Below are 56431 nucleotides of genomic sequence, written 5' to 3'. Positions count from 1 at the left end.
GGAGGCAAGCAGGGAGGCCTTGCCGCCGGGGCCCGCGCACAGGTCGAGCCAACGCTCTCCCGGCGCCACCGGGCGGGCCCGACTGAGCGTGAGGGCCGCCAACTGGGATCCCTCGTCCTGCACTCGAAGGCGTCCGCCGCTGTCCTGCATCAGGTGCACGGGGTCGCCGCCGGCCAGCACAAAACCGATGGGCGAGAAGTCGTTGGCAACGCCGAGACCGTCGGTGTCTTCGGTGTTGCTGAGGCCGGGCAGAATGACCATGTTCACCTTGGGCGCGGCATTGTCGGCCGACAGCAGCTCCTCGAGCTCGGTCTCTCGGCCCTCGAGGCGCAGCGACTGCCGGAACGCCCGCACCACCCAGATCGGGTGTGAGTGCTCCGCGGCAAGGCGGTCATCATCACTGGTGGCTTCGGTGAGCACGCGTTCGCGCCACTCGTCGGCGCTGGAGCGGGAGATGGTGCGCAGCACCCCGTTGGTGAAACCGGTGGTGGCGCGGGAGCCCACCTGACGGGCGAGTTCGACGGACTCGTTCACGGCGGCGTGGGTGGCCACCCGGGTGGCGAGCAACTGGTGCGCACCGAGACGTAGCACGTCCAGGATGGCCGGGTCGATCACGGTGACGGGCCGACCGGCCGCGTCGGCGATCACCCGGTCGTAGAAGCCCTGCATACGCAGGGTGCCGTAGGTCAGCTCGGTGGCCAATGCGGCATCCGCGGTGCTGAGCGCCGCCCGCTTGATGCGGCTGGGCAGCAGCAGGTTCGCGTAGGCGTCTGATTCCCGCACGGCGGCGATGACCTCGTAGGCCACCCGCCGGGCCGGCTGCACGAAGTCGGTCTGCGGGCGCTCCAGGCCGCGGCCGCCCTGAGCACGGACGTCGTTCTTTCGCCCCTGGCGACGGTCGTCGCTCATGAGGCGACAACCTCCGTCCAATTCACTCCGCGCCACCAGTCGATTGCCTTCATCTGTGTCTTTCCGGCCGGTTGCACGGTGACCAGCTCGAGCGGCTCGGTCCCCGTTCCAATCAGCACTTTCTTGTCGATCTCACGGATCAGGCCGGCCGGTTGCGGCTCGGATCCCTGGGTCAGGGCAACGCCCTGGAGTTTGAGGCGGGCGTCGCCGAGCACCGTGAACGCGCCCGGCTCCGGGGTGACCCCGCGCACCCGGTTGCGCACCGAGACGGCCGGTTCGGACCAGTCGATACGGGCATCCGCAAGAGTCAGCTTGGGGGCCAGGGTGACCGGACCGGACTGCGGGGTCGCCTGGACGCCGCCGGCTTCGAGGGCGTCGATCACCTGCAGCAGCAGACGCGCGCCGCTGTCGCTGAGCGCCCGCAACAGGCTGCCCGCGGTGTCGTCCTCGACGATCGCCCGCGTCAGTTGCGCGAACACGGCGCCCGCGTCGAGTTCCGGAACCAGCTGGAATACGGCGGCACCAGTCTGCTCGTCGCCGGCCATGAGTGCGCGCTGCACGGGAGCGGCACCGCGCCAGCGCGGGAGCAGGGAGAAGTGCAGGTTGATCCAGCCGAGCCGGGGCACCGACAGGAGCGGTTCACGCACGAGCCCGCCGTAGGCGACGATGACGCCGAGGTCGGGTCGCAGTGCGGCGATCTCCACGGTCGCGGCCTCGTCGAGGCGATTGGCCTTGATCACGTGCAGCCCGTTCTCGACGGCGGCTCGCGCGAGCGGCGAGGGGGTGAGCACGCGTTTGCGGCCGAACGGGGCATCCGCCCGGGTGATCACGGCCGCGAGGTCGTGGTGGGACTGAGCCAGGGCGCCCAGGCTGGGCACGGCCGCCTGCGGCGTGCCGGCGAAGACGAGTTTCATTTAGAGCAGCTCCGGGTCGTCGAATCGTACTTTGAGTGTAGGCGCGGGGCGGAAGGCCGCCCCCTTCGGGCGCCGGCGGCGGGCGGCATTGCGCACGACCGCGGCCTTGAGCGCACGGGCCACGGCGTCACCGCTGGCGTAGGGCAGCCGCACGATCGCACGCACCAGGGGGTCCTCCGTGGTGACCGGGCCGAGTACATCGACGCCGTCCATCCCGGCCAGCTCTGCCAGGGCCAGGGCGACGTCGGCGTCGGTGCCGGTGACGGATGCAGCACGCACCGCGGGCGGGAATCGCAGTTGGCGGCGATCGGCCAGTTCCGACGCGGCGAGCATCTCGGGCTGCCAGGAGTTCAGCGCCCGGGCGACGAGCCCGCCCACGCCGACCAGGACCACAGCGGCACCCGGGGCCGCCAGGGATGCGGCGTTGGACCACCAGCGCAGGCAGTCCTCCCCGACCCGCAGGGATTCCCGGGCGAGCATCCGTTCGCCGTCGAGCAGCAGGATGGCTCGGTATCCACCCGTCGGGATGGGCTCCGCGCCGCGGGTGGCGATCACCAGGGCCGGGGCGTCGCCGAGGTGCTGCAGCGGATGGTCGCCGTCGGCGACGATAATGCGCGCGCCGGGGAACGCCCGGCCGAGTTCTTCGGCGGTTCGCCCGGTGCCGAGGGTGACGACCCGCAGGGCGCGCCCCTCGCAGTGCGTGCAGCTCCAGTTGGCGGCCAGCGCCCCGCACCAGCGACACGACGGGGTGGAGTCCTTGGAGGCCAAAGCGAGCGGCCCCTGACAGGTGGTGCAGCGGGCGGCCTTCTTGCAACTCTGGCAGGCGAGCATCGGGGCGTAGCCGGGGCTGGCCACCTGCACCAGCACGGGGCCCTGGGCCAGCGCCTCCTTGGCGGCCCGCCACGCGGCCGTCGGGATGCGCGCGGCGCGGGCCTGCTGGTCGGGCTCGGACTGGAAGTCGGTAGGGATGATCCGCGGATGCCGGTTCTGCGCGGGGTGCACCGCAGTGAGCCAGCCCAGCTCGACCAGGCGCTGCACCTCGACGGTGCGGGTATGGCCGAGGAAGACGAGGGCGCAGCCGGACTGGCCCTGGCGCACGAGCGCGGCGTCGCGGGAGTGCGCGTAGGGGCTGAGCGGTTCGCCGTGCAGCGGGTCGCCGTCGTCGAAGAGCGCGATCAGACCGAGGTCGTGGGCCGGCGCGTAGACGGCCGACCGATTGCCGAGCACGATCCGGGGTTCCGGGGCAAGGGCGGCCAGGAAGGCCCGATAGCGTTCCGGGTTGGGCTGGCGTGCATCGACGCGGCTGACCGAGTCGGCCGGGGCCAGCAGGTCGAGGGCGGCCTGAAGCTGGTCTTGGTCGCGGTAGTCCGGCACGATGAGGATGGCGCTCCGCCCGGCGGCCAGGCCGGCCACCGCGAGCTCGGCCAGGGTGATCGCCCACTTCCCGATGGTCTGCCCGTCCGGCAGCCGTTGCAGCTCGGGCACCGCGGCCACGCAGAGGCGCGCCCCCGTGGCGACGGCCGTGTCGAGGGTGCCGGCCGGGTAATCGGCACAGGCCGGTCCGGCGGGGGTGGCGGGGTCGGCCACATCGCCAGGCTCGGCCACGGTGGCAACACCGGCCGTCCCGTCGGCCGGGGCGGAAGCATCCGCTGTTCGCGCCGCCAGCCAGGCCTTCTCCACCCGGACCTGGCGCGGGGGCACGGCGAGACGGATGATGTCGCTCGCGTTCCCCGAGGCCCGGTCGGCGACCCGACGGGCGAGCTCCCAGACCTCGGGGGTGAGCACCTGGGCGGCGGAGACCACGCTCTCGAGCGGGCTGAGCGCGCCCCGGAATTCGGTGCCAGCCTCGAGACCCGGCAGCGCCTCCGGGCCTGCGGCCGGTCCGACCGCACCGCGCCCCTCGGCCGCACCCAGCACCTCGATCAGGTATCCGTCGGCGACGCGACCGGCCGAGCGCAGCGGCACCCGCACGCGCACGCCGGGCCGGGCGATGCCGGCGAGCTCATCGGGAATGCTGTAATCGAACAGGTGGTCGAGCTGCGGCAGCGGCGAGTCGATGAGCACCCGGGCCACGAGGCCGGAGCGGGTCATCGGCGCCGCGCCTGCCCGGTCACAGTCCGGCAGCGCTTCTCAGCTCGTCGACCCGGTCGAGGCGCTCCCAGGTGAAGTCGGGAAGCTCGCGGCCGAAGTGGCCGTAGACGGCGGTCTGCGCGTAGATCGGGCGCAGCAGGTCAAGGGAATGGATGATCGCGGCCGGGCGCAGGTCGAAGACCGCGCGGATCGCCGCGGTGATGTCCCGGTCGGCCATCACCCCGGTGCCGAAGGTCTCCACGTAAAGCCCGACGGGCGAGGCCTTGCCGATGGCGTAGGCCACCTGAATCTCGAGACGGTCAGCCAGCCCGGCGGCCACGGCGTTCTTGGCCACCCAGCGCATCGCGTACGCTGCGGAGCGGTCGACCTTCGACGGGTCCTTGCCGCTGAACGCACCCCCGCCGTGCCGGCTGGAACCGCCGTAGGTGTCGATGATGATCTTGCGCCCGGTGAGGCCGGCGTCGCCCTGAGGGCCGCCGATCTCGAACCGCCCGGTCGGGTTGATCAGCGTATTCAGTTCAGACGAGTCCAGTTCCACGCGGTCGAGCACCGGGCGGATGACAAGTTCCTCGACCTCCGCACGCAGCTGCTCGTTGGACACCTTCGGCGAGTGCTGGGTCGACAGCACGACGGTCTCGACCGAGCGCGGCGTGATGCCGTCGTAGCCGATGGTGACCTGGGTCTTGCCGTCGGGCCGAAGGTAGTCGAGTTCGCCGGACTTGCGCACCTCGGCGAGGCGTTCGGCGAGGCGGTGTGCGATCCAGATCGGGATCGGCATCAGCTGGGGGGTCTCCCGGGTGGCGTATCCGAACATGATGCCCTGGTCGCCGGCCCCCTGGCGGTCGAAGTCCTCGACACTGGACTCTTCCCGACGCTCGAAGGCGTTGTCCACGCCCTGCGCGATGTCGGGCGACTGGCCGCCGATGGAGATCTCCACGCCGCAGGAGCGGCCGTCGAACCAGACGTCCGAAGAGTCGTAGCCGATATCGGTGATGCACTTGCGCACGATTGAGGGGATCTCGACGTAGGCCTCGGTGCTGACCTCGCCGGCGACGTGTACGAGCCCGGTGGTGACGAGGGTCTCGACGGCGACCCGGCTGTGCGGGTCTTCCGTCAGGAGCGCATCCAGAATGCTGTCGGAGATCTGGTCGCAGATCTTGTCGGGGTGACCTTCGGTTACCGACTCCGAAGTGAAAAGGCGTAGATCGCGCATCTTGCCCGTCTCTGTTGCAGAACAACGTGTAGAAGAAATGAACGTGAAAAATTCTCCGCTGAGACCGGGCCGAGCCGACCGGGCACCCGGTCGTGCCGGTCGGGAAGCGCCGGAGACCCTGCCCTTGCCGGCGACGGCAACCCAGGTGACCGGATGCCCGAGCGGTCTCAGCCGATCAGGTCAAGGATGCGCCCGGCCACCGACATTTTGGTTCCGGAGACCTCACACACTATATCTCCGTCGTGATCGAGCACCGTGATCGCGTTACGGTCCGAGGCGAAACCCTCCGCCCAGCCCACGCGGTTGACCACCAGGAAGTCGCAGCCCTTGCGCGCCATTTTCTCGCGACCGAGTACAAGCAGGCGAACCGGATCCGGCTCCGTCTCCGCGGCGAACCCGATCAGTACCTGGCCCGTGCGCTTCGTCCGGGCGAGCCCGGCGAGGATATCGGGATTGCGGGTCAGTTCGAGCAGCAGGGTGTCGCCGGTCTCGTCTTTCTTGATCTTGCCGGCGCTCACCTGCACCGGCCGGTAGTCGGCGACCGCGGCCGCCATGATCACGGCGTCGGCCCCGGCGGCGGCATCCGTGACGGCCGCCTCGAGCTCGAGCGCGGTGCCCACGAGCCGCAGTTCCACCGCTGTTGGTGCGGCAACCTCGAGATTCGCGGCGATCAGGGTCACGGACGCACCCCGAGCCAGGGCGGCCTGCGCCAGGGCGACCCCCTGCTTACCGCTGGAACGGTTGCCGAGGAAGCGCACGGGGTCGAGGGGCTCGCGAGTGCCGCCAGCGGTGATCACGACGTGCTTGCCGACCAGGTCGGCCCCTGGCCCATCGGTGCGGTCGGCCAAGGCAAGGGCGGCGAGGGCCGCGGCGACGATGGTGTCGGGCTCTTCCATCCGGCCGGCTCCGGCGTCGGCGCCGGTGAGCTGGCCGACCCCAGGCCCGACGACGATGACGCCGCGGGCGCGGAGGGTGGCCACATTGGCGACCGTGGCCGCGTTGTTCCACATCTCCGTGTGCATCGCCGGGGCGATCACGAGCGGGGCGGTGCTGGCCAGGATGGTGTTGCCGAGCAGGTCGTCGGCGAGGCCGGTGGCGAGCTTCGCGATGGTGTTCGCGGTGGCCGGGGCCACGACGATCAGGTCGGCGGATTGGCCGATGGCCACGTGCCGCACCTCGGCGACGCCCTCATAGAGATCCGTGTGCACGGGGTTGCGGGAGATAGCCTCGAGGGTGGGCTTGCCGACGAATCGCAGCGCCGCCGGCGTCGCCACGACGTGCACGCAGTCCCCCCGCAACACGAAAGCGCGCACGACGTTCACGGCCTTGTAGGCAGCAATGCCGCCGGTTATCCCGACGACGATCGTGCGACCTGACGACATCCTGCGCGCTTGTGGGTGCGTTACTCGGCGATGGGGCGGGAGGTGAGCTTGTCTTCGTTGATCTCGCGGAGGGCGACGGACAGCGGCTTGTCGTCGACGGTCGAGTCGACGAGCGGGCCGACATTGTCGAACAGGCTGCCTTCGTGCAGGTCCGCATAGTAGTCGTTGATCTGACGCGCGCGCTTGGAGGCGAAGACCACGAGGGCGTACTTGGAATCGGCCTTGGTGAGCAGGTCGTCGATGGGCGGGTCAATGATGCCAGTGAGCTTGGTAGCCATTGGTGTCACTCCTTCAGAGCGGTTTGTGCTGCGGGACGCGCAGAATCACGGAAAACGGGCGCTACGGCAGCAACGGCGCCGTACGCAGATTCATCAAGTCTACGACCTCGCGCGCCGCTTCGCCCACGTCGTGGTTTACGACCCGATAATCGAACTCCCCCTGGGCGGCCAATTCGAGTTTGGCCGTCTCGAGCCGGCGGGCCTGTTCGGCGGGCGCCTCGGTGTCCCGGCCGATCAGCCGGCGCACCAGTTCGTCCCAGCTCGGCGGAAGCAGGAAGACCAGTCTGGCCTCCGGCATGGCCCGGCGAACGGCCCGGGCTCCTTGGATGTCGATCTCGAGGAGCACGCTGTGACCCTCGTTCAAGGCCTCCGTGACTGGACCCCGCGGGGTGCCGTAGCGGTGCGCGTTGTGCACGGTCGCCCACTCGAGCAGGTCGCCGGCCGCGACCATCCGGTCGAATTCGGCGTCGTCGACGAAGAAGTAGCTCACGCCCGCGGTCTCGCCTGGGCGAGGTGCCCGGGTCGTGGCCGACACCGACAGGTGCACGCCCGGGTGATGCTGACGGATGTGCGCCGCGACGGTTCCCTTGCCGACCGCGGTGGGACCGGCCAGCACGACAAGCTTCGCGGAGGAATCGCCGCGCCTCGCGACGGTGCGCGTGGTGAGAAAATCTCGCAACCGATCGCGTTGGTGCTTGCCCAGCCCCCCCAATCGCTTCGACGGCGAGATCTCGAGCCGCCCCATGATTCGGTGCATCTTGGTGACGCCGATCGCCGGAATGCTGATCAGGAACTCGGTCACCCGCAGGCGCCCTTCGACGCCGTCCGGGCTCTCGGTCGCGGCGGACAACACGTCGAGCGCGCTACGTTTTCCCCGCGCAATCTGGCTTTTAACTGCGGCGCGTGCGCGGCGAGCCGCCACGGCGGCGCGCGAGGCGGCAACCCGATCGACGTCGGGTGGGGTGGGGCGATTCTCAGCCACGGGCAGCTCCTGCTTCAACTACTCGGCGCGCAATCGCTTGTTTGATTCGGTCGGGGCCGACCTCTAGAACGCTGCGCGATTCACTCACGATAACGCCTTCCGCGTACCCCCCGTACAAGTTCTTCAGATCGGCGACCTGCGCGCCCTGGTGGCCGAAGCCGGGAGCGAGGATGGGGGTGAGACCGCGGGCGGGCGCCACGGAGAGGTCCAGTCCGAACGTGGCCAGGTCCAGTGTGGCGCCGAGCACCACCCCGACCGAGCCGAGAGAGGAAGCCCCGGACCGGGCATTCCGCTCGGTCACAGCGCCGAAGACGGATTGGGCGACGCTTTGGCCGGTCTGATTCCCCTCGGCGATCACGGCCCGCTGAAGCGCCGCCGCCTCGGGGTTCGAGGTGGCGGCCAGCACAAAGATCCCCTTGCCGGTCTGGGCTGCAAGGCGGAACACCGGTTCCAGCGACCCGACGCCCATATACGCGTTCACGGTGATGGCGTCGACCTCCAGGGGGGACTCCTCGCTCAGCCAGGCCTGGCCGTACGCCTCCACGCTGGTACCGAGGTCGCCGCGCTTGACGTCCGCGATCGTGAGCAGTCCGGCGGCGCGGGCATCCGCCAGCACCCGTTCCAGGGCGAGGTACCCGGCGGAGCCGAAACGCTCGTAGAAGGCCACCTGGGGCTTCACCAGGCCGACCTGGCCGGCAGCGGCGGCCACGACCTGGCGGCCGAAAGACTCCGCCCCGGCGGCCGTGTCCGGCAGACCCCAGTCGGTCAGGAGCCAGGTGTGCGGGTCGATGCCGACGCAGACTTGTCCCCGGACCGAGAAGACATCACCCAGCCGGTCGCCGAAGGCGGCCGGTGCGGCCGGGCCGACCGCTGCGGTCGACCCGTCCTGTTCGTGCGCGCGGCTCACAGGGCCGCCGTCCGGGTGAGGGCGTAGTCCTGCAGCGAGGTCACCTCGAAGCCGCCGCGAATCGCGTCGATCGAGGCCACTGCGGCGCTCAACTCGGCGATGGTGGTGAACAGCGGCAGGTCCGCGGCGACCGCGGCCGCGCGGATCTCGTAGCCGTCGGCTCGGGCGGTGCGACCGCCGGGGGTGTTGATGACGATCTGCACCTCTTCGCGGCGGATCAGTTCCACGATCGACACGTCCGCCTCGTCGGCCTTCTCACTGAACTTGGTGACGATGGCGGCGCGGATGCCGTTGCGTTGCAGAACTTCGGCGGTCCCCTCCGTGGCGGTGATCGAGTAGCCGAGCTGCTGGAGGCGCAGCATGGGCAGGATGATCGCGCGCTTGTCCCGGTCGGAGACCGACACGAACACGGTGCCGGTGAGCGGGATTCCGCCGTAGGCGGCGAGCTGGCTCTTGGCGAAGGCCCGCGGGAAGTCGCGGTCGATGCCCATGACCTCACCGGTTGAGCGCATCTCCGGGCCGAGCACGGAGTCCACGACGAGACCCTCGGGCGTGCGGAACCGGTTGAACGGCAGCACGGCTTCCTTCACGGCGACCGGAGCATCCATCGGCACCCGCGAGCCGTCGATCAGAGGTAGCTTGCCCTCGGCCTTGAGTTCGGCGATGGTCTTGCCGACCATGATCAGCGCGGCGGCCTTGGCCAAGGTGATGCCAAGGGCCTTGGCCACGAACGGCACCGTACGCGAGGCGCGCGGGTTCGCTTCGAGCACGTAGAGCACGCCGGCGCCGATCGCGAACTGCACGTTGAGCAGGCCGCGCACGCCGATGCCGCGGGCGATGCCCAGCGTCGCCTCGCGCACGCGGTCGATCTCCGCACGGCCGAGGGTGACCGGAGGCAGGGTGCAGCTTGAGTCGCCGGAGTGGATCCCGGCCTCTTCGATATGCTCCATCACGCCGCCGATGTAGAGCTCGGTGCCGTCGTAGATGGCGTCCACGTCGATCTCGATGGCGTCGTCGAGAAACCGGTCCACGAGCAGCGGATGCGACGGGCCGATGATGCCCTGTCCGGCCATCCGGTTGAAGTAGTCGGCCAACGCTGCGGAGTCGTAGACGATCTCCATGCCGCGGCCGCCGAGCACGTAGCTCGGGCGCACGAGCACGGGATAGCCGATCTCCTCGGCAACGACCACAGCGCCGGCGTAGTCGGTGGCGACGCCGTTGCGGGGGGCGAGCAGGCCGGCCTGGTCGAGGATGCCGGAGAAAAGTCCGCGCTCCTCCGCCAGGTCGATGGCCTCCGGGGTGGTGCCGAGTATCGGGATGCCCTCGGCCTCGAGGCCCTTGGCGAGGCCGAGCGCGGTCTGGCCTCCCAGCTGCACGACCACGCCGACGAGCTCGCCGCTCTGGCTTTCTGCGTGAATGACCTCGAGCACGTCCTCGAGGGTGAGCGGCTCGAAGTAGAGCCGGTCGGAGGTGTCGTAGTCGGTCGAGACCGTCTCCGGGTTGCAGTTGATCATGATGGTCTCGTAGCCAGCCTCGGAGAGGGCAAACGAGGCGTGCACGCAGGAGTAGTCGAACTCGACGCCCTGGCCGATGCGGTTCGGGCCGGAGCCGATGATGACGACCTTTTTGCGGTCACTGGGCACGACCTCGGTCTCCTGGTCGTAGCTGGAGTAGTGGTACGGCGTGAGTGCGGGGAACTCCCCCGCGCACGTGTCGACGGTCTTGAAGACCGGGCGCACGCCGAGGATGTGGCGCACCGTGCGCACATCCGCTTCGCCGAAGCCGCGAAGCTCGCCGATCTGGGCGTCGGAGAAGCCGTGGTCTTTGGCGGTGCGGAGGATGTCTGTGTCGAGGCGCTCGGCGGCGGCGATCTCGTCCGCGATCTCGTTGATCAGCACGATCTGGTCGATGAACCACGGGTCGATCTTGGTGGCGTCGAAAACCTGCTCGGTGGTGGCACCCTTGCGGAGCGCCTGCTGCACGGTGACGATCCGGCCGTCGGTGGGTACTTCGGCGACCGTGAGCAACTCGTCGACCGTGCGGGTCTCGGCTCCCCAGTGGAACGACGAACCGCGCTTCTCGAGCGAGCGGAGCGCCTTCTGCAGCGCGGAGGCGTAACTGCGGCCGATGGCCATCGCCTCGCCCACGGACTTCATGGTGGTGGTCAGGCGCTGGTCGGCGGCGGGAAACTTCTCGAACGCGAACCGGGGCACCTTGACCACGACGTAGTCGAGGGTGGGTTCGAAGCTGGCCGGGGTGACACCGGTGATGTCGTTCGGGATCTCGTCGAGCCGGTAGCCGAGCGCGAGCTTCGCGGCGATTTTGGCGATCGGGAAGCCCGTCGCCTTGCTCGCCAGGGCGGAGGAGCGGGACACGCGCGGGTTCATCTCGATCACGATGATGCGACCGTCGGCCGGGTTGATCGCGAACTGGATGTTGCAGCCGCCGGTGTCCACTCCCACGGCGCGGATGATGTCGATGCTGATGTCGCGCAACTTCTGGTACTCACGGTCGGTCAGGGTCAGCGCCGGGGCGACGGTGATCGAGTCGCCGGTGTGTACGCCGACCGGGTCGACGTTCTCGATCGAGCACACGACGACCGTGTTGTCGGCCGTGTCGCGCATCATCTCGAGCTCGAATTCCTTCCAGCCGAGGATGGATTCCTCGAGCAGGACCTCGCTGGTGGGGCTCTGGTGCAGCCCGTCGCCGACGATGCGGCGCAGTTCCGGCTCGGTGTAGGCGAAGCCGGAGCCGAGGCCGCCCATGGTGAAGGAGGGGCGCACGACGAGCGGGTAGCCGAGGTCCTCGGCGAAGCCGACGGCCTCCTCGACCGTGTGGGCGATGTAGGACCGGGCGACGCCGGCGCCCGTGTCCAGCACCAGTTGCTTGAAGATCTGGCGGTCCTCACCCTTCTGGATGGCGTCGAAGGAGGCACCGATGAGTTCGACGTCGTACCTGGCCAGGATGCCGCGCTCGTGAAGCTGGATGGCGGCGTTCAGCGCTGTCTGCCCGCCGAGGGTCGGCAGAATCGCGTCGGGGCGTTCCTTGGCGATGATCGTCTCGAGGATCTCCGGGGTGATCGGCTCGATGTAGGTGGCGTCGGCGAAGTCGGGGTCGGTCATGATCGTGGCCGGGTTGGAGTTGACCAGGATGACCCTGACCCCCTCGGCCCGCAGCACCCGGCAGGCCTGAGTTCCGGAATAGTCGAACTCGCAGGCCTGGCCGATCACGATCGGACCCGATCCGATGACGAGAACGCTGTTGATGTCGTCGCGCTTGGGCATTACTTGGCGTCTCCTGCTCCGGTGGCCGCACGATGCGCGACCACCACATCCCTGAACCGATCGAAAAGGTACTCGGCGTCGTGTGGGCCGGCCGCCGACTCCGGGTGGTACTGCACCGAGAAAGCGGGGATATCGAGGCAGCGGATGCCCTCGACCACCTGGTCGTTGAGGCTGTAGTGGCTCACCTCCACCCGGCCGAAGCCGGTGCGGGACTCATGCACTCCCTCGATGGGCATGTCCACGGCGAACCCGTGGTTCTGCGAGGTGATTTCCACCCGGCCGGTGGTCTTGTCGAGCACGGGCTGGTTGATTCCCCGGTGCCCGAAGGGCAGCTTGTAGGTGCGGAAGCCGAGGGCGCGGCCGAGCAGCTGGTTGCCGAAGCAAATCCCGAAGTAGGGCACACCGGCTCGCAGCACCTCCTGTAGGAGGTTCACGTGTAGGTCGGAGGCTGCCGGGTCGCCGGGGCCGTTGGAGAAGAACAGGGCCGACGGGGTGAGGGACAGCACGTGCTCGGCGGTGACCGACTGGGGCAGCACCAGCACCTCGAAGCCGCGCGCGGCGAGGTGGCCCAGGGTGGAGGTCTTGACCCCGAGGTCGAGCACGGCGACCGAGCCGATGCGCTCGCCCTGCGCGGGCACCGAGAACGGTTCGACCGTGGAGACCTCATCGGACAGGTTGCGGCCACGCATGCCGGCGCCGGCACGCACCAGCTCGAGCTGCTCGCCATCGGAGAGGCCGAAACGGTCGCCGGAGAAGATCCCGCTCTTCATGGCCCCGGACGAGCGGATGTGACGGGTGATCGCACGCGTGTCGACACCGCTGATCCCGACCACTCCCCCGCCCGTCAGGTCGTCATCGAGGCTGCGGGTGGACCGGAAGTTGGAGGCCATGCGGGCAGGCTCGCGCACGACGAAGCCGGAGACCCAGATGCGGCGGGATTCCATGTCCTCGTCGTTGGCACCCGTGTTGCCGATGTGCGGCGCCGTCATCAGCACGATCTGCCCGGCGTAGGACGGGTCGGTGAGGGTCTCCTGGTAGCCGGTCATGCCGGTGGCGAAGACGATCTCGCCGAGGGTCTGCCCCACGCTGCCGTAGGAACGGCCTTCGTAGCGGCGGCCGTCCTCGAGTACGAGCACGGCAGGAGTCGGTCGGTCGGGGGTCGTTGCGTTGCTCACGCTACGCCTCGCTTTCATCGCGCGCGGCCGGGCGCCGGGCGTCGGCCGCAATGGTTCGAATGGCGTCGTTCACGCTGACGCGGTCGGATGGGTCAAGGATTCGGAAATAGCTGTCGACGATCTGTCTGTCGGCGCCGGGCAGCCGCCAGCCGAGCAGCAGCAGGCCGTCGGTCTCGACGGCGCGGTCGATTGCCACGGTGGCGTCTTCCAGCACGGCGATGGCCGAGGCAGGGATGAACACCGCCTCCTCGCCGGCCAGGGCCAGGATCAGACCCGCGTCGGTCACGGTCAGGCGGGCCCGGGCCCGGAAACCCAGGCCAGGGATGTTCAGGCGTTCGAGCGGCTGGGCGCGGAAGGTCGTGGCGACGTAGAACACGGCGGCGGAGGCCAGCTCTAGTGCCGCGTCGACGGGCAGCGGGTAGCCGGCCGGCAGGGCGGCGTCCCGGCGGCTGCGGCCCCGCCAGCTGCGCAGCATGAGGCCGAGCAGGCCGAGCAGCACGGCGACGGTGATGACGGTGGCGATGGTCCTAGCCATGGGTTCGCTCCTCGAGTGCCGCGATCTCGTCGACGGGCCGCAGCGCACCGTCCAGAACCGTGGCGTAGCCCCGGTGGAATGTGGCCAGCACCCGACCCGGCAGGGTCATCGCCAGGTAGGGCGAGTTGGCGCTCCTGCCGGCCAGGTTGCCGCGCTCGAAGGCGCGGCTCGCGGCGGGATCGTAGAGGGTGAGCTCGGCGGGAGCCCCGACGAGCAGACCCTGGCCCTGGCCGGCGAGCCGGCCGATCCGGGCGGGGCTGCTGGAAAGCACGCGAGCGATGTCCGTCCAGTCGAGCAGCCCGGTGTTGACGACGGCCGCGTGCACCACGGAGAGGGCGGATTCGAGGCCGACCATGCCGTTCGCCGCGGCGTCCCACTCGCAGTCCTTCGCCTCGACCGGGTGCGGGGCGTGGTCGGTGGCGACGATGTCGATGGTGCCGTCGGCGAGGCCGGCGCGCAGGGCTTCGACGTCTTCGCGGCGGCGGAGCGGCGGGTTGACTTTGAACCGGGCGTCGTAGCCGACGACCAAGTCCTCGGTGAGCAGCAGGTGGTGCGGGGTGGCCTCGGCGGTCACCTGGATGCCGCGGGCCTTGGCCCAGCGGATGACGTCGACCGAGCCGGCCGTCGACACGTGGCACACGTGCAGACGCGACCCGACGTGCTCGGCGAGCAGCACATCGCGGGCGATGATCGACTCCTCGGCGACCGCGGGCCAGCCGACCATCCCGAGTTCGCTTGAGAGTGCCCCCTCGTTCATCTGCGCCTTCTCGGTCAGGCGCGGTTCCTGGGAGTGCTGGGCGACAACGCCGTCGAACGCCTTCACGTACTCGAGGGCCCGGCGCATCAACAGCGGGTCGGAGACGCAGAAGCCGTCGTCGGAGAAGACCCGAACCCGGGCACGACTGGTGGCCATGGCGCCCAGTTCGGCCAGGCGCTCCCCCGCAAGCCCGACGGTGACGGCGCCGATCGGCTGCACGGTGACATAGCCGGCGCGCTCACCGAGGGCGAGAACCTGGTCGACGACGCCGGCGGTGTCCTGCACGGGCGAGGTGTTGGCCATCGCAAACACGCTGGTGAAGCCGCCCACGGCCGCGGCCTGACTGCCGGTCAGGATGGTTTCACTCTGTTCGAAGCCCGGTTCGCGCAGGTGCGTGTGCAGGTCGACCAGGCCGGGCAGAGCGATCAGGCCGGCCGCGTCGACGACGGTTGCGCCGGCACCAGAAAGCCCGGAACCGATCTCCACAATCTTGCCGTCGGCGAGGACAAGGTCAGTGCGGGTGCCGTCCGCGAGTGTCGCACCTCGAATCAGGTACGGCGTGCTGGCCGCGCTGTCGCTGGACATCTATGAATCCTCCCGATCGCCGGACAACAGCAGGTACAGTGCCGCCATCCGCACTGAAACCCCGTTTGCGACCTGTTCGCGCACGGTTGAGCCGGCCGAATCGGCCGCCGCTGAAGATATTTCCAAGCCGCGATTCATGGGGCCGGGGTGCATCACAATGGTAGTCGGGGCCAGACGGCCGAAGCGCTCATCGTCCAGGCCCCAGCGGCGCGAGTACTCGCGGCTGTTCGGGAAGAAAGCGGCGTCCATGCGTTCCTGCTGGATGCGCAGCATCATCACCACGTCGGGCCCGGCGTCGATGGCCGCGTCCAGGTCGAAGCCCGACTCGGCCGGCCAACCGCTCATGTCCATCGGCAGCAGGGTGGGCGGAGCGATCAGGCTCACGTGCGCGCCGAGCGTGGTGAGCAGCCAGAGGTTCGAGCGGGCCACCCGGGAGTGCAGGATGTCACCGACGATGGTGACCGTGACGCCGTCCAGGTCCCGACCGCGCGCGGCACCCTGGTGCAGCCGACGACGGATGGTGAACGCGTCCAGCAGCGCCTGGGTCGGATGCTCATGGGTGCCGTCGCCCGCGTTGATGATGCCGGCGTCGATCCAGCCGCTTTCGGCCAGCACGTGGGGTGCCCCGGAGGCCGGATGGCGGATGACGACCCCGTCGGCACCCATCGCGGCGAGGGTTTGAGCGGTGTCCTTGAGGCTTTCGCCCTTCGACACGCTCGAGCCCTTGGCGCTGAAGTTGATCACGTCCGCGCTCAGCCGTTTCGCGGCGGCCTCGAAGGAGATCCGGGTCCGCGTCGAATCCTCGAAGAACAGGTTGACCACGGTCTTGCCGCGCAGGGTGGGCAGCTTCTTCACCTCGCGGTTGGCGACATCAGCCATGTCCTCGGCGATGTCGAGCAGCAGGATCGCCTCGTCGCGACTCATGCCCTTGGTCGAGAGGAGGTGCCTCATCACCCGACCCCCTCGTCAGCGCCTTCGAGGGGTCCGCCGTCGATGCTGACGAACTCGTCGCCGTCGACCTCGAGCAAGTGCAGGTTGATGCGTTCCGCGGTGGAGCTGGGCAGGTTCTTGCCCACGAAGTCGGCCCGGATCGGCAGTTCGCGGTGGCCGCGGTCCACGAGCACGGCCAGGCGCACGACGGTCGGCCGCCCGTGGTCGCCGAGTGCGTCGAGGGCGGCGCGGATGGTGCGGCCCGAGTAGAGCACATCGTCGACGAGCACCACCGTGACGCCGTCGACGCTGCCGGGCACCAGGGTGCGGGTCGGCGTGCGGGTGCGGGTGTGGCCGAGGTCATCGCGGTACATGGTGACGTCGAGGGAGCCGACCCGGACATCCGTCGCCGTGGGCTCAATGCGCGCGATGGTCTCGGCGATGCGCCGGGCCAGAACAACCCCGCGAGTGGGGATGCCGAGGATCACAAGGTTCTCGGCGCCTCGATTGGACTCCAGGATCTCGTGGGAGATCCGAGTCAACGCTCGAGCGATATCAGCCTGGTTCAACACGGTGCGTGCCATCAACCCGACCTCCTTCCCCGCCTCACCGGACGGCTGTTAAAGGATGTCATTTCCGGGTTTTACACTAGCACCCGACGCGGGCTCCCTCGTGCTGGGCCTAACCGCCCCCAGGGGCGCCGAAGTGGCTGCCGACCTTGATTGGTTGCCGGCCCCAGGCGAGGGAGGACGACGCCATGTCGCCCCATGGCAGCGAGAAGAACATCGAGAGGTCCCCGGGCCCATCCCCGTCCGCGTCCGAGGTGAGCGCCCCGGCCGTCAGCAGCCAGCGTTGGGCATTCACGGACCTCGACGTCATCCTGCAGCTGCAGGGCACCACCCCTATGCGCCCGGCCTGGCCATCCTTCATCGCCGTCACCGTTGCCGGCATCACGGTCTCCACCTGAGACCTTCGCGGCTGAGCTCAGCCGACCGAGTTGCTGCTGAGGAAGTCCAGGAATTCCGCCGGGTCGGTCAGTCCGCCGTCGTAGACCCTGCCGTTGACGAGCACGGTCGGCGTGCCCCGGATCCGGGTGATCTCGGCATCCGCAATCACGCCGTTCAGGGCTTGCTCGGTGTTGGCCCGGGACCAGGCCTGGTACTCGCCGGCCGCGAGGCAGTCGTCGATGTCGACGGGGTTGTCGACGAGGGCCGCAAGCTCCGGATCGCCGAGCCCCGCGGTGTTCTCGGCGGGCTGGTTCGCAAACAGGGCCGCCTGGTAGGCGAGCAGGTTCTCCGGGTTGAGGGTGGCCTGGCAGGTAAGCGCGGCGGATGCCCTGGTCGAGTAGGCCGTTCCCTGCGAGACCCGGTCGAGGAAAGTGAGCGAGTGCAGCCGCAGGGTGATGGTCCCGTCAGAGGCGAGGGCAGCCAGCTCGCCGCCGTTCGTCTCCTCGAACTGCCGGCAGTACGGGCACATCGGGTCGAAGTAGACGTCGACGAGCGCGGCGCCGGTGCCGACCGACAGGTAGCCGTCGTCGAAGTGGGCCGCACCGACGCTGCCGGTGGGCAGGGCTCCCTGCGACGCATCCCCGTTCGCCTCATCCGCCTGCGGCTCGCTCGTGGACGAACTCCACGGCTGGTCGCCCACGGCTCCGTTCACGGCCGCCGCGATGAGCGGAATCACGGTCGCGGTGACGACGAGGGCGATCACAAGCGCCAGGGTGGTGGCGGCGATGCCCACGTAGCCGAGAACGAGCCCGGTGATCGCCAGACCTCGGCCGCCCTCATGGGTGCGCCTGATCTGCCCCAGGGCGAGGTGCCCGGTGATCACGGCCGCCAGGGACACGAAGAACGCCGACACCAGGGAGATGATCGCCAGTGTGTTCGTCTTCGGCGCCGCCGGGAAGGGCGACTGTCCGTAGGCCGGCGAATACGGCTCCGGGGCGCGGGGCGGTGCGGGCTCGGTGTTGGTCATGCGTTCCCCCCTGGAAGAACGGATTACGCGGATGGTGCGGTTTGGGCGATGCGCCCGAGGAGTCCGTTCACGAATCCGGCCGAGTCATCCGTCGACAGGATTTTGGCGGCCTCGACCGCCTCGTCGATGGCGACAGCGTGCGGGACGGCGTCGTTGAAGAGGATCTCCCAGATGCCGATGCGCAGGATGGCGCGGTCGAGGACGGGCATGCGAGCCAGCGTCCAGCCCTGCGAGTACGTCTCGATGAGTTCGTCGATCTCCTCGCGGTGATCCACGACGCCGTCGATGATGTCCCGGGCGTAGAGCCAGGAGGCCATCCGGGCCGGCTCGCTCGCGGCGCGCTGCGCCTCGAGGGCGAGCGACTCCGGGATGGTGCTCTGCCGCACGTCTGCGGCATACAGGATGTCGATCGCACGCTTGCGCGCCTTGGTCCGAGCGCTCACTAGTTGACGCGGCCCAGGTAGTCCCCGGTGCGGGTGTCGACCTTGACTCGGGTGCCCTGCTCGAGGAACAGGGGAACCTGGATCTGGAAGCCTGTTTCGACGGTGGCGGGCTTGGTGCCGCCGGTTGAGCGGTCGCCCTGAAGGCCCGGCTCGGTGTAGGTGATTTCGAGAACGACGGAGGCCGGCAGCTCGACGTAGAGGGGGTTGCCGTTGTGCAGGGCGATCGTCACGTTCTGGTTCTCGAGCATGAAGTTGACGGCGTCGCCCACAACGACGGCCGGAACGTGCAGCTGATCGAAATCGGACACGTCCATGAAGACGTAGGAGTCGCCGTCCGCGTACAGGTACTGGAAGTCCTGGCGGTCGACGTTCTCGGTCTCGATCTTCGCGCCGGCGTTGAAGGTGCGGTCGACGGTCTTGCCTGTCACGACGTTCTTCAGCTTGGTGCGGACGAAGGCGCCGCCCTTGCCCGGCTTGACGTGCTGGAAATCGGTGACTGCCCACAGCTGGCCATCGATGTTAAGCACGACGCCATTCCGGATATCGGCGGTTGATGCCATGAAAATGTGTTCCGTTCACTGGGTTCAATTAGAAACGTGCGCGGCCGATTCGGCCATCATCGAGTGTAGTTGCCCGCAGCCCGCGCACCAAAGGCGCGAGACCCGGCCGGTCAGGCGGTCGCCGGCACCGACCTCGCGATGAAGTCCAGGGCCAGACGGTAGGAATCGAAGCCGAACCCGGCGATCACCCCGGTGGCCACGGCGCTGACGACGCTCGTGTGGCGGAACGTTTCCCGGGCGTGCGGGTTGGACAGGTGCACCTCGACCAGGGTGACGCCGGCCTTCGTCACGAGAGCGGCGGCATCCCGCAGCGCGTAGCTGTAGTGCGTGAACGCCGCCGGGTTCAGGATGACGGGGATGCGCTCGTCGACGGCCTCGTACAGCCAGTGGATGAGCTCGGCCTCGTCATCCGTCTGGCGCACGTCGACCGTCGTCCCCGCCGGGGCGGCCCGCGTCAGCATCGCGCGCAGCTGATCGAGATCGGCCGACCCGTAAACGTCGGGTTCGCGACTGCCGAGCCGCCCCAGGTTCGGGCCGTTCAGAACGAGAACTGTACTCATTCCCACAGCCTAAGGGAGTACGCGGGCGCCGAAGGCCAGGGCAGGATCAGGGCAGGATCGGCCCGACCGAGATCATCACGCAGTACACCAGGATCATCACCAGCGAGTAGCGGAACATCCGCCTGGCCCAGGCGGCGGGATCGGCGGCGCGCAGGCCGATGACACCCAGCCAGATCCAGTAAGCGCCGAGCACGCCCATGACCGCCGTATAGACGTAGCCCACGTAGCCGAATACCGACAAGAGGAGGGTGGAGACAACGAATCCGACCGTGTAGACGAGGATCTGAACTGTGGTGTTCGGGACGCCCCGCACCACGGAAATGACGGGCACACCGGCACGGGCGTATTCGTCGTGGCGGTAGATGGCGATGGAGTAGAACTCGGGCATCTGCCAGAGGAACACGGCCAGGAAGGCGAGCACGGCTGCGATGTCGATGGCGCCGGTGACGGCGACGTAGCCGGCCAGAATGGGCGCTGCGCCCGAGACGCTGCCGACCAGGGTGCCGTGGATCGACATGCGCTTGGACAGCATGCCGTAGAGCACGACATAGACGAGGAAGCCGCCCAGGCCGACGGCGACGACGAGCCAGTTCGTCCAGGCGATGAGCGTCGCCATGCCGAAAACGAACAGCAGGCTTGAGAAGGTGACCGCGTTCCGCACGCCGATGCGGCCGGTGACCGTGGCCCGCTTCTTCGTGCGTTCCATCACCGTGTCGATGTCGCGGTCGAGTACGTTGTTGAGCACGGTGGCCGAAGCAATCACGAGCGTGGTGCCCAGGCAGAGAGCCGCGAACAGGAAAAGATCCACCTGGCCCCGGGCCGCGAGTAGAAAGCCCGCCGCGGCTGTCAACGCGTTGCCGTAGAGAACGCCGGGTTTGGTCAGGGAGTAGTACAGCGTGACCGTGTCACGAATGCCCGTGCCGTCGGCCCGGCCGGCGAGAGCCCCGTCGGTGCCGTCCACCCGATTGCGAACGAAGAATGGTACGCGCGCAGTCATGCGGAAAGGGGTCCCATCGGGTCGTCGGTCGTGATCAATCATATGCCGCCGAATCTGTGCACGACCCGTGCCGGCCGACATCACACTGGCGCGCGTCGCGGCGCCTCTATCCGGCGCTGATCCAGGGCGGTAGGGTATCGAAGCCGGTCGTTTGGTCGGCGCCAGGCCAAGAACAAGGGTGCGACATGGCCGGAAGATTCACCATCTATCGGGACCAGTCGGGCCGCTACCGATTCTGTTTCTCCGCGGACAACGGGCAGAGCATCCCGTCGCCGGAAACCTATTGCACGGAGGACGAGACCCGGAAAATGGTTGACTCTCTGCGCTCCAACGTCAGCCCACGCAGCCGCCGCACGCACTGAGGCCAGCGCCTGTCTCCTAACCGTCATCCCCGTGGCGACAGGGGTGCAACCGCGTTCTGCTCACCCTGGCCTTGCAGTCGCCCTGCATCGGTCGAATTGGCCCACCACGCGTCACGTCAGGGGAGAAATTGACAGACCACGAAAGCGCGGGTCGTCGGCCCCGCGCCGCCTGGCGAGGATCTGCGTCGGGTAGCGCCAACGCCCGCACACCACGGAGGCGTCGCGTCCTCCGAAACCTCCTCGTCATCCTGGCCAGCGCCCTGGTCGTCTCGTTTCTGACCGAGGCCTTCCTGATCCGCACGTTCTACATCCCGACCGGATCGATGCAGGACACCCTGCAGATCGACGACCGCATTATCGTGAACGAGCTCGTCCCCGACGTCGTCGACCTCGATCGCGGCGACATCGTCGTTTTCAGGGATCCCGGCGGATGGCTCGGTCCGGTCGCTCCGGCCCCGATCGAGGCAGGGAACACCGTTGTCGACGGCATCCAGTGGCTCGCCGCTGAGGTCGGCCTCCGGGTTCCGGATTCCGATGACCACCTCGTGAAACGCGTCATCGGCCTCCCCGGCGACGATGTGGCCTGTTGCGACGCGGCGGGCAGCACCACCGTCAACGGCGAGCCGATCACCGAGCCCTACCTCAAGCTGCCGCCCGGGGCCATCCGAACGTCGGAGTACGACTTTTCCGTGACCGTGCCGGCCGGCGGTCTCTGGGTCGAGGGCGACAACCGTTACAACTCGGCGGACAGCCGGCTGCACACAGACACACCCGGCAACGGATTCGTGCCCGTCTCCCATGTGGTCGGCCGGGCGTTCGTGATCAACTGGCCGCTCAGCCACTGGTCCTGGCTCGGCGGCTGACCCGCCGCCCCGACACCGCCCCCGCCGTTCCCGTTCCCGCCCCCGCCCCCGCCCTTGCCCTTGCCCCAATACCAGACCCCCAGTCTCGGGCGAATTCGACGGAGATTTTGGCCCCACGCGTCCCAAACCGGCCAAACCGTGCCAGATTGCGCAAAATCTCCGTCGAATTCGTTCGTTCCATTCGGCCGCGCTGCGTGGGACTACGTCGGCGAAAAAGCGCCCTCTGGCCAGCGTCGCACAAGCCGGATACGACGAGACGACGAGTCAAAAGCAGATGCCAGCGCTGGCACCCTCGAGTGCCTCCCGGCGCGAGAGCACCGGCATCCGTTGGCGCGCTCCCCAGCGCTTCCCGACGCTCCGCAACGCCCTGGAACGTCGTGGCGTGCCCCGCGGCCTGACCACGGGATCGGTTGCCGCCGCGGTCGTCCTCTTTCTCGGCGCGTTCAGGCAGCCCTGCGCCGCTAGCGAGGAGGCGCGTTCACCCTGGGCGGCCGGCCCTGGGCCAGGAGGGCCGCCGGGGACTCTCCGGCGGACGACCAGGGACCCTCCCAGCCGATCACGGCGAAAGCCGAGGTCGGCAGGGACACGGTCGTGCCGGCGAGAGCGGTGGCCAGATCCTCGAGGCCGGGATTGTGGCCCACCAGGACGACGGTGTGCATGGTGCCCGGCAGCGCCCGAACAATGCTCTGCAGTTCGCCGGCCGAGGTGGCATACACCGCATGTTCGACACGGATCGGCGGAGTGCTCTCGAACTCGGCCGCCACGAGGTCCCAGGTGGCCCGCGCGCGCTCCGCCGGTGACACGACCGCGAGATCGATGCGGTAGCCGCTGTGGGACAGCCACGCTCCGGTGAGCGGCGCCTGCCGTACCCCACGTTTTGCCAGCGGCCGGTCGACGTCGGCCTGGCCGCCCGCCCAGTCCGACTTGGCGTGCCGCAACAGGATCAGGGTGCGTTCAGGCATCGCCCGGCCCCGCGCCCACCCGGCCGGCAACACAGACGTTGACACTTTCCAATCGCTCACCGCTGATCATCATCCTGTCAGTCTGCCACTGCATCCACGACGGTGGCCGGGAGTTCGCAGACGCCCTCGTCGTGGGCGACGAACATGCCCGTGATGCGCACCACTTTGCCGAAGGATTCGGCGAGTTCCCGGGCCCAGGCCTGGTCGGGCGCGGTTAGCGCCGCGGTGCCCGGTCGCTCGAGGGTGAGGATGACGCTGCCGCACGGGCCGTGCTCGGACAGGAGCCGACCGACCGCCGCGGCCATGACGGCGGCACCGCCGGGTTTCGGACGGAGCGGGATGTCGTCGACGGGAATCAGCAGGGGAATCTGCCGCCCGCAGGCGTCGAGCAGCATGAACCAGAGCTGGCGGCTAATCGCGTGGCCGACGAGGTCGGCCACCCGGTCTCGCGCCTGCTCGGTCGTGGTCACTGGGGCAGCGTCTTCGACGCGCAGAGGGGTTGTCATGCCACCCAGACTGGACGCGCGGACATCCGTCGCGGTCCCCGTCCACAGGGCCGGGCTCGGGAGGGAGCGGTGGAGGAGAGTGAACTCGACGGCGTCGCTCAGGGAGTCATCGTAGATCGGCTTCTGCAGCACCGCCCGGCTGGGCGCGGTGCACACCTCGCCCTGGTTGAACGCGAAGAGCACGAACCCTTCCAGGGCCTTGTCGTAGAACGCATCCTTCTCCTGGGCGACGTCGCCGAAGAAGATGTTGGGGCTCTTTCTGCCGAGCTTCATGGTCGACGGGATGATATTGGAGCTCGCGTACTGCATGATCCGACGCCCGGTCGAGGTCTGTCCCATGAACGCGATCTTGCGGATACGGTTGGACGACGCGAGCGGCTTGCCGGCCTCGATGCCGAAACCGTTGACGACGTTGAGCCCTCCCGTCGGCAGCACATCGCCGATCAGTTCGATCAGCACGAGGATCGACACCGGGGTCTGATCGGCCGGCTTCAGCACGATCGCGTTGCCGGCGGCCAGGGCCGGGGCCAGCTTCCAGACGGCCATCAGGAGTGGGAAGTCCCACGGGATGATCTGCCCGACGACGCCGAGCGGCTCGTGGAACTGGTCGGAGACCATGTCGCCGCCCAGCTCGGCGTGGTCGCCATCCTAGGCGCGGATGGAGGCAGCGAAATAGCGGAAGTCGTCGGAACAGAGCGGGATGTCCGCGTTCAACGTCTCGCGCACCGGCTTGCCGTTCTCCCAGGTCTCGTCGACCGAGAGCAGGTCGAGGTTCGCACCGATGATGTCGGCGATCTTGTTGAGCACGGCCGCGCGCTCGGTCGACGAGGTCTTGCCCCACACCGGCGCTGCACTATGCGCGGCGTCCAGGGCCAGTTCGATATCCTCCGCGGTGCCGCGGGCCACCTCGGCGAACGGCTTCCCGTTGACGGGTGAGATGTCTTCGAAGTACTGGCCCCTGACGGGCTTGACCCACTCGCCGCCGATCCAGTTCTCGTAGCGGGGCTTGAAGGTGACGAGGGCGCCCGGTGTTCCGGGGTTGGAATAGACGGTCATGATGTCTCCTCGTCGACGACGTCGTCGGTGTGGAACCGCGGGACGCGGACCTGGACCTTGATCCGAGGAAGGAGAACGTTGCTTCAGCGTTGCGGGATATTGCGGGCGGGGCCGCGGAGCCGTCGCGGCGCAACTCGTCCGCGATCCGGTTCAATCGGGCGACCACGGATGCCCGCTTCGGCGACCGCGCCGGCAGCAGTTCGAGGCACGCGCGCCAGACCTCAGCGTCGTAGGTCGCCTCGTCGGTGCGGGCGTACTCCAGCAGGAGTTCGGCGGACGCGTCGCTGAGCATGGCCTGCCGCAGCCGCGCAGAGATCCCGGCGCGGATCTGGACGATTCCCGGCGCGGTCGAGCTCGGTAGCACGGGCCCCCGGTAGGCCCCCAACGCCACCCGGTGCGTGCCGGGCTCCAGGGATGCCAGCACGCGCTGGGCGTCCAGTTCGACGGATGTCTCGAGCCGGTAGGGCCGGGAGGCGATGCCGCCACGGGGGCTGGTCTGCTACAGCACCCCGCGTAGCCGCACCATCTCGGCACGCAGGTTGTCGACCGCGTTGGTTTGGTCGGTGAGCAGCAGCGAGGGCCGGTCGTTGGATGCGCAGTTCCGCTTCCAGGGCCGCGACGGCCGCCGCCACGAGCGGGAGAGTCTGCGGGGCCACCGCCTCGTCGCCGCCCGTGATGTCGATGACGCCGAGGATGGAGCCGGAATGCGGGTCGGGGATGCGCACGGCCGTGCAACTCCACGGATGCGCCAACTGGTTGAAATACTCGGCCCGCTGAATCTGGATTCCGTGATCGAGGGCCAGGGCCGTGCCCGGCGCGCTCGTGCCGACCCGGCGCTCGGACCAGTCCGACCCCTCGACGAACAGCATCCCCTCCGCCTTACTCCGCACGGTTCGGTCACCGTCGATCCAGAGCGGGCGACCGAACTCGTCACCGATGGCCACGATCAGGCCGGAGTGAAAGGCGTGCCGGATGAGCAGGTTGTGCACGACCGGGAGCACGGCGGCCAGCGGATGCCGGTCGCGCAGCTCGTCGGAGCTGAGTTCGTGTTAGTGGACGAGCCTCAGCGAATCAAGGCTGAGGGCGAGCGACCGTTGCCAGGACTCCTGCACCAGCTTGCGCACGCCCGGACCGACGAACCGTTCCGTGACTGCCGCCTCCTGGGCCGCCGTCAGGTCCGCGAAGTCTCCGCCTCCGCTCTCGCCGGCCGCACGGACGATCCACGGACTCGTCCTGAAGCCTCCGAACAGCTTCGGTCAGCGGCGACCGGCTGCGCCGGTCTGGGAATCAGTCTGGGCCCACGGATGCGGCGCGAATGGTTAGGAGCCGATCTCCTGGTAGGCGGCGAACAACAACGACGAGTCCGGTCCTTCGAGCACGGTCGGCTTCCCGATGTCGTCGAGCACGATGAATCGCAGCATGCCGCTGCGGGTCTTCTTGTCGCGCTGCATGGTGGCGAGCAGGGTGCTCCAGCGGCCGACCGGATAGGTGGTGGGCAGGGTGAGCGATTCGAGGATGCGACGGTGCCGGTCGACGGCCTCGTCCGAGAGCCGGCCGCTCAGCCGGGCGACCTCCGCCGCGAACATCATGCCGACGGCAACGGCCGCCCCGTGCCGCCAGCCATAGCGTTCGGCGTGCTCGACGGCGTGGCCGAGGGTGTGCCCGTAGTTCAGAATCTCACGCAGGCCGGACTCCCTGAAGTCTTCCCCCACGACCCGGGCCTTCATCCCGATCGCGAGTTCGAGCACGCGCCGGAACTGCGGGGTGTGCGGGTCGGTGACGGCCGTGACATCCGCTTCGACGATGTCCAGGATCTCGGGCAGCTGGATGAACCCGGCCTTCACGATCTCGGCGAAGCCGGCCAGGATCTCGTTACGCGGCAGGTCGTCGAGCACGTCCAAATCGCAGATGACGGCGGCGGGCGCGTAGAAGGTGCCGACAAGGTTCTTGCCCTCGGCGGTGTTGATGCCGTTCTTGCCGCCGACGGCGGCGTCGACCATGCCGAGCACGCTGGTCGGGATCTGCACCAGGCGCACGCCACGGAGCCAGGTCGCGGCGACGAAGCCGGCCAGGTCGGTGACGGCGCCGCCGCCGAAGCCGATCACGGCATCCGTACGACTGAAGTCGGCCTGACCCATGACCTGCCAGCAGAACGCGGCCACCTCGACGCGCTTGGCAGCCTCGGCGTCGGGCACCTCGGCGATCAGCACCTCGAATCTGCCGAGCAGGCTCTCGCGCAGGGCGACGGCGCGGGCGCCCAGGTGTGAGGTGTGCACGATGAGCACCTTCGCCACCTTCGGGCCGAGCTGTTCGACGACGTCGTCGACGAGGCCGCGACCGATCAGAACGGGGTAGCTGTCGGCGCCGGCAACCGTGATAACGGTGGTGGCGGGCTCGGTGGAATCAGGCACAGGTGCTCCGGTCATGATCTTTTCTTGGTCCATTTCACGACGTCATCAGCGATGGCGCCCAGGGGACGGTGCGAGGTGTCGAAACGGATGCCGGCCAGCGCCTCATAGATCGGGCGCCGGAGGGCGTAGATGCGCTTCCAATCGGCGATTCCGCCCGTGAGCAGCGGCCGTTTCGCCCCGCCGATCCGGGCCCCGACGGCTCGAGCGGACACGCTCAGGTACACCACGGAGCACTCAGCAAGGTCGGCCTGAGTCTCCTCGTCGAGCACGGCTCCCCCGCCGAGCGAAACCACGGCCTGCTCGGTGAGGGCCTGCACCACGGCCTGGCGTTCGAGCACCCGGAAGTGCTCTTCACCGTGCTGCCCGAAGAGGTCCGTGATCGGCCCGTGCAGGGCGACGATCCGGTGGTCGGTGTCGATGAACGGCACATCGAGGGACTTCGCCACTTTCCGGCCGATCTTGGTCTTGCCGGCGGCCATGGGACCGATGAAGACGAGGGGCAGGATCGGATGCGTCGGCGCGGCCATTGTGATTCTCCGGCGCCTCTAAAGGGAAGCGTCGCTGGACGCGCCCGTCTGGAGATTCGCCGGCATTCCGGCCAGGTAGGACTCCAGGTTGCGGCGCGTCTCCACGATGGAGTCACCACCGAACTTCTCCAGGACCGAGTTGGCCAGCACCAGAGCGACCATGGCTTCCGCGACCACGCCGGCGGCCGGCACGGCACAGACATCCGACCGCTGGTGGTGCGCGGGGGCAGCCTCGCTCGTGGCCACGTCAACCGTGCGGAGGGCGCGCGGGATCGTGGAGATGGGCTTCATGCCGGCGCGCACGCGCAACACGGTTCCGGTGCTCATGCCGCCTTCGGTGCCGCCGGCCCGGTCGCTGACCCGCTGGATGCGACCGTCGGCCTGCACAAGCTCGTCGTGCGCCTCCGAGCCGCGCCGGGTGGTGGTCAGGAAACCGTCCCCGACCTCGACCCCCTTGATGGCCTGGATGCCCATCAGCGCGGCCGCCAGCTGCGAATCGAGGCGGCGATCCCAGTGCACGAACGAACCGAGTCCGGGAGGAAGGTTGTAGGCCAGCACCTCGACGACCCCGCCGAGGGTGTCGCCCTCCTTGTGGGCCAGGTCGACCTCGGCCACCATCCGGGCGGAGGTGACGGCGTCGAAGCAGCGCAGCGGGTCGGCGTCGAGGGCGTCGACGTCGCCGGGTAGCGGTAGCGGGGCGTCGACGGGCACGCGAACCGGCCCGATCGACAGGGTGTGGCTGACCAGGGTGATGCCGAGCTCGGCCAGGAACGACCGGGCGACGGCGCCGAGCGCGACGCGTGCCGCGGTCTCCCGGGCGCTGGCGCGCTCCAGTACCGGGCGGGCCTCGCCGAAGCCGTACTTCTGCATGCCGACCAGATCGGCGTGGCCGGGCCGGGGACGGGTCAGGGGGGCGCCGCGTCCGCGCGCGGACGTGGTCTCCACCGGTGCGGGACTCATCACCTCGGCCCACTTGGGCCATTCAGTGTTACCGATCCGCAGGGCAACCGGTCCGCCCATGGTGAGGCCGTGGCGCACGCCGCCCGAGATGTTCAGTTCGTCCTGCTCGAACTTCTGGCGCGCGCCTCGGCCGTAGCCGAGTTTGCGGCGTGCTAAGTCGAGGCGGATCGCATCTAGAGTAACCGGGATTCCAGCGGGCAAACCCTCGACAATGGCGATGAGTTCGGGGCCGTGGGACTCTCCGGCGGTGAGCCAACGAAGCATGACCACTATCCTGTCACAGCCTTCCCGGTCAGGGCGCCGCGCATGGCGTGCAGCACCACGTCCTCATTCGGGAGCGGCTCGAACGGGTTGCCGGAGACGAAGATGCGCACCTGGATCAGGGCCTGGTGCAGCAGCATCCCCTCTCCGGACACCGCGGTGCCGCCCACCGACGACCAGGACCGGGCGAGGGCGCTGGGCCAGGGGGAATAGCTGACGTCGAACAGGAGCGCCTGCCGGCGCAGCCCGGCGGGAAACTCGGCGCCCGGGTCGCTGCCCCCGGGCAGGGTGCTGATCACCAGCTCGCTGACGCGGGCAGGGTCGGGCAGGTCGGTGAGCGGGTATACCCGTACCACGACCCCGAGGCTCTGCCCCAGTTCGACCAGATCGGCCGCCTTCGCCGGGGTACGCACGAGCACGTCGACCAGCTCCGCGCCCAGCTCAGCCGCGGCGACCAGGGCGGATGCCGCGGTGGCGCCGGCGCCGAGCAGGCACACGTGCACCGCGCGGCGCACTCCGGCTTCGGCAAGGGCACGCACCAGGCCGGTGACGTCCGTGTTGAAACCCTGCAACGTTCGCCTGCCGTCGGCTTCACCGAACAGCACCGTGTTGACGGAGCCGGTCTGAGCGGCGACCCGGTCGATGCCGTCGAGCTGCGCCTGGACCTCGTGCTTGAGGGGCATCGTGAGGGAGAGGCCGCGCCAGTCTGCGCCCCGGGACGCGAGGAAGTCCGGCAGTCCGCCCGCCGGCACCCGCACGGCGTCGTAGCGCCAGTCCAGGCCGAGCGCCTGGTACGCGGCCCGGTGCAGTGCCGGGGAGAGGGAATGCTCGACGGGCGAGCCCAGCACCGCGAGACGACGCACGCGGGCAGAGTCACGGGCGGGGGCCGGCACGGATGCTTCGGGCTCAACCATATTCGGGGTGCTCGTCCATCCAGGCCAGCCATTTGTTCACGGCGGCGTCGTGCTCCGCGATCGTGGTGGAGAAGATCGTCTCCCCCGTGTCGAGGTTCCAGGACACGAAGTACAGCCAGGTGCCGTCGGCGGGGTTCACGGCGGCGTCGATCGCGATGTCGCCGGGGTTCGAGATCGGCCCCACGGGAAGCCCGGGGTGCACATAGGTGTTGTAGGCGTTGGCGGCGTCGGCGCGTTCGGCATCCGTTGTCTTCACCCGGTCGGTCGCCCCGGTCCCGTAGGCCACGGTAGCGTCGGACTGCAGGAGCCCGCTCTGCCACTTTGCCGGGTCGAGCCGGTTCAGGAACACGCGCGAAACCTTGTAGAAATCCTCCGTGAGCCCCGCTTCGCGTTGGATCAGGGCCGCGACAACGATGGTCTTCCAGCGGTTCTCGGGCGCGACCCCGGCAGCGTCGAGAGCCTCGAACTGTCGGTCGACGAGCGTGCGGATGGCCTCGGGCGCCGTGGTCTCCGGGGGGAACGTGTAGGTGGCCGGGAACAGGAACCCCTCGAGGGTGGTTGCCTCGCCCGGCAGGCCGTAGGGCTCGACGTCGGCGGCCGTGGCCTCGAGATCGACCAAGGGAATGCTGGTGCCCTCGCTGATCAGCTGGAGCACCGAGGCAGTCGTGGTTCCCTCGGGTATCACCACGGTCTGTTCGAGCTTGTTGTCCGGGTCGAGCAGGGCGTCGAGGGCGGCACGGCCGCTCATCTTGCCGGCCAAACGATAGGCGCCGGGCTGGAAGACGGGTGCCGGGCTCTCCGCGCGGAGCACCTCGTAGAACGCGTCGTAGCTCTTCACCACGTCCTGGGCGAGGAGGGAGTTCGCGACGTCCTGACCGGTTTCACCGTCGTGGATCATCACGATGACCTCGTCGCCTCCGGCGCCGTCGTAGTCCGCCGGGCCCTGCACCATGCCGATCACGGTACCGATCGGCTCCTGGAGCAGGAGGGCGGCGGCACCGGCGAGTCCGGCCAGGATCAGGAAGACGATCAGGCAGCCCCAGGCGCCCCGGCGGCCCCTCTTCTGCGGCACCGGAGCGGAGTCCAGCAGGGCGCGACGACTGGACCGGGTGCCTTCGCCCCGTGACTCACGGATGGCCCGACGCGAACTGAGAGGATCCGCCGGGTCGATGGGGCTTGTCGGGTCGCCCGGCTCGGCCGGGGCTCCGGTGCTGTCGGCGGGAGGCGGTGTCATCGTTGAGGCTGCCCTTCATTCGGTGCGGCAGCTGGCGGGGACCCGGCTGGAAACTGGTCGCGCACGAGATCGACGGCGGTGCCGGCGGGTGTGCCCAGGGTGCGTTCGGTGTCGAGGGCATGCTGGAGGATGATTACCGCGGCGACTTGGTCGATCACGGGTTTTTGGGTTTTGGCCTTCCGCCCCGCGGAGCGCAGGACCGACTGCGCCGCGACGGTGGAAAGGCGCTCATCGACCAGGCGAACCGGAACGGCCAGGGACCGGGCCAGCAGCTCGGCGAACCCCACCGCATCGTTGGTCGACGCCGTGCGGTTGCCGGAGAGCGCGAGCGGCAGCCCGACCACCACCTCAACGGCGTCGAGCTCGGCCACCACGGCCACGATCCGGGCCACGTCCAGGCTGCCGGAGTGGTCGCGGCCCACGGTCTCGACCGGGATCGCCAGCAGGCCGTGCGCGTCGCTGCGGGCCAGGCCGATCCGGGCTTTCCCGACGTCGACTCCCACCCGCACACCGTGACGCATGGTTCAGCCTGCTACGGCGGATCGAACGGCCGCGAGGGCGTTCGGGATGGCTGCTGCGTCGGTGCCGCCGCCCTGGGCGAGGTCGTCCTTGCCGCCGCCGCCGCCGCCGAGGATGCCGGCGACCTGCTTCGCCAGGGCTCCCGCACGCTGGCCGGCCTCCCGGGCCGCGGGGTTGGTGGCCACGATGACGACGGGCTTGTCGGCGACCACGGCCGCGAGGGCTACGACCGCCGGCGTGCTGCCGAGCTGCGTACGGGTGGCCGTGACCAGCATCCGCAGGTCGTCAGCGGAGCCCAGCGTGCCGACCTGCTCGGCCACGACATTGACGGAACCGGCCAGCTTTGCCGAGGCGACGAGGGCCGGCACCCTGTCGGAGAGGGCCCGCGCCTCGAACGCGGCGATCTTCTTCTCGGCGGCCTTGAGGCTCTGCACGAGCTCGTTGATGCGCTCTGGCAACTGCTCCCGCGGCGTCTTCAGGTGTGAGGTCAGCTGGGAGACGAGGGCGCGCTCGGCGGCCAGGTCGCGGAAGGCCTCGAGGCCGACCAACGACTCCACCCGGCGGTTCGTGGAACCGACAGAACCCTCGCTGACAAGGTTGATCATGCCGATCTCGGCGCTGGAGGCGACGTGGGTTCCCGCGCAGAGTTCGCGAGACCAGGGGCCGCCGATATCGACGACGCGCACTCGGTCGCCGTACTTCTCGCTGAACAGGGCCATCGCGCCGAGCGCCTTCGCCTCGGCCAGGGGCAGCTCCCGGGTGAGCACGGGCAGGTTGTCCCGGATGGCGTTGTTGGAGATCTCTTCGATCTCGCTTCGGGTCGCCGGGGACAGTGCCTGGTTCCAGGAGAAGTCGAGGCGGAAGAAGCCGGCCTTGTTGTACGAGCCGGACTGGTGGGCGTTCGGGCCGAGCACCTGGCGGAGGGCGGCATGCAGCACGTGCGTGCCGGAGTGCGCCTGTCGGGCACCGCGGCGCCAGTCGGGGTCGACGACGCTGGTGGCGGAGTCCCCGACGCCGACTTCGCCGGTCCGCACCTGAACCTTGTGACTGATCAGGCCCTTGACGGGCTTCTGCACGTCGAGCACCTCGAGCTCGTAGCCGGTGCCCACGATCAAACCGGCATCGGCCTCCTGGCCGCCGGACTCCGCGTACAGGGCCGTCTCGGCGAGGATCACCTCGGCGATGTCACCGGAGACGGCGCGGTCGACAGAGAGACCGTTGACGATGATCCCAAGCACGCTGGATTCGGTCTGCAGGGCGTCGTAGCCCGTGAAGACGGTCTCCCCCGCCGCGCGGAATGCGCTGTAGACCGACAGGTCGGCGAGATGCGTCTTCTTGGCCTTGGCGTCGGCCTTGGCCATCGCGCGCTGCTTGGCCATCAGCGTGTCGAAGGCCTCGCGGTTGACGCTGAGCCCGGCCTCCTCGGCCATCTCGAGGGTGATCTCGATCGGGAAGCCGTAGGTGTCATGCAGGAGGAACGCGGTGTCGCCCGGCAGAACGACCTTGTCGGCCTTCTTGGTCTTCGCGACGGCGAGGTCGAGCACGGCGCTGCCACTGGCGAGGGTGCGCAGGAAGGTCTCCTCTTCGGCATACGCAGCCTGGCTGATGCGGGCGTAGTCCGCCTTGATCTCGGGGTACGCGCCGGCCATGGCGTCGCGCGAGGCCGGAAACAATTCGGGAAAGGTCGCGGCGTCGACGCCGAGGAGGCGCATGGCGCGCACGCTGCGGCGCATCAGGCGGCGCAGGATGTACCCGCGGCCCTCGTTGGACGGCATCACTCCGTCGCTCATCAGCATCAGGGACGACCGCACATGGTCGGCGACGATGCGCATCCGCACGTCGTCGTCGTGGACGGCCCCGTAGCGGCGACCGGACAGTTCCGCGGCCCGGTCGAGGACCGGGCGCACCTGGTCGATCTCGTACATGTTCTGAACGCCCTGTTTGAGGAAGGCGACACGTTCGAGCCCCATGCCGGTGTCGATGTTCTTCTTCGGCAGGTCGCCGAGGATGACAAAGTCGTTCTTGCTGGTGCCCTCGCCGCGGAGGTACTGCATGAAGACGAGGTTCCAGATTTCGACGTACCGGTCGTCGTCGGTGGCCGGGCCGCCGTCGATGCCGTAGGCCGGGCCGCGGTCGAAGAAGATCTCGGAGCAGGGTCCGGCGGGCCCGGGCTGACCGGTCGACCAGTAGTTGGAGTCCATGCCGAGACGCTGGATGCGGTGCTCGGGCAGGCCGAGGGCGCGCCAGTACCGAAAGGCCTCGTCGTCGTCCTCGTAGACGGTGACCCAGAGGTCCTTCTCGGCGAAGCCGTAGCCGCCGTCGGCATCCGAGCTGGTGAGTAGCTCCCAGGCGTAACCGATCGCCTGTTCCTTGAAGTAGTCGCCGAACGAGAAGTTGCCGTTCATCTGGAAGAAGGTGCCGTGACGCGGGGTCTTGCCGACCTCTTCGATGTCGTTGGTGCGGATGCATTTCTGAACACTCGTCGCTCGCGGGTAGGGGGGCGGCACGAGACCGGTCAAATACGGTACGAACGGAACCATCCCGGCCACCGTGAACAGGAGTGTGGGGTCGTCGCTGACAAGCGAAGCGGAGGGGACGACGGTGTGACCGCGATCGGCGAAGAAGTCGAGCCAGCGCCCGCGAATTTCAGCAGTCTGCATTAGTTCCGTAGTTCGTTGTAGTGGAAAAGATATGGATGATACCTACCTGGCGAGCACGTACTTGGCGAGTACTTACTTGGCAAGTTTTTCGATCGTGATTTCGGTCTCCGACTCGATGTCGCCGATGGCATCCCGCAGCTCGGCCTCACGCTTGCGGTAGCCGTCCGAGATGGCCTCACCGAATTCGCGCGCCTTGGTGTCCAGATCGGCGAAGAATTGCTTCCCCTGACGCGTCTTGCCGGCTTCGCGGGCGATGAGCAGCCCCGTGGTGACACCGACGACAAACCAGATGAAATTCTTCATAGCAATGCTCCCTGAATATGTGTGGAGACCCTGAAAAGTGGTGAAAAGGTCGGTTCACGGCGGTTGAACGTCTGGAACGACCGTCTGACCGGCGAATCCCTGACGGGCCGGCTCCGTTCCAGAGTACCCGACTACCTGTGGCGGCGGCGGCGGGTGCCGCCCGGGCGGGCAGCCCCCAGCGCCGCGCGAACCCCCGCGGAGAAGCCGGCCAGTTTGACCAGCGGGCCGCCGACGGTCGCCGCGACGAGGGCGACCAGGGCGGAGACGTTGCCCGTGACATCCGCCACGTTCGAGGTGATGGTGTCCACCCGGGCCAACTGCGCGTTGGTCTCCTGAATGGTCTTGGTGGATTCCTCGAGCAGTGGGGTGACGGTGTGGGTCAGGTCGCGGATGGCCACGGTCGTCTCGTCGAAGACGCGGCCGAGCTTGACCAGGGGCAGGGCCAGGAACCCGACCAACATCAGGAAGGCAGCGGCGAACACGAGCCCGACAATATCTCCACCAGACATTGACCAACCATCCATTCCAGATTCGACATTCACGAGCTTGGTGCGCGTACGCAAAGAGCGGACCACCCCAGGGTGATCCGCTCTCCAGCGTAGTTCAGTTGCAGCGCCTGACGGCGGTGCGGGTGAAAAGGAGCCTAGCGGGCCGCGTAGTACTCGACGACGAGCTGGACTTCACAGGTCACGGGGATTTCGATGCGCTTCGGGCGGCGCACGAGGCGGGCCTGCAGCTTGTCGATCTCGACCTCGAGGTAGGCGGGGAGCTTGGGCAGAACGTCGACGTGACCGCCGGCGGCTGCGACCTGGAACGGCTCCATGGCCTCGCTCTTGGGCTTGACGTGGATGAGCTGTCCCGGCTTCACGCGGAAGGAGGGACGGTCGACCAGCTGGCCGTCGATCAGGATGTGACGGTGCACGATCATCTGACGGGCCTGGGCGGTGGTGCGGGCGATCGCGGAGCGAACGAGAAGAGCGTCGAGACGGGTCTCGAGGATCTCGACGAGGTTCTCACCGGTCAGTCCCTGGGCGCGGCGAGCTTCCTCGAACGCGATCTTGAGCTGGGCTTCGCGGATGCCGTACTGAGCGCGTAAGCGCTGCTTTTCGCGGAGGCGGACAGCGTAGTCGGAGTCGGTCTTGCGCTTGGTGCGACCGTGCTCGCCCGGGGCGTACGGACGCTTCTCCAGATAGCGCGCGGCCTTCGGGGTCAGGGCGATGCCCAGGGCCCGCGAGAGGCGGGTCTTACTGCGGGTACGTGACTTGGTAGACACGGTGTCCTTTCGATGGAACTGCAAACAAGGGGAAACCAGGGCGGCGGCCGCGCGATGAGACAGCACGGCTCAACGTCATGGGAGTTCAGAGGGGTGGTGCCACGGGACGCCCGGCTACAGGGCGAGACCATCAAATCCGGAATCGGACGCAGCCGCATGCCGATTCCATTTGTAGGCAGCGTTCAGGTTAGCACATCGGGTTGTTCGGCCGTTCCGCTCAGCGGGCACGGATGATCTTGCGCAACTTGGCGAGGCGGGCCGAGACCTCGCGCTCGTGGCCATGCTCGGTGGGCTCGTAATAGCGCACCTCGGCGAGCTCGTCCGGCGGGTACTGCTGGGCCAGCACGCCGAGGGCGTCGTCGTGGGGATACTTGTAGCCCTTGCCGTGGCCGAGGCGTTTGGCGCCTGGGTAGTGCGCATCCCGCAACGGTTTGGGCACCCGGCCGGTCTTGCCGTTCCGCACGTCGGCGATCGCCGCATCCAGGGCCATGTAGGCCGCGTTGGACTTGGGTGCGGTGGCCAGGTGCACGACGGCCTGGGCGAGCGGGATGCGGCCCTCGGGCATGCCGATGTATTGCACGGCGTCGGCGGCGGCGATGGCGATCACCAGCGCCTGGGGGTCGGCCATGCCGATGTCTTCGGAGGCCAGCACGATGATGCGGCGGCAGATGAACCGGGGATCTTCGCCGGCCTCGATCATGCGCGCGAGATAGTGGAGGGACGCGTCGACATCCGAGCCGCGTACCGATTTGATGAAGGCGCTGATGACGTCGTAGTGCTCGTCGCCGTTGCGATCGTAGCGCAGAAGCGCACGGTCGACAGCGAGGGCGACCACCTCGGTGGTGATGACCGGCTTCGCGTCGGACTCGGCGTCGACGGAGGACGCCGCCGCCACCGACCCAGCTTCCAGGGCGGTCAGCGCCCGTCGGGCGTCACCGGACGCGAGCCGGATGATCGCGGCCCTGGCTTCGGGGTCGAGCACGAACCGGTCGGCCAGGCCGCGCGGGTCGACCACGGCCCGGTCGACAACGACAGCGAGGTCGTCGTCGCTGAGCGTTTCGAGGGTGAGCAGTAGGGAGCGGGACAGCAGCGGCGAGATGACGGAGAAGGACGGGTTCTCGGTGGTGGCGGCCACGAGGATGATGACCCCGTTCTCCACCCCGGGCAGGAGAGCGTCCTGCTGCGCCTTGCTGAACCGGTGGATCTCGTCCAGGAAGAGCACGGTGGAGAGTCCGTAGAGGTCCCGGCTGGTGCGCGCCTCTTCCATTACCTGGCGCACGTCCCGCACTCCGGCCGACACGGCGGACAGCTCGACGAACCGGCGGCCCGAGCTGCGCGCGATGGCCTGGGCCAGGGTGGTCTTGCCGGTGCCGGGCGGGCCCCACAGGATGACGGAGATCGCGCCCTGCTCCCCTGTCTTGTCACTGGCCAGGCTGACCAGCGGGGAGCCCGGTGTGAGCAGATGCTTCTGACCGGCGACCTCCTCGAGGCTCGTCGGGCGCATCCGTACGGCGAGGGGTGTGGCCCCGCTGCGCAGTCCCGGTTGTGAATCCACCATGGGTCCAGCGTAGTTTGTGCCGGTGACCGGGCCGATCCTGAACCGGTGCTGCCCGGAGCGGATGTTTGTTTGCCCTCTCCGGGTTGCGTAGAGTTCAACATGGTTCGGGCGCCAGACGCTGGAGCCGTCCCCGTTCGATCGGGCCTTCCGATGGAGGCCGCCTGGAGGCTACGACGTGGTACCGAACAAGAAGCAAGAACGTGAAGCCCGCGAGGCGCGCGTGCGTGTACGCGCCTTTCAGGCCCGGCGTTCGGTGAATGCGCACCAAGTGAAGCGGCGCCGGCGGGACAACCTCATCGCCGGCGTCAGCGTGGCCGTGGTCGTGGCGCTGGCCGTTGGCGCCCAGGTGCTGTTCTTCACCGGAGGCCCCGGCAGCCCGGCACCCTCCGTGGCCGACACCGCTTCCCCCTCCGCGTCGGCCGCACCGTCCGACAGCGCGAACAGCGGCGAGGTGCCGCCCAGCACCCTGGCGGAAGACCGCACCTGGACCGGCACGCTGGCCCTCAACGGCATTCCGCTCGAGATCGAGCTCGATGGAGCCCTCGCCCCTCAGGCGGTGTCCTCGACCATCAACCTGATCACCACCGGCTTCTACCAGGACGTGACCTGCCACCGGCTCACCGACGGCGGTTTCTTCGTGCTGCAGTGCGGGGACCCGACCGGAACGGGATCGGGTGGCCCCGGCTACAGTTATGGACCGATTGAAAACGCCCCGGCCGACGATATGTACCCAGCCGGCACACTGGCCATGGCCCGCCAGGGCGGCAACGCCTACAGTATGGGCAGCCAGTTCTTCATCGTCTACGACGACACGACCATCCCCGCCGACGCGGTCGGCGGCTACACGGTGCTCGGCCGGGTGACCGATGGACTGGACGAAATCAAAGCGCAGATCACGGCTGCCGGCGTCGCCGACGGCTCTTCGGACGGCACCCCTCAGGTGCCGACCAGCATCACTCAGGTATCAGTTCAGTAGAACAGACGAACAGCGCGCGGGCTTGCAATAGGCTTGACCGGGTATTGGCTCACTTGTGAGCACACAACGACATCGATAAGGTGAGGCTCTTGACTACGACAGATCAGCAACCATGGGGTCGCGTAGACGAAACCGGCACGGTTTACGTGCGCGAAGCGACAGGCGAGCGCGCCGTGGGACAGTATCCCGACGCGACGCCGGAAGAGGCGCTTGCCTACTTCGAACGGAAATACGTTGAGCTCAACGGCCAGGTCACGCTTCTCGAACAGCGCGCCAAGGGTGGCGCACCTGCCGCAGATATCGCGAAGTCCGTCAAACATCTGACCGAGGCTGTGGCGAACGCCAACGCGGTCGGCAACCTGGCAGCCCTGGCCACCCGCCTGGGTGCCCTCGGCGGCGCGGTGACCGAGCTCACCGAGCAGCAGGGCGCCGAAGCGAAGGCTGCAGCGACCGCCGCCGTCGCCGAGCGTGCCGCGATCGTCGCCGAGGCCGAGGCTCTCGCCGCCGAAGACCCGGCTAAGACGCAGTGGAAGCAGACCAGCGCTGCTCTGGAAGCCCTGTTCGCGAAATGGCAGGCCCACCAGCACGATGCTCCGCGCATTCCCAAGGGCGAGGCCAATGACCTCTGGAAGCGGTTCCGCGCGGCCCGCACCACGATCGAGCAGAACCGCAAGGCATTCTTCGCCGAGTTGGACAGCGCCCACAAGGACGTTCGCAACCGCAAGCAGCACCTGATCGAACAGGCCGAGGCCCTCGCCCCCAAGGGCGCCGATGGCATCCCGGGCTATCGCAATCTGCTCGACGAGTGGAAGCTCGCGGGTCGCAGCGGCAAGAAGCAGGACGACGCCATGTGGGCCAGGTTCAAGGCAGCCGGCGACGTGCTTTACTCGGTCAAGTCCGAAATCGACGCGCACGACGACGAGGAGTTCGCGGGAAACCTGACTCTTAAGGTCGAGCTGCTCACCGAAGCCGAACTTCTGCTGGCCGAGACGGACCGCGCCAAGGCGCGCAGCGCGCTGAGCTCCATCCAGCGCCGGTGGGACGCCATCGGCAAGGTTCCGCGCGACTCGGTCAAGTCCATCGAGGACCGCATGCGCAAGGTTGAGGCAGCCGTGCGCAAGCTCGACGACGACCACTGGAAGCGCAACAACCCGGAGACCAAGGCTCGCGCCGAGGGTCTGGCCGGCCAGCTGAACGATGCCATCGTCAAGCTCGAGGCCGAACTGGCCGCGGCGCAGGCCGGCGGGGATGCCGCGGCGATCACGGAAGCCACCGAGGCTCTCGAGACCCGCAAGGCGTGGCTGAAGGCCATCGGCCAATAGCCCGGCCGTCCACAGCACGACCAGCGGGGATCTGTCCACAGATCCCCGCTTTTTGTGGGCGGGAGAACACACCCGGCGCACGCTGAGTCGATGAACCCACAATCGATGAACTCACGCCTTCCCGTGGTGCTCTCTGCCCAGGACCTGCCGCTTGCGGAGCTGTGCGGCGCCCGTCTCGACGGGGAACTCTTCACCCTGGGCGACTTTTGGTGCCCGGTCGACGAGGTCGATGACCGGGTGCGACGCGCCCGAGCCGTCGGGTTGCTGCTTGCGTCCCCAAGGGCCATCGCCGAGCGGATGACCGCTGCCTGGATCTACGGTCTGGCGCCGGAACCTCGCCGCCACCACTTCTGCGTGCAGAGTTCCGCCCGAATGAAACTGGTCCCGTCACCCCGAATGCAGATCCGCGAGGTGAGCTGCCCGTCCGACCAGCTTCAGGCGATCTCCGGCCTCCGGGTCACGCTGCCCCTGCGCACCGCCGTCGACCTCGTCCGCTGGCACGACGAGCCCACCGACGGTGACCGGGTTGCCCTGATCGCCGCCCTGCTGCGCCTGGCCGGCTGCACCAGCACCGACCCGGCGAGTCGCCTATGCGCGGCACCCAACCTGCCGTTCAAGGCTCCGGCCCTCACCCGACTGCGGGAGGTGCAACGGTACCTCGACGAGCATCCGCGCCCCACCTGATGTCTCTACCGGGAGGCCAATGCGAGCTGAATGGCCGCTCAGCCCTCGTTGACGCGATAGACGTCATAAACGGCGTCGATACGGCGCACCGCATTGAGCACGCGATCGAGGTGCGTGGTGTCGCCCATCTCGAAGACGAACCGGCTGATCGCGAGTCGGTCGGAGGAGGTGTGCACCGTCGCCGACAGGATGTTGACGTGATGCTCCGACAGCACCCGGGTGACGTCGGAGAGCAGCCCGGAGCGGTCGAGAGCCTCGATCTGGATCTGCACCAGGAACAGGCTCTTGGAAGTGGGCGCCCAATCGACGTCGATCATGCGCTCGGGTTCCTTGAGCAGGGACTGCACGTTGCGACAGGATGCCTGGTGCACCGATACCCCAGCGCCGCGCGTGATAAACCCCACGACTTTGTCGCCCGGCACGGGAGTGCAGCACCGGGCGAGCTTCACCAGGATGTCGGGGGCGCCGCGCACGAGGATGCCCGAGTCGCTGTTGCGGAGCGTCTGGGTGCGGCCGTGGGGCGCGAACGGCAGGTCCGTGGCGTCGCTCTCCTCGACGCTCTGCAGGGTGGCAACCACCTTCTCCAGCACCGACTGCGTCGACACATGCCCCTCGCCGACGGCGGCGTACAGCGCAGAGACGTCTTCATACTTCATCACCGCGGCAACCTCGGCGAAGGAGTCCTGGTTCATCAGTTTCTGCAGCGGCAGGTTCTGCTTGCGCATAGCGCGTGCGATGGCGTCGCGGCCCTGCTCGATCGCCTCGTCGCGGCGCTCCTTGGTGAACCACTGGCGGATCTTGTTGCGAGCCCTGGGGCTCTTGACGAAGTTCAGCCAGTCCTTGCTCGGCCCGGAGTCGGGATTCTTCGACGTGAACACCTCGACGACGTCACCGGTGACGAGAGGGCTCTCCAGCGGGACGAGGCGCCCGTTGACCTTGGCGCCCATGGTGCGATGGCCGACCTCGGTGTGCACGGCGTAGGCGAAGTCGACCGGGGTGGCGTCGGCCGGCAGACCGATCACCCGGCCCTTGGGGGTGAAGACGTAGACCTCTTTGGCGCCGATCTCGTAGCGCAGCGAGTCGAGGAACTCTCCCGGGTCGGCCGTTTCGGCCTGCCAGTCGGAGATGTGGGCGAGCCAAGCCATGTCGGTGTCGCTCTGCGGGCCCGGACCGGAACTCTTGCCGGTGGTCTGCTCCTTGTACTTCCAGTGCGAGGCCACGCCGAATTCGGCGCGCTGGTGCATTTCCTGGGTGCGGATCTGGATCTCCACGGCGCGCCCGCTCGGGCCGAGAACCGTGGTGTGCAGCGACTGGTACAGGTTGAATTTGGGGGTGGCGATGTAGTCCTTGAACCGGCCGGGAAGCGGCGTCCACCGGGCGTGGATTGCGCCGAGAACCGCGTAGCAGTCCCGCACCGAGTTGACGAGAACTCGAATGCCGACCAGGTCGTAGATGTCGTCGAACTCGCGCCCGCGCACGACCATCTTCTGGTAGATCGAATAGTACTGCTTGGGCCGGCCGGCGACCTTGCCCCGGATGCGGGCGGCCTTCAGGTCGTCGACGATCGAGTCGATGACGTGCTGCACGAACTCTTCGCGCTGCGGAGTGCGCTGCTTGACAAGACTGTCGATCTCGGCGTAGAGCTTGGGGTACAGCACCGCGAACGAGAGGTCTTCGAGCTCCCACTTGATGGCCTGGATGCCCAGGCGATGCGCGAGCGGCGCGTAAATCTCCAGCGTCTCGGTCGCCTTCCGAACCGCGGACTCGGCAGGCACGAATCCCCAGGTGCGCGCGTTGTGCAGCCGGTCGGCGAGCTTGATGATCAGCACACGAATGTCCTTAGACATCGCCACGATCATCTTGCGCACGGTCTCGGCCTGGGTGCTGTCGCCGTACTTGACCTTGTCCAGCTTGGTGACGCCGTCGACCAGCATGGTGATCTCGTCGCCGAAATCGTGCCGCAGCTGGTCGAGAGTGTACTCGGTGTCCTCCACGGTGTCGTGCAGCAGTGCCGCCGAGACGGTCTTGGGGCCGATGCCCAGATCCGCCAGGATCTGCGCGACCGCGACCGGATGTGTGACGTACGGCTCTCCGCTGCGGCGAAACTGGCCCTCATGCGCCTGCTCCGCGGTGACGTAGGCCCGCTCGATGATCGAGAGGTCCACCTTGGGATGGTGCATCCGCACGGTCTTCAGCAGCGTGTCGACCGCGCCGACCGGCTGGGCCCGGGAAAAGATCCGAGGCACGAGGCGCCGCAAGGATGCCGGCGGGAGCGGAGCCGGGTAGGCAGGAGGAGTCGTCAGTTCGGTCATCTGGCCACCTCCATCCGCTTGATCAATTATTACTGCTCCCGAGCCGGATCGGGTACCACTTCCGGCTCGGGTGCGGGCCTCCTCCGGCGGTGATCGGGGCCGACTAGGTGCTGACTTCGGCGGCCACCTTCAGCGCGGGGCCGGCCTTCGCCCGCTGGGCGAGAACCTTCTGGTCGGCCCGGCGCACGGCCGGCTCCGCGGAGCGGATTTGAGCGTACAGCGGCGACGCGATGAAGATCGTCGAGTAGGCGCCGGCGACGATGCCGATCAGAAGTGCCAACGAGATGTCCCGAAGGGTTCCTGCCCCGAGCACGAGCGTTCCGATGAAGAGGATCGAGGCGACCGGCAGCACCGCGACGACGGAGGTGTTGATCGAGCGCACCAGGGTCTGGTTGACGGCCAGGTTCACGGATTCGGCCAACGTGCGCGTCTCGGCGCCCGCCTCCGAGGTGTTCTCGCGGATCTTGTCGAAGACCACGACCGTGTCGTAGAGCGAGTAGCCGAGGATCGTGAGAAATCCGATCACGGCGGCCGGGGTGATTTCGAAACCGGTGATGCCGTAGATCCCGGCGGTGATGACGAGGTCGTGCATCAGCGCGGTCATGGCCGCGACCGACATCTTCCAGGTGCGGAAGTACAGTGCCATGCCGATGGCGGCGAGCACGAGGAAGATGAGGAGTCCGCGCACGGCCTGGCCGGTGATGTCCTGGCCCCAGACCGGACCGATGAAGGACGCGGTGACCTGCTCGATCGGCACGGCGTAGGCATCCGCCAGCGCGGCGCGAATCTCCCGAGTCTCGTCGCTGGTGAGCTGGTCGGTCTGCACGCGGATGCCGGTGGTGCTGACGCTCGACACCCTGGGCGTCGCCAACGGGACGACCTCGGTCACGGCATCGGCGGCAGCTCGCTGGTCCTGGTCGGCGACCTGGGAGATCTTGAACTCGGAGCCTCCCGTGAACTCGATGCCGAAGACGAAGCCGCCACGCAGCTGGGGAACGACGATGGCCACGAAGAGTGCCACGACCGCGACCAGGTACCAGGTCTTGCGCCGCCCGACGATGTCGAACGAGCGCTTGCCGGTGTGCAGGTCGTTGCCGAACTGGGAAAAGCTAGCCATTAGGAATCCTTCCCGTCGGTCGTTCGATCCGCACTGGAACCGACGAGTTCTGACGCCTTGCGCTCGGCGATGGTCTGGCGCTTGGCTGCCTCACGGCTGGCCGAGGACAGTTTGGCGGAAGGGAGGTCATCCGAGGGACGGAATTTCGCCCGCCCGCGGTAGGTCGCGCCCAGGGCCCGCGGGTCGAGGCCGCTGAACTTGTGTCCGTCGCTGAAGAACTTCGTGCGCGCCAGCAGCTGGAGCATCGGGTGGGTGAAGAGCATGACCACGAGCACGTCGACGAGGGTGGTCAGCCCCAGGGTGAGGGCGAAGCCCTTGACGTTGCCGACGGCGACGATGAACAGGACGCCGGCGGCCAAGATGTTGACCGCGTCGGAGGCGAGGATGGTGCGCAGGGCGCGCTTCCAGCCGGCCTCGACGGAGGATTCGAGCCCTCGTCCGTCCCGCAGCTCATCACGCACCCGCTCGAAGTAGACGATGAAGGAGTCGGCGGTGATGCCGATCGCGACGATCAGACCCGCGACGCCGGCCAACGACAGCCGGTAGCCCTCGCGCCAGGACAGGATCGTGATCAGCAGGTAGGTGATGATCGCGGCGACCGTGAGCGACGCCACGGTGACGAGGCCGAGCAGGCGATACTGGATCAGCGAGTAGAGCACGACCAGTACGAGTCCGATCAGGCCTGCGATCAGGCCGCCGGTGAGCTGGCTCGAGCCCAGGGTCGCCGAGATGGTGTCCTGGCTCTGCACCGTGAAGCTGATCGGCAGGGCGCCGAACTTGAGCTGGTCGGCGAGGGCCTTCGACGAGTCCTGGTCGAAGTCACCGCTGATCTGCGCGTTGCCGTCGGTGATGGCCGCCAGGGTGCGCGGGGCCGAGATGACGTTGCCGTCGAGCACGATCGCGAACTGGTTCTGCGCTGCGGTGAGCGCATTCAGCCGGGTGCTGACGTCGGCGAAGGCCTTGGTTCCGGTTCCGTCGAAGGTGATGTTGACGACCCATTCACCGGTCGTGGCGCCGCTCTGCGTGGTCTGCTGGCCGTTGGTCGCGTCGGAGACGTTCTCGCCGCTGACTTCGACCGGGCCGAGGATGTACTTGATGGAGCCGTCGGCCTCACAGGTGACAAGCGGCTCCGCCGCCGGTGCCACATTGGTGGTATCGATCTTGCTGCAATCGAAGGCCTCGTACTGGGCCTGGAGCGCGGGGGTGATCCAGTTCAGGTCGCTCCCGTCGGTGGGCACCGCGGTCGGGGTGCTTTCCAGACTCGGGTCGACCGTGGGGGTCGGTACCGGGGTCGCGACCCCGTCCTCTCCGACAACGTTTTCACCGACGCTGGCCGCGGACGGGGCACCGGCCACGAGCACCGGGCGGAACTCGAGCTTGGCTGAGGACTCGATTCGGTTGATCGTCGCGTCGTCCGGCACGCCGGGAATGGACACGACGATGTTCTGGCCGCCCTGGGTGTTGATCTCCGCCTCGGAGACGCCTGCCGAGTCGATGCGCTGCCGAATGATCTTCACGGCCTCGTTGAGCTGCTCCGAGGAGACGGACTGCCCGGACTCGAGCTTCGGCGCGAGGATGATCTGCGTGCCGCCCTCGAGGTCCAGGGCCAGCTTGGGCGTCCAGGATCCGCCGCCGGTGAGCACGCCGGCCGTGTTGAGCGCAATCAGGCCGACGATGATCACACCCAGCCACGTGAGGGAACGCCAGGCCTTCTTGGCCGGAGACGACTTTGCCACCAGAGAACTCAGCTTTCTATGCTCATGCTCATGCCCGCGCCGAGGCGCGGGCATGGAGAGGGATTGGTTAGGCGTCGCCCTTTTTAGGCTCTTCGTCGGTGTCGGCGACGCGCTGACCGAAGTCAGGTTCGCCCATAACGGTGGCGCTGCCCTGGTTCAGCTCGGCGACGCCCTCATCTTCGGGCTCGGCCACGATCGGTTCCACCACGCGGGCGATGGTCTGACGGTGCAGCTGCACGACGGTTCCCGGAGCGATCTCGAGGGCAACCTTGTTCGCCTCCTCGTCAATCGCGAGAATGGTTCCGTACATGCCGAAGTTGGTCATGACCTCGGCGCCGACGACCATCTGGGCCTGCAGGGCAGCGAGGTCCTTCTGGCGTTTGCGGCTGTTGCGGAACATGAAGAACACGAGCGCCGCGAGAACGGCGAGCATGACGAGAGTCAACGGATCCATAAAACTGTGGGACCTTCCGGTTGCGGCGCGAGGGCCGAAGTCTGTGCGTCTGGCTCGGGGGAACCAGCACGAGTGGTTCGAAGCGAACCAACTCGAATTATAGGTCATCCAGCATAAGAGGGATTGGCGGCCCGCCCACCAGAGGCGCCGTCAGGCCGAAATGCCGCCACGCTTCCGCGGTCGCCACCCGGCCGCGCGGGGTGCGCATCAGGAAGCCGATCCGCACCAGGAACGGCTCCACGACGGCCTCGATGGTCTCGGACTCCTCCCCCACGGACACCGCGAGCGTGTTCAGACCCACCGGCCCTCCCCCAAAACGGGTCAGGATGATGCGCATCACCTCCCGGTCGAGCCGGTCGAGCCCGATGGCGTCGACGTCGTACAGCTCGAGAGCCGCGTGCACCGCGGCCACATCGGCGTCTCCACCGTGCACCAGCGCGTAGTCCCGCACCCGCCGGAGCAGGCGGTTGGCGATTCTGGGCGTGCCGCGGCACCGACCGGCGATCTCGGCGGTGGCGGCCGTGTCGATCGACAGGTCGAGCAGTTTGGCTGCCCGGCCGAGCACCTGCTCGAGTTCGTCGTCGGTGTAGAACTCGAGGTGGGCGGTGAAGCCGAACCGGTCGCGCAGTGGGTTGGGCAGCAGTCCGGACCGGGTCGTGGCGCCAACCAGGGTGAACGGTGCCAGGTCGAGGGGAACCGAGGTGGCGCCGGCGCCTTTGCCGACCATGATGTCGATGCGGAAGTCCTCCATCGCCAGATAGAGCATCTCCTCGGCGGAGCGGGCCATGCGGTGGATCTCGTCGATGAACAGCACCTCGCCGGGCACCAGCGAGGAGAGTACCGCCGCCAGATCACCGGCGTGCTGGATGGCCGGGCCGCTGGACATCCGCAGCGGGCGGTTGCCCTCGTAGGCGATGATCATGGCCAAAGTGGTCTTGCCGAGTCCGGGCGGGCCGGCCAGAAGGATGTGGTCGGGAGTGCGGCTCTGCATGGTAGCGGCGGTCAGGAGCAGCTGCAGCTGCCCGCGAACCTTCTGCTGGCCGACGAACTCGCCGAGGCTGCGCGGACGGAGGGCACCCTCGAAGGCGAGTTCGGCGTCGCCCCCGAGTTCCGGCTTGGTGAGCTCCACGCCGGGATCTCCGGCCAGACCCTGTGCGCCGGTCACGGGCGACGCTCCGATGCCTGCTGGGCCGGGCCGAGCCTGACGAGTACGAGGCGAAGGAGCGCTGCGACGCCGACCTGCCCGGGTTCGACGGTCTCCGCGAGGGTCTCGTCGACGGCCTCGGCGGCCACCTTCTCCGACCAGCCGAGCCCGATCAGGGCGGCCTGCACGTTCGCCGACGCGCTGGTGGGCTCCGGGCGGGCGGATGCCGCGGCCGTGACGGTCACGAACACCTTGCCGGCCAGGGAGAGCACGATCAGTTTGGCCGTTTTCGGGCCGATGCCGCTGACCTTGCGGAAAGCGCCGTCGTCTTCTGCCGAGACGGCCTGCGCGATCTGGACGGGGCTGAGCACCGCGAGTACGCCGAGGGCCGATTTCGGGCCGACCCCGGTGACGCCGACCAAAAGCTCGAAGACCTCGAGTTCGTCGGCGGACGGGAATCCGAAGAGGGTGAGCGAGTCCTCGCGCACGATAAGGGTGGTCGAAAGCCGGGCCTCCGTGCCGACGCGCAGGGAGAGCGCAGTGGCCGGGGTGACCTGTACGGCCAGACCGACTCCCCCGACCTCGATCACGGCCGTGGAACCCACGGCAGACAGGACAAGGCCACGAACGGAAGCAATCACCGCTTCAGACTACGGGGCACCGGCGACACTGCGCTGCGCTCGGCGGCGCGCCACGCCTTCTGGGCCGGGGTCAGGGTGCCGGGGACCACGTCGGCGCTGGTGGGCAGGGTGCCGCCGGCCGCCCCGGTGCGCCAGGCATGGCAGATCGCGATGGCCAGCGCGTCCGCGGCATCCGCGGGCTTGGGCACCTCGGCCAGGCCCAGCACCCGCGCCACCATGGCGCCGACCTGGGCTTTGTCGGCGGACCCGTAGCCGGTGATGGCTGCCTTGACCTCGCTCGGGGTGTGCAGGGTGACCGTCAGCCCACGCTGAGCGGCCAGGAGCAGCGCGACGCCGCTCAGCTGGGCGGTGCCCATCACGGTGCTGACATTGTCCTGAGCGAACACCCTCTCGATGGCGACGACCGCCGGCTTGTGCCGGTCGAGCAGGTCTTCCAGGCCCCGGCTGATCAGCAGGAGCCTCTGCTCGAGCGGCAAGTCCGGCGAGCTGCGCAGCACGGTCACGTCGACCAGGGACGCGGATCGGTTGGCGGCGACGTCTACGATTCCGACGCCGCAGCGGGTCAGCCCGGGATCGATGCCCAGAACCCGGACCGACACAGCGCGCTACTCGGCTTCGGCCTGAAGCTCCGCGATGACCTCGGGCGACACGTCGTAGTTACTGTAGATGTTCTGCACGTCGTCGAGCTCTTCGAGGGCGTCGATCAGCCGGAACACCTTGCGGGCGGTCTCGGCGTCGACCTCTACCTTGAGCTGGGGCACGAACGCGATGTCGGCGGAGTCGTAGTCGATCCCGGCGGTCTGCAGGGCGGTCCGGGTCGCGACGAGATCGTGCGCTTCGCTGAAAACCTCGAACTTCTCGCCGTCGTCGACGACCTCTTCGGCGCCCGCGTCGAGCACGGCGAGGAGCACGTCATCTTCGCTGAGGCCGTTGCTCTTCGGCACGACGACGATGCCCTTGCGGTGGAAGTTGTACGCGACGCTGCCGGGGTCGGCCATGTTGCCGCCGTTTCTGGACATGGTGGTGCGCACCTCGGCGGCCGCGCGGTTCTTGTTGTCGGTCAAACACTCGATCATGACGGCGACGCCGTGCGCGGCGTAGCCCTCATACATGATGGTGGTGTAGTCGACTACTTCGCCGGACAGGCCGGCGCCGCGCTTGACGGCACGGTCAATGTTGTCGTTGGGAACAGAGGTCTTCTTGGCTTTCTGGATCGCGTCGACCAGGGTCGGGTTGCCCGACAGGTCGGCGCCACCCATGCGGGCCGCGACTTCGATGTTCTTGATCAACTTGGCGAAGGCCTTGGCCCGACGCGAGTCGGTGACCGCCTTCTGGTGCTTTGTTGTCGCCCACTTGGAATGTCCGGACATGAGTCTCCCGTTGTCTTTGGCTGTCGTGACGTGGCTGTCGATTGGCGCGGGGGTGCCGCCGCCGTGCTGGTCGCTGCACTACTGGTGCCATTGGTCGCTGCACCGTGGGGTGCGCCTCATTCTAACCCGCGATGCCTGATGGGCCGGGCTTCACGCGCCCGGGGCCGCGGCGATCAGTTTGTTCAGGGTGCGGAGGTTGCGGGTGGTGGTGGTCGACCGGTAGCGGGCCTTGCCGCTCAGCTTGCTGAACGGACTGTTGATGCCGATGCTTCGGCGCACCTGCCAGTAGAGCACGCCGGTTCCGGGCCGAACCTGCTCCGTTTCCGGGTCCGGTTCCCCAGCCGCCTCGAGCAGTTCGTCGAGCGCGGTCCGCGCCGATCCGAACACGACATACGGATGCCATCCGTCCCGCTCCGCATCGAATGGGAACGCCCGCGCCACCCTGTCGAGTGCGTCAACGCCGAGCAGCACGATCCACGCCTGATAACCGAAGTTGTCGGAGAGAGCGCGTTCGATTGTGGCCTTGAGGGCCGCGGCATCCGTTTCGCCCGCCGTGAAGAGCACGTTACCGCTGGCCAGAACCGTGCGGACATCCGTGTAGCCGAGCCCGCGGAACACGGCCCGCAGGTCCGCCATCGTGATCGTGATCCCGTTGACGTTGATTCCGCGCAGGAGCGCCACCCAGCCGGCCATGACCGGAGCCTAGTAGCGGAAGCCGGCGGCGGCCACCTTCTGCAGGAAATAGTCGTGGAACCGGTGCTCCCCGGTGATCTCGGGGTGGAATGAGGTTCCGAGCAGGTTGTCCTGCTCGACCGCGACGCAGCGCCCGTCCGAGAGCGTGGCGATCGCGCGGGCCCGGGTCCCGACGGACTCCACCACGGGGGCGCGGATGAAAATGGCGTGCACCGGCGGCTCACCGAGCACCGGCACGTCGAGGTCGGTCTCGAAAGAGAGCGTCTGCGAACCGAAGGCGTTGCGACGCACGGCGATGTCGAAGCCGCCGATGCTCTGCTGCCCTTCGATCCCGTCGATGACGGTGTCGGCGAGCATGATCAGGCCCGCGCAGGTGCCGTAGACGGGAAGGCCGGCCCGCACGGCCTCGGCCAGCGGTCCCGCCACGCCGAACGCGCGGGCCAGTTTGTCCATGACGCTGGATTCGCCGCCGGGGATCACGAGCCCGCTGATGCGGTCCAGTTCCTCTGGGCGGCGGATGAGTTCGACTTCGGCGCCGAGGGACCGCAGTACCTCGGCGTGCTCACGAAAGTCACCCTGCAGGGCGAGAACTCCAACGCTCACGAACGGGTATCTACCAGCCGCGCTCTGAGAGGCGGTGCGGCGCAGCCAGATCGGACACGTTGATGCCGACCATGGCCTCGCCGAGTCCGCGCGAGACGGATGCGATGACGCTGGGGTCGTCGTAGAAGGTGACGGCCTTGACGATGGCGTTGGCGCGGGCCTGCGGGTTGCCCGACTTGAAGATGCCGGAGCCGACGAATACACCGTCCGCACCCATCTGCATCATCAGGGCCGCGTCGGCGGGGGTGGCCACGCCACCCGCGACGAAGAGCACGACGGGGAGCTTGCCGGTGGCGGCGATCTCGGCGACGAGTTCGTACGGCGCCTGCAGTTCCTTCGCGGCGACGTACAGTTCGTCCTTGGTCAGAGCCGACAAGCGGGCGACCTCACCCTTGATGGTGCGGATGTGCTTCATGGCCTCCGAGACGTCGCCGGTGCCGGCTTCGCCCTTGGACCTGATCATGGCCGCGCCCTCGTTGATGCGGCGAAGCGCCTCACCCAGGTTGGTCGCGCCACAGACGAACGGGACCGTGAAGTTCCACTTGTCGATGTGGTTGACGTAGTCAGCCGGGCTCAGCACCTCGGACTCGTCGATGTAATCGACGTTCAGGGCCTGAAGGATTTGAGCTTCGACGAAGTGGCCGATGCGCGCCTTGGCCATCACCGGGATGGATACCTCGGCGATGATGCTGTCGATCAGGTCGGGGTCGCTCATGCGGGCAACGCCACCCTGGGAACGGATGTCGGCGGGAACGCGCTCAAGGGCCATGACGGCGACAGCACCGGCGTCCTCGGCGATGCGAGCCTGCTCGGCGTTGACGACGTCCATGATGACGCCGCCCTTCATCATGTCGGCGAGACCACGCTTGACGCGGCTCGAACCAAAGGCGGAAGTGGTTTCAGTCATAGCTTTGATTCTATTCCTTGGGTGGTGTCGATTCCGCCCGGCGGGTGCCGGTGGAGGGGTATATACGGCTAGTTGCCATCCTGGGGCCAGCCCTCGGCGACTTCGCGCCGCACATCGCCCAGAAGACGGGGAATCGCCTTCGTTCCGGCGATGATCGGGAAGAAGTTCGAGTCGAGCGCCCAGCGGGGAACGATGTGCTGGTGTAGGTGCTCGGCAATGCCCGCGCCGGCAATACGGCCTTGGTTCATGCCGATGTTGAAGCCGTCGCAGTGCGACACCGCCTTGAGCACACGCATGGCCACCTGGGTGAGACTGCCGATCTCGGCGACCTCCTCCGGACTGGCCTCATCGTAAGTCGCGACGTGCCGGTACGGACAGACCAGCAGATGCCCGCTGTTATACGGGAACAGGTTTAGCAACACGTAGGCGTGCGTGCCGCGGGCCACAATCAGTGCCTTCTCGTCGGTCATGCTCGGGGCCAGGCAGAAGGGGCAGTCATCCGGGTGCGGCTGCTGGCCGTCCTGGATGTAGACCAGGCGGTGCGGGGTCCATAGCCGTTGGAAGGCATCCGGAACCGCGGCGAACTCGGACGACTGCTCGAGCCCCTCGAACTCGTCGCTGTGCGTGTCCATCTCAGACCTGGCCCTGGGTCGTGACCTGCGCGCGCGCATGGATCGCGGCGATGATGCGACGGATGGCCTCGTCGGCCGGTACGCCGTTCTCCTGGGTGCCGTCGCGGAACCGGAAGCTCACCGAGCGATTGGAGCGGTCATCCTCGCCGACGATCAGCTGGAAGGGCACCTTCGCCTTGGTGTGGTTGCGGATCTTCTTCTGCATGCGGTCGTCGGAGTGGTCGACCTGGGCGCGCACGCCTGCCGTCTCGAGCCGGCCGATGATTTCGTCGAGGTATGGACCGTATTGCTCGGACACGGGGATGCCGACGACCTGCACCGGGGACAGCCACACCGGGAACGCCCCGGCGTAGTGCTCGGTGAGCACGGCGAAGAAGCGTTCGATCGAACCGAACAGGGCCCGGTGGATCATCACCGGGCGCTGGCGGGAGCCGTCGGAGGCGGTGTACTCGAGGTCGAACCGTTCCGGCAGGTTGAAGTCCAGCTGGATGGTGGACATCTGCCAGGTGCGGCCGATCGCGTCGCGGGCCTGCACGGAGATCTTCGGGCCGTAGAAGGCGGCGCCGCCCGGGTCGGCCACGAGTTCGAGACCGGATGCTTCGGCGACTTCGCGCAAGGTGTCGGTCGCTTCCGCCCAGGCCTCGTCGGTGCCGACGAACTTCTTCGGGTCCTTCGTGGAGAGCTCGAGGTAGTAGTCCTCGAGGCCGTAGTCGGCGAGCAGCTTGAGCACGAAGTTGAGGGTGCTGGTGAGCTCCTCTTTCATGCCTTCGCGGGTCGTGTAGATGTGCGCGTCGTCCTGGGTCATGCCGCGCACGCGGGTGAGGCCGTGCACGACGCCGGACTTCTCGTAGCGGTAGACCGAGCCGAATTCGAACAGGCGCATGGGCAGGTCGCGGTAGCTGCGGCCGCTGGAGCGGAAGATCAGGTTGTGGAACGGGCAGTTCATCGGCTTGAGGTAGTAGTCGACGCCCTGACGGGTCATGTGGCCGTCGGCGTCGTACTCCGCGTCGAGTTTCATCGGCGGGAACATGCCATCGGCGTACCAGTCGAGGTGACCGGACGTCTCGAACAGGTTCGACTTGGTGATGTGCGGCGTGTAGACGAAGTCGTAGCCGGCCTCGGTGTGGCGCTTGCGGGAGTAGTTCTCCATCTCCTGACGGATGATGCCGCCCCTGGGATGGAAGACGGGCAGGCCGGAGCCGATCTCCTCGGGGAAGCTGAAGAGGTCGAGTTCGGCGCCGAGCTTGCGATGGTCGCGCTTGGCGGCCTCCTCCTGGCGGGCTTGGTAGGCCCGCAGTTCGTCCTTGGTGGCCCAGGCGGTGCCGTAGATGCGCTGCAGCTGCGGGTTCTTCTCGGACCCGCGCCAGTAGGCGGCGGCCAGACGGGTCAGGGAGTAGCCGTTGCCGATCATGCGCGTGTTCGGCAGGTGGGGACCGCGGCAGAGGTCTTTCCAGAGCGTCTCCCCCGTCTTCGGGTCCACGTTGTCGTAAATGGTGAGTTCGGCGCCGCCGACCTCGACCGACTCGTTGTCGACGGTCTCGGCGGCCCCGCCCTTGAGCCCGATCAGTTCGAGCTTGTACGGCTCGGCGGCGAGTTCGTCCCGGGCCTGGTCGTCGGTGACGACGCGGCGCACGAACCGCTGGCCCTGGCGGATGATGCGGTCCATGGCCTTCTCGAGCGACTTGATGTCCTCGGGGGTGAATGCCTCTTCAACGTCGAAGTCGTAGTAGAAACCATCGGTGACGGGCGGGCCGATGCCCAGGCGCGCCGCCGGGTTCACGGTCTGCACGGCCTGTGCGAGCACGTGCGCGGCCGAGTGGCGCAGGATGCTGAGGCCGTCGGGCGAGCCGATGGTCACCGGTTCGACGACATCCGTCGGAGTCACCGTCGTGGCGAGATCCTTGAGCTCGCCGTTGACGCGCATTGCGACAACGGACCGGTCGGTGAATAGCTCAAAGCCGTCAGCCACGTGTATTACTCCTTCAGTATTGTTCGAACCCCAATAACTTTAGCGGCGCGCCTCGACCACGACGGGCACGGCCATTTTGGGCAAAGAAAAACCCCCGATTTACCGGGGGTTTGCCTGTGGGCGATACTGGGATCGAACCAGTGACCTCTTCCGTGTCAGGGAAGCGCGCTACCGCTGCGCCAATCGCCCATTCTCTGAAAAGACATTCCAGAAGTGGAGGTGGATACGGGATTCGAACCCGTGTACACGGCTTTGCAGGCCGCTGCCTCGCCTCTCGGCCAACCCACCACATACGATTCGTACCAAAAAGAACCGGCTTTGCGGCCGATTCCATTCGAGCGGATGACGAGATTCGAACTCGCGACCCTCACCTTGGCAAGGTGATGCGCTACCACTGCGCCACATCCGCACTTATCAACGTTTCCGCTGACTTGAAAGACTCTAGCCGATTCCGGCCGAACCCGCCGCACCCTCCCCGGCGATTCATCGCGGCGAGCCCGAGGAAGGCCCGACTGCACCTGGATTTCCGGTGCTGTGCGGGCAAGACAACCCCCGCTTTACCGGGGGTTATCTGTTTCCCAACTCTGTGGGCGATACTGGGATCGAACCAGTGACCTCTTCCGTGTCAGGGAAGCGCGCTACCGCTGCGCCAATCGCCCATTTCCTGAAAATCATTCCTGCATTGCGACTTCCGGGATTGGAGGTGGATACGGGATTCGAACCCGTGTACACGGCTTTGCAGGCCGTTGCCTCGCCTCTCGGCCAACCCACCACTTGGGATTCGTACCGAAAGAAACCGGCCTCGCGGCCGATCCCATTCGAGCGGATGACGAGATTCGAACTCGCGACCCTCACCTTGGCAAGGTGATGCGCTACCACTGCGCCACATCCGCAACTGCCCGCATTTCTGCGCGCTTGGAAGACTCTAGCCGATAGTCCTGTTCATATTCAAACCGAGTCGTTCCGGCGTGTTGAGGCCCCCACGATGTGCGCCTTCCACCCGGTCTGGGTTAGTATCGAGACTTGTGGCTACAGTACGAGGCCACAGGGGCGATTGGCGCAGTTGGTAGCGCGCTTCCTTCACACGGAAGAGGTCATCGGTTCGAGTCCGGTATCGCCCACAGCCAAGAAAAAGCCCCGAAAGTCGGGGCTTTTTCTTTTTCTCGGTACGGGTTGGAGACCACCTGCGCGGCCCGGTCAGGCCCGCTTCCCGGAGATCGTCCGGGCAAGCCAGACGATCAGCGCGATCACGACGAGCACGATGCCGACCCAGATGAGGAAGTTGAGCGACTCGACGAACCCTCCGGTGAACAGAAGCGCGATGGCGATGATGGCAACAATGACGAGGAGTACGTTCATCCTGCTCGCCGTCCTTTCTTTTGATTGACGTGCCCTGATGGTGTGGAGATGCGGATTCGACTCAATCAGTGACGGCGTCCTTGACGTTCTCTCCGGCCTGCTTGAGGTTTGCCCTGGCCTGTTCAGCCTTGCCCTCGGCTTCCAGCCGCTCGTTGTCGGTCAATTTGCCGGCGGCCTCCTTTGCCTTGCCCACGGCTTCCTCGGCCGAGTTCTTCATCTTGTCCGAAGCACTCATGGGGACCGTCCTTTCACTCGTATCCAGCTTTTGCGATCAGTATAAAGCTCCCGCCCAAGGTAATCTAGGCTGAAATCCATGGACGGGCTTGTCGATCTCTGGGGGCAACTCTCCGCCCGAAACGAGCCTCTGCCCGCGATCACGGCCTGGCTGACCATCGCGGCCGCTGCCGTGCTCGTGCTGGTGCCGGCCGCGTGGCGGGTCACCCGCCACGTCATCACGATCGCGCACGAGGGCGGCCATGCGGTGGTCGCGACGGTGAGCGGTCGCCGGCTCGGCGGTATCCGTCTGCATTCCGACACCTCGGGGTTGACCGTCAGCAGCGGACGCCCGCGCGGACCCGGCATGGTGCTGACCCTGCTGGCCGGCTATACCGCCCCTGCCCTGCTGGGGCTCGGCGCGGCACGGATGCTCAGCCTCGGCTACGACATCGGCCTGTTGTGGCTGTCGCTGGCGGCCCTGGCACTGCTGCTCGTGCAGATCCGCAACTGGTTCGGACTGTGGTCCGTCCTCGTTACCGCTGGACTGGTCTTCGGCATCACCTGGTTCGGCACTCCTCCGGTGCAGAGCGTCTTCGCCCTGCTGATCACGGCGTTTCTGCTGCTCGGGGCTGTGCGCACCGTGGTCGAGCTCCAGCGGTCCCGGTCGCGGAGCCGCGGTACCGCCTCCGACGCCGACCAGCTGGCCCGTCTGACCCACATCCCGGGCGTGGTCTGGGTGGCCGTGTTCTTCACCGCGACGATCGCGTGCGCAGGGTTCGCCGGACGGCTCCTCGGCCTGCTTGCCTGATCCTGCCCCGCGGGGGTGCTGCCGTCAGGAGACCGTCGGCACGGCGTGTTTGAAGCCCACGTGGGACGCGGTGAAGCCCAGCCGTTCATAGAACCGGTGCGCGTCGACGCGCGCTGCGTCCGACGTGAGCTGGATGAGTTGAGCCCCGAAGGCCGGGGCATTCTGCACGGCCCACCGAATCATGGCTCCGCCGAGCCCGCGGCTCCTCTGATCCGAGCGAACCCGGACGGCCTCGATCTGCAACCGGGTGGACCCGACACGGGCGAGCCCAGGGATGACGGTGAGCTGCATGGTGGCCAGCACCTCGCCCAAAAGCGACGTCGCGACCAGCAACTGTTGGGCCGGATCTGCGTCGATTGCGGCGAATGCCCGTTCGTAGGCGACGCGATCTTCCGGCCGGTCGGCGTCGCCTCGGGAAGCGCTGATGGAGTCGTCGGCGAGAAGCCCCACGATTGCAGACAGATCCTGGGACAGGGCGCGCCGAAGGAGCACAGCGCCGGCGGGAAGGGTGAGGGTGACGTCGACCATTCTCCGAGTATCCCAAATGCCGCCTTCGCGTCTGTGCTCGGGTGAGCTGGGCCCGGGTCTGGGCCCGAGCCCCAGCCCCAGCCCCAGCCCCAGCCCGAGCCCCAGCCCCAGCCCC

General features: G+C 67.8%; 53 protein-coding genes, 7 tRNA genes and 1 pseudogene (1 of these 61 cut by a window edge). 7 read left to right on the top strand and 54 right to left on the bottom strand.

Translation table 11 applies throughout. The features are described from left to right. From CXY79_RS07565 to pyrR, 14 genes are all read right to left on the bottom strand, one after another. Positions 1-909, bottom strand: the 5' portion of a protein-coding gene (locus CXY79_RS07565) for an RsmB/NOP family class I SAM-dependent RNA methyltransferase (RefSeq protein ID WP_104100523.1). 540 nt of this gene lie to the left of the window's left edge; only the first 909 of its 1449 coding nucleotides appear in the window; the start codon lies at positions 907-909; its stop codon lies beyond the left edge, outside the window. After that, positions 906-1823: a methionyl-tRNA formyltransferase gene (gene fmt / locus CXY79_RS07560; protein ID WP_104100522.1), complete on the bottom strand. Its 918-nt coding sequence runs from the start codon at positions 1821-1823 to the stop codon at positions 906-908. Before fmt ends, CXY79_RS07565 begins: the two co-directional genes overlap by 4 nt. Further along, positions 1824-3914: a hypothetical protein gene (locus CXY79_RS07555; protein WP_104100521.1), complete on the bottom strand. Its 2091-nt coding sequence runs from the start codon at positions 3912-3914 to the stop codon at positions 1824-1826. It lies immediately after the preceding gene. Between the two features lie 19 nt (positions 3915-3933). Continuing rightward, entirely contained in the window at positions 3934-5127 is a 1194-nt protein-coding gene (metK, locus tag CXY79_RS07550; protein ID WP_104100520.1) for a methionine adenosyltransferase, read from the bottom strand. A gap of 167 nt (positions 5128-5294) precedes the next feature. Further along, on the bottom strand, positions 5295-6509 hold the full coding sequence (coaBC, locus tag CXY79_RS07545; protein WP_104100519.1) for a bifunctional phosphopantothenoylcysteine decarboxylase/phosphopantothenate--cysteine ligase CoaBC: 1215 nt from the start codon (positions 6507-6509) through the stop codon (positions 5295-5297). A 20-nt stretch (positions 6510-6529) separates the two neighbouring features. Further along, entirely contained in the window at positions 6530-6787 is a 258-nt protein-coding gene (gene rpoZ / locus CXY79_RS07540; protein WP_104100518.1) for a DNA-directed RNA polymerase subunit omega, read from the bottom strand. Between the two features lie 61 nt (positions 6788-6848). Next, on the bottom strand, positions 6849-7769 hold the full coding sequence (gene gmk / locus CXY79_RS07535; protein WP_104100570.1) for a guanylate kinase: 921 nt from the start codon (positions 7767-7769) through the stop codon (positions 6849-6851). Beyond that, on the bottom strand, positions 7762-8676 hold the full coding sequence (pyrF, locus tag CXY79_RS07530; RefSeq protein ID WP_174720170.1) for an orotidine-5'-phosphate decarboxylase: 915 nt from the start codon (positions 8674-8676) through the stop codon (positions 7762-7764). Before pyrF ends, gmk begins: the two co-directional genes overlap by 8 nt. Next, positions 8673-11960: a carbamoyl-phosphate synthase large subunit gene (carB, locus tag CXY79_RS07525; RefSeq protein ID WP_104100517.1), complete on the bottom strand. Its 3288-nt coding sequence runs from the start codon at positions 11958-11960 to the stop codon at positions 8673-8675. Before carB ends, pyrF begins: the two co-directional genes overlap by 4 nt. Beyond that, entirely contained in the window at positions 11960-13153 is a 1194-nt protein-coding gene (gene carA, locus CXY79_RS07520; RefSeq protein WP_174720171.1) for a glutamine-hydrolyzing carbamoyl-phosphate synthase small subunit, read from the bottom strand. Before carA ends, carB begins: the two co-directional genes overlap by 1 nt. Continuing rightward, a complete protein-coding gene (locus CXY79_RS07515) occupies positions 13137-13670 on the bottom strand; it encodes a hypothetical protein (RefSeq protein ID WP_104100516.1) in 534 nt (177 codons plus the stop codon). Before CXY79_RS07515 ends, carA begins: the two co-directional genes overlap by 17 nt. Next, positions 13663-15012, bottom strand: coding sequence for a dihydroorotase (locus CXY79_RS07510; protein ID WP_104100515.1), 1350 nt, complete (start codon positions 15010-15012; stop codon positions 13663-13665). Before CXY79_RS07510 ends, CXY79_RS07515 begins: the two co-directional genes overlap by 8 nt. Further along, a complete protein-coding gene (locus CXY79_RS07505) occupies positions 15013-15963 on the bottom strand; it encodes an aspartate carbamoyltransferase catalytic subunit (protein ID WP_104100514.1) in 951 nt (316 codons plus the stop codon). Further along, positions 15963-16529 carry a bifunctional pyr operon transcriptional regulator/uracil phosphoribosyltransferase PyrR gene (pyrR, locus tag CXY79_RS07500; RefSeq protein ID WP_104100513.1) on the bottom strand — a complete coding sequence of 189 codons (567 nt, stop codon included), beginning with the start codon at positions 16527-16529 and terminating at the stop codon, positions 15963-15965. Before pyrR ends, CXY79_RS07505 begins: the two co-directional genes overlap by 1 nt. A 170-nt stretch (positions 16530-16699) precedes the next feature. Between pyrR and CXY79_RS07495 the strand changes: the two genes are divergently transcribed. Beyond that, a complete protein-coding gene (locus CXY79_RS07495) occupies positions 16700-16909 on the top strand; it encodes a hypothetical protein (RefSeq protein WP_104100512.1) in 210 nt (69 codons plus the stop codon). A 17-nt stretch (positions 16910-16926) separates the two neighbouring features. Here CXY79_RS07495 and CXY79_RS07490 read toward each other — a convergent pair whose 3' ends face one another. From CXY79_RS07490 to cyoE, 5 genes are all read right to left on the bottom strand, one after another. Continuing rightward, positions 16927-17916: a DUF4190 domain-containing protein gene (locus tag CXY79_RS07490; RefSeq protein ID WP_104100511.1), complete on the bottom strand. Its 990-nt coding sequence runs from the start codon at positions 17914-17916 to the stop codon at positions 16927-16929. A 23-nt stretch (positions 17917-17939) separates the two neighbouring features. Continuing rightward, the gene (gene nusB / locus CXY79_RS07485) at positions 17940-18359 is read right to left on the bottom strand and encodes a transcription antitermination factor NusB (protein ID WP_104100510.1); all 420 of its coding nucleotides are present in this window, start codon (positions 18357-18359) and stop codon (positions 17940-17942) included. Continuing rightward, on the bottom strand, positions 18359-18919 hold the full coding sequence (efp, locus tag CXY79_RS07480) for an elongation factor P (RefSeq protein WP_104100509.1): 561 nt from the start codon (positions 18917-18919) through the stop codon (positions 18359-18361). The genes nusB and efp overlap by 1 nt, the downstream gene beginning before the upstream one ends. 110 nt (positions 18920-19029) lie before the next feature. Further along, complete coding sequence (locus tag CXY79_RS07475) at positions 19030-19479, bottom strand: type II 3-dehydroquinate dehydratase (RefSeq protein ID WP_104100508.1); 450 nt, start codon at positions 19477-19479, stop codon at positions 19030-19032. Between the two features lie 46 nt (positions 19480-19525). After that, on the bottom strand, positions 19526-20476 hold the full coding sequence (cyoE, locus tag CXY79_RS07470) for a heme o synthase (RefSeq protein WP_158250244.1): 951 nt from the start codon (positions 20474-20476) through the stop codon (positions 19526-19528). Between the two features lie 490 nt (positions 20477-20966). Here cyoE and lepB point away from each other — a divergent pair, with 490 nt between their 5' ends. Beyond that, the gene (gene lepB / locus CXY79_RS07460; protein ID WP_104100505.1) at positions 20967-21701 is read left to right on the top strand and encodes a signal peptidase I; all 735 of its coding nucleotides are present in this window, start codon (positions 20967-20969) and stop codon (positions 21699-21701) included. Positions 21702-22162: 461 nt separating this feature from the next. On the opposite strand, the gene CXY79_RS07455 is transcribed toward lepB, so the two are convergent. The 13 genes and pseudogenes from CXY79_RS07455 to CXY79_RS07395 form a co-directional block, all read right to left on the bottom strand. After that, positions 22163-22663 carry a histidine phosphatase family protein gene (locus CXY79_RS07455; RefSeq protein WP_134420611.1) on the bottom strand — a complete coding sequence of 167 codons (501 nt, stop codon included), beginning with the start codon at positions 22661-22663 and terminating at the stop codon, positions 22163-22165. Between the two features lie 515 nt (positions 22664-23178). Continuing rightward, positions 23179-24225 (bottom strand): annotated as a pseudogene (locus CXY79_RS16450) (aldehyde dehydrogenase family protein); the annotation flags it as partial. A gap of 1319 nt (positions 24226-25544) precedes the next feature. Further along, positions 25545-26651 (bottom strand): 3-dehydroquinate synthase, encoded by a 1107-nt coding sequence (gene aroB, locus CXY79_RS07445; RefSeq protein ID WP_104100503.1) that lies wholly within the window; start codon positions 26649-26651, stop codon positions 25545-25547. After that, a complete protein-coding gene (locus tag CXY79_RS07440; RefSeq protein WP_174720172.1) occupies positions 26648-27163 on the bottom strand; it encodes a shikimate kinase in 516 nt (171 codons plus the stop codon). The genes aroB and CXY79_RS07440 overlap by 4 nt, the downstream gene beginning before the upstream one ends. Before the next feature lie 18 nt (positions 27164-27181). Beyond that, on the bottom strand, positions 27182-28387 hold the full coding sequence (aroC, locus tag CXY79_RS07435) for a chorismate synthase (protein ID WP_104100566.1): 1206 nt from the start codon (positions 28385-28387) through the stop codon (positions 27182-27184). Positions 28388-28392: 5 nt separating this feature from the next. After that, positions 28393-29298: a shikimate dehydrogenase gene (locus tag CXY79_RS07430; RefSeq protein ID WP_104100502.1), complete on the bottom strand. Its 906-nt coding sequence runs from the start codon at positions 29296-29298 to the stop codon at positions 28393-28395. Continuing rightward, positions 29291-30532 carry an endolytic transglycosylase MltG gene (gene mltG, locus CXY79_RS07425; RefSeq protein WP_104100501.1) on the bottom strand — a complete coding sequence of 414 codons (1242 nt, stop codon included), beginning with the start codon at positions 30530-30532 and terminating at the stop codon, positions 29291-29293. Before mltG ends, CXY79_RS07430 begins: the two co-directional genes overlap by 8 nt. After that, positions 30529-31053 carry a Holliday junction resolvase RuvX gene (gene ruvX, locus CXY79_RS07420; protein ID WP_174720173.1) on the bottom strand — a complete coding sequence of 175 codons (525 nt, stop codon included), beginning with the start codon at positions 31051-31053 and terminating at the stop codon, positions 30529-30531. Before ruvX ends, mltG begins: the two co-directional genes overlap by 4 nt. A 3-nt stretch (positions 31054-31056) precedes the next feature. Next, entirely contained in the window at positions 31057-33711 is a 2655-nt protein-coding gene (gene alaS / locus CXY79_RS07415) for an alanine--tRNA ligase (RefSeq protein WP_104100500.1), read from the bottom strand. 72 nt (positions 33712-33783) lie between these two features. Beyond that, positions 33784-34014 (bottom strand): hypothetical protein, encoded by a 231-nt coding sequence (locus CXY79_RS07410; protein ID WP_104100499.1) that lies wholly within the window; start codon positions 34012-34014, stop codon positions 33784-33786. A gap of 131 nt (positions 34015-34145) precedes the next feature. Continuing rightward, positions 34146-34523, bottom strand: a complete 378-nt coding sequence (locus CXY79_RS07405) for a DUF948 domain-containing protein (RefSeq protein WP_104100498.1) — start codon at positions 34521-34523, stop codon at positions 34146-34148. 134 nt (positions 34524-34657) lie between these two features. Then, entirely contained in the window at positions 34658-35287 is a 630-nt protein-coding gene (rpsD, locus tag CXY79_RS07400; RefSeq protein WP_104100497.1) for a 30S ribosomal protein S4, read from the bottom strand. A 217-nt stretch (positions 35288-35504) separates the two neighbouring features. After that, positions 35505-36845, bottom strand: coding sequence for a replication-associated recombination protein A (locus CXY79_RS07395; RefSeq protein ID WP_104100496.1), 1341 nt, complete (start codon positions 36843-36845; stop codon positions 35505-35507). A 175-nt stretch (positions 36846-37020) separates the two neighbouring features. On the opposite strand from CXY79_RS07395, the gene CXY79_RS07390 reads away from it, so the two are divergent. The 3 genes from CXY79_RS07390 (at position 37021) to CXY79_RS07380 (ending at position 39827) form a co-directional block, all read left to right on the top strand. Beyond that, positions 37021-37821, top strand: a complete 801-nt coding sequence (locus tag CXY79_RS07390; RefSeq protein WP_104100495.1) for a peptidylprolyl isomerase — start codon at positions 37021-37023, stop codon at positions 37819-37821. 89 nt (positions 37822-37910) lie between these two features. Continuing rightward, positions 37911-39143, top strand: coding sequence for a DUF349 domain-containing protein (locus CXY79_RS07385; RefSeq protein ID WP_104100494.1), 1233 nt, complete (start codon positions 37911-37913; stop codon positions 39141-39143). Between the two features lie 105 nt (positions 39144-39248). Beyond that, positions 39249-39827 (top strand): hypothetical protein, encoded by a 579-nt coding sequence (locus CXY79_RS07380; RefSeq protein ID WP_104100493.1) that lies wholly within the window; start codon positions 39249-39251, stop codon positions 39825-39827. A 38-nt stretch (positions 39828-39865) separates the two neighbouring features. Here CXY79_RS07380 and CXY79_RS07375 read toward each other — a convergent pair whose 3' ends face one another. From CXY79_RS07375 to CXY79_RS07285, 19 genes are all read right to left on the bottom strand, one after another. Then, positions 39866-42139, bottom strand: a complete 2274-nt coding sequence (locus CXY79_RS07375) for a bifunctional (p)ppGpp synthetase/guanosine-3',5'-bis(diphosphate) 3'-pyrophosphohydrolase (protein WP_104100492.1) — start codon at positions 42137-42139, stop codon at positions 39866-39868. Positions 42140-42242: 103 nt separating this feature from the next. After that, the gene (secF, locus tag CXY79_RS07370) at positions 42243-43256 is read right to left on the bottom strand and encodes a protein translocase subunit SecF (RefSeq protein ID WP_104100491.1); all 1014 of its coding nucleotides are present in this window, start codon (positions 43254-43256) and stop codon (positions 42243-42245) included. Then, positions 43256-44992: a protein translocase subunit SecD gene (gene secD, locus CXY79_RS07365; RefSeq protein WP_104100490.1), complete on the bottom strand. Its 1737-nt coding sequence runs from the start codon at positions 44990-44992 to the stop codon at positions 43256-43258. The genes secF and secD overlap by 1 nt, the downstream gene beginning before the upstream one ends. A gap of 67 nt (positions 44993-45059) precedes the next feature. After that, entirely contained in the window at positions 45060-45425 is a 366-nt protein-coding gene (yajC, locus tag CXY79_RS07360) for a preprotein translocase subunit YajC (RefSeq protein WP_233191352.1), read from the bottom strand. A gap of 118 nt (positions 45426-45543) precedes the next feature. Continuing rightward, positions 45544-46593 carry a Holliday junction branch migration DNA helicase RuvB gene (gene ruvB / locus CXY79_RS07355; protein WP_369827955.1) on the bottom strand — a complete coding sequence of 350 codons (1050 nt, stop codon included), beginning with the start codon at positions 46591-46593 and terminating at the stop codon, positions 45544-45546. Positions 46594-46607: 14 nt separating this feature from the next. Continuing rightward, positions 46608-47231 (bottom strand): Holliday junction branch migration protein RuvA, encoded by a 624-nt coding sequence (ruvA, locus tag CXY79_RS07350; protein ID WP_104100488.1) that lies wholly within the window; start codon positions 47229-47231, stop codon positions 46608-46610. Next, positions 47228-47830, bottom strand: coding sequence for a crossover junction endodeoxyribonuclease RuvC (gene ruvC / locus CXY79_RS07345; protein WP_104100487.1), 603 nt, complete (start codon positions 47828-47830; stop codon positions 47228-47230). The genes ruvA and ruvC overlap by 4 nt, the downstream gene beginning before the upstream one ends. A 6-nt stretch (positions 47831-47836) precedes the next feature. Then, on the bottom strand, positions 47837-48601 hold the full coding sequence (locus CXY79_RS07340; protein WP_104100486.1) for a YebC/PmpR family DNA-binding transcriptional regulator: 765 nt from the start codon (positions 48599-48601) through the stop codon (positions 47837-47839). 150 nt (positions 48602-48751) lie between these two features. Beyond that, positions 48752-49294, bottom strand: coding sequence for a DUF1697 domain-containing protein (locus tag CXY79_RS07335; RefSeq protein WP_104100485.1), 543 nt, complete (start codon positions 49292-49294; stop codon positions 48752-48754). A gap of 9 nt (positions 49295-49303) precedes the next feature. After that, complete coding sequence (pdxT, locus tag CXY79_RS07330) at positions 49304-49897, bottom strand: pyridoxal 5'-phosphate synthase glutaminase subunit PdxT (protein WP_104100484.1); 594 nt, start codon at positions 49895-49897, stop codon at positions 49304-49306. A 10-nt stretch (positions 49898-49907) separates the two neighbouring features. Continuing rightward, a complete protein-coding gene (gene pdxS, locus CXY79_RS07325; protein WP_104100483.1) occupies positions 49908-50804 on the bottom strand; it encodes a pyridoxal 5'-phosphate synthase lyase subunit PdxS in 897 nt (298 codons plus the stop codon). Positions 50805-50872: 68 nt separating this feature from the next. Further along, the gene (locus CXY79_RS07320; protein ID WP_104100482.1) at positions 50873-51436 is read right to left on the bottom strand and encodes an HIT domain-containing protein; all 564 of its coding nucleotides are present in this window, start codon (positions 51434-51436) and stop codon (positions 50873-50875) included. Position 51437: 1 nt separating this feature from the next. After that, positions 51438-53360 carry a threonine--tRNA ligase gene (gene thrS, locus CXY79_RS07315; protein WP_233191359.1) on the bottom strand — a complete coding sequence of 641 codons (1923 nt, stop codon included), beginning with the start codon at positions 53358-53360 and terminating at the stop codon, positions 51438-51440. Between the two features lie 162 nt (positions 53361-53522). Further along, positions 53523-53594 (bottom strand) — tRNA-Val (locus tag CXY79_RS07310). Positions 53595-53619: 25 nt separating this feature from the next. Next, positions 53620-53693 (bottom strand) — tRNA-Cys (locus tag CXY79_RS07305). A gap of 49 nt (positions 53694-53742) precedes the next feature. Beyond that, a tRNA-Gly gene (locus CXY79_RS07300) sits at positions 53743-53814 on the bottom strand. A gap of 178 nt (positions 53815-53992) precedes the next feature. Beyond that, a tRNA-Val gene (locus CXY79_RS07295) sits at positions 53993-54064 on the bottom strand. Positions 54065-54103: 39 nt separating this feature from the next. Next, a tRNA-Cys gene (locus CXY79_RS07290) sits at positions 54104-54177 on the bottom strand. A 49-nt stretch (positions 54178-54226) separates the two neighbouring features. Beyond that, a tRNA-Gly gene (locus CXY79_RS07285) sits at positions 54227-54298 on the bottom strand. A 155-nt stretch (positions 54299-54453) separates the two neighbouring features. On the opposite strand from CXY79_RS07285, the gene CXY79_RS07280 reads away from it, so the two are divergent. Continuing rightward, positions 54454-54526: transfer RNA gene (locus tag CXY79_RS07280), tRNA-Val, on the top strand. A gap of 76 nt (positions 54527-54602) precedes the next feature. On the opposite strand, the gene CXY79_RS15675 is transcribed toward CXY79_RS07280, so the two are convergent. Next, on the bottom strand, positions 54603-54764 hold the full coding sequence (locus CXY79_RS15675; protein ID WP_134371589.1) for a hypothetical protein: 162 nt from the start codon (positions 54762-54764) through the stop codon (positions 54603-54605). Between the two features lie 61 nt (positions 54765-54825). Beyond that, positions 54826-54999 (bottom strand): CsbD family protein, encoded by a 174-nt coding sequence (locus tag CXY79_RS07275; RefSeq protein ID WP_104100480.1) that lies wholly within the window; start codon positions 54997-54999, stop codon positions 54826-54828. Between the two features lie 78 nt (positions 55000-55077). On the opposite strand from CXY79_RS07275, the gene CXY79_RS07270 reads away from it, so the two are divergent. Then, positions 55078-55788, top strand: a complete 711-nt coding sequence (locus CXY79_RS07270; RefSeq protein ID WP_104100479.1) for a M50 family metallopeptidase — start codon at positions 55078-55080, stop codon at positions 55786-55788. Between the two features lie 24 nt (positions 55789-55812). Here CXY79_RS07270 and CXY79_RS07265 read toward each other — a convergent pair whose 3' ends face one another. Then, positions 55813-56316, bottom strand: a complete 504-nt coding sequence (locus CXY79_RS07265; RefSeq protein ID WP_104100478.1) for a GNAT family N-acetyltransferase — start codon at positions 56314-56316, stop codon at positions 55813-55815. Positions 56317-56431 lie beyond the last annotated feature (115 nt).

Origin of the sequence: Cryobacterium sp. M96, from assembly GCF_002929845.1 — a bacterium.
GTDB lineage: Bacteria > Actinomycetota > Actinomycetes > Actinomycetales > Microbacteriaceae > Cryobacterium > Cryobacterium sandaracinum.
This window is presented reverse-complemented; position numbering and strand designations above follow the sequence as displayed.

What these genes read in the sequence shown, in the direction of transcription:
- fmt (WP_104100522.1), bottom strand. Translation starts at nt 1,823, where the DNA reads ATGAAACTCGTCTTCGCCGGCACGCCGCAGGCGGCCGTGCCCAGCCTG.
- CXY79_RS07555 (WP_104100521.1), bottom strand. Translation starts at nt 3,914, where the DNA reads ATGACCCGCTCCGGCCTCGTGGCCCGGGTGCTCATCGACTCGCCGCTG.
- metK (WP_104100520.1), bottom strand. Translation starts at nt 5,127, where the DNA reads ATGCGCGATCTACGCCTTTTCACTTCGGAGTCGGTAACCGAAGGTCAC.
- coaBC (WP_104100519.1), bottom strand. Translation starts at nt 6,509, where the DNA reads ATGTCGTCAGGTCGCACGATCGTCGTCGGGATAACCGGCGGCATTGCT.
- rpoZ (WP_104100518.1), bottom strand. Translation starts at nt 6,787, where the DNA reads ATGGCTACCAAGCTCACTGGCATCATTGACCCGCCCATCGACGACCTG.
- carB (WP_104100517.1), bottom strand. Translation starts at nt 11,960, where the DNA reads ATGCCCAAGCGCGACGACATCAACAGCGTTCTCGTCATCGGATCGGGT.
- carA (WP_174720171.1), bottom strand. Translation starts at nt 13,153, where the DNA reads ATGAAAGCGAGGCGTAGCGTGAGCAACGCAACGACCCCCGACCGACCG.
- CXY79_RS07515 (WP_104100516.1), bottom strand. Translation starts at nt 13,670, where the DNA reads ATGGCTAGGACCATCGCCACCGTCATCACCGTCGCCGTGCTGCTCGGC.
- CXY79_RS07510 (WP_104100515.1), bottom strand. Translation starts at nt 15,012, where the DNA reads ATGTCCAGCGACAGCGCGGCCAGCACGCCGTACCTGATTCGAGGTGCG.
- CXY79_RS07505 (WP_104100514.1), bottom strand. Translation starts at nt 15,963, where the DNA reads ATGAGGCACCTCCTCTCGACCAAGGGCATGAGTCGCGACGAGGCGATC.
- CXY79_RS07495 (WP_104100512.1), top strand. Translation starts at nt 16,700, where the DNA reads ATGTCGCCCCATGGCAGCGAGAAGAACATCGAGAGGTCCCCGGGCCCA.
- CXY79_RS07490 (WP_104100511.1), bottom strand. Translation starts at nt 17,916, where the DNA reads ATGACCAACACCGAGCCCGCACCGCCCCGCGCCCCGGAGCCGTATTCG.
- efp (WP_104100509.1), bottom strand. Translation starts at nt 18,919, where the DNA reads ATGGCATCAACCGCCGATATCCGGAATGGCGTCGTGCTTAACATCGAT.
- CXY79_RS07475 (WP_104100508.1), bottom strand. Translation starts at nt 19,479, where the DNA reads ATGAGTACAGTTCTCGTTCTGAACGGCCCGAACCTGGGGCGGCTCGGC.
- cyoE (WP_158250244.1), bottom strand. Translation starts at nt 20,476, where the DNA reads ATGACTGCGCGCGTACCATTCTTCGTTCGCAATCGGGTGGACGGCACC.
- CXY79_RS07455 (WP_134420611.1), bottom strand. Translation starts at nt 22,663, where the DNA reads ATGCCTGAACGCACCCTGATCCTGTTGCGGCACGCCAAGTCGGACTGG.
- aroB (WP_104100503.1), bottom strand. Translation starts at nt 26,651, where the DNA reads ATGACCGGAGCACCTGTGCCTGATTCCACCGAGCCCGCCACCACCGTT.
- CXY79_RS07440 (WP_174720172.1), bottom strand. Translation starts at nt 27,163, where the DNA reads ATGGCCGCGCCGACGCATCCGATCCTGCCCCTCGTCTTCATCGGTCCC.
- aroC (WP_104100566.1), bottom strand. Translation starts at nt 28,387, where the DNA reads ATGCTTCGTTGGCTCACCGCCGGAGAGTCCCACGGCCCCGAACTCATC.
- CXY79_RS07430 (WP_104100502.1), bottom strand. Translation starts at nt 29,298, where the DNA reads ATGGTTGAGCCCGAAGCATCCGTGCCGGCCCCCGCCCGTGACTCTGCC.
- mltG (WP_104100501.1), bottom strand. Translation starts at nt 30,532, where the DNA reads ATGACACCGCCTCCCGCCGACAGCACCGGAGCCCCGGCCGAGCCGGGC.
- ruvX (WP_174720173.1), bottom strand. Translation starts at nt 31,053, where the DNA reads ATGCGTCACGGTGTGCGGGTGGGAGTCGACGTCGGGAAAGCCCGGATC.
- alaS (WP_104100500.1), bottom strand. Translation starts at nt 33,711, where the DNA reads ATGCAGACTGCTGAAATTCGCGGGCGCTGGCTCGACTTCTTCGCCGAT.
- CXY79_RS07410 (WP_104100499.1), bottom strand. Translation starts at nt 34,014, where the DNA reads ATGAAGAATTTCATCTGGTTTGTCGTCGGTGTCACCACGGGGCTGCTC.
- CXY79_RS07405 (WP_104100498.1), bottom strand. Translation starts at nt 34,523, where the DNA reads ATGTCTGGTGGAGATATTGTCGGGCTCGTGTTCGCCGCTGCCTTCCTG.
- CXY79_RS07395 (WP_104100496.1), bottom strand. Translation starts at nt 36,845, where the DNA reads ATGGTGGATTCACAACCGGGACTGCGCAGCGGGGCCACACCCCTCGCC.
- CXY79_RS07380 (WP_104100493.1), top strand. Translation starts at nt 39,249, where the DNA reads ATGAACTCACGCCTTCCCGTGGTGCTCTCTGCCCAGGACCTGCCGCTT.
- CXY79_RS07375 (WP_104100492.1), bottom strand. Translation starts at nt 42,139, where the DNA reads ATGACCGAACTGACGACTCCTCCTGCCTACCCGGCTCCGCTCCCGCCG.
- secF (WP_104100491.1), bottom strand. Translation starts at nt 43,256, where the DNA reads ATGGCTAGCTTTTCCCAGTTCGGCAACGACCTGCACACCGGCAAGCGC.
- yajC (WP_233191352.1), bottom strand. Translation starts at nt 45,425, where the DNA reads ATGCTCGCCGTTCTCGCGGCGCTCGTGTTCTTCATGTTCCGCAACAGC.
- CXY79_RS07340 (WP_104100486.1), bottom strand. Translation starts at nt 48,601, where the DNA reads ATGTCCGGACATTCCAAGTGGGCGACAACAAAGCACCAGAAGGCGGTC.
- CXY79_RS07335 (WP_104100485.1), bottom strand. Translation starts at nt 49,294, where the DNA reads ATGGCCGGCTGGGTGGCGCTCCTGCGCGGAATCAACGTCAACGGGATC.
- pdxS (WP_104100483.1), bottom strand. Translation starts at nt 50,804, where the DNA reads ATGACTGAAACCACTTCCGCCTTTGGTTCGAGCCGCGTCAAGCGTGGT.
- CXY79_RS07320 (WP_104100482.1), bottom strand. Translation starts at nt 51,436, where the DNA reads ATGGACACGCACAGCGACGAGTTCGAGGGGCTCGAGCAGTCGTCCGAG.
- thrS (WP_233191359.1), bottom strand. Translation starts at nt 53,360, where the DNA reads ATGCGCGTCAACGGCGAGCTCAAGGATCTCGCCACGACGGTGACTCCG.
- CXY79_RS15675 (WP_134371589.1), bottom strand. Translation starts at nt 54,764, where the DNA reads ATGAACGTACTCCTCGTCATTGTTGCCATCATCGCCATCGCGCTTCTG.
- CXY79_RS07275 (WP_104100480.1), bottom strand. Translation starts at nt 54,999, where the DNA reads ATGAGTGCTTCGGACAAGATGAAGAACTCGGCCGAGGAAGCCGTGGGC.
- CXY79_RS07270 (WP_104100479.1), top strand. Translation starts at nt 55,078, where the DNA reads ATGGACGGGCTTGTCGATCTCTGGGGGCAACTCTCCGCCCGAAACGAG.
- CXY79_RS07265 (WP_104100478.1), bottom strand. Translation starts at nt 56,316, where the DNA reads ATGGTCGACGTCACCCTCACCCTTCCCGCCGGCGCTGTGCTCCTTCGG.